54 protein-coding genes (1 of these 54 cut by a window edge) are annotated in these 55528 nt (G+C 67.6%); 34 read left to right on the forward strand and 20 right to left on the reverse strand.

All coding sequences use genetic code 11. The features are described from left to right. The first annotated feature begins 333 nt into the window (after window positions 1-333). The 3 genes from AB5S05_RS18510 to AB5S05_RS18520 all read left to right on the forward strand — a co-directional run bounded on the left by AB5S05_RS18510 (window position 334) and on the right by AB5S05_RS18520 (window position 3240). The gene (locus AB5S05_RS18510; protein ID WP_369288999.1) at window positions 334-1350 is read left to right on the forward strand and encodes an ABC transporter substrate-binding protein; all 1017 of its coding nucleotides are present in this window, start codon (window positions 334-336) and stop codon (window positions 1348-1350) included. Window positions 1351-1504: 154 nt separating this feature from the next. Beyond that, window positions 1505-1990 (forward strand): flavin reductase family protein, encoded by a 486-nt coding sequence (locus AB5S05_RS18515; RefSeq protein ID WP_369289000.1) that lies wholly within the window; start codon window positions 1505-1507, stop codon window positions 1988-1990. Between the two features lie 206 nt (window positions 1991-2196). Next, complete coding sequence (locus tag AB5S05_RS18520) at window positions 2197-3240, forward strand: LLM class flavin-dependent oxidoreductase (RefSeq protein WP_369289001.1); 1044 nt, start codon at window positions 2197-2199, stop codon at window positions 3238-3240. A gap of 368 nt (window positions 3241-3608) precedes the next feature. Here AB5S05_RS18520 and plzR read toward each other — a convergent pair whose 3' ends face one another. Beyond that, window positions 3609-3881 (reverse strand): PlzR type 4 pili assembly inhibitor, encoded by a 273-nt coding sequence (gene plzR, locus AB5S05_RS18525; RefSeq protein ID WP_369289002.1) that lies wholly within the window; start codon window positions 3879-3881, stop codon window positions 3609-3611. A gap of 356 nt (window positions 3882-4237) precedes the next feature. Between plzR and AB5S05_RS18530 the strand changes: the two genes are divergently transcribed. The 3 genes from AB5S05_RS18530 to AB5S05_RS18540 all read left to right on the forward strand — a co-directional run bounded on the left by AB5S05_RS18530 (window position 4238) and on the right by AB5S05_RS18540 (window position 6546). Beyond that, window positions 4238-5032, forward strand: coding sequence for an outer membrane protein OmpK (locus AB5S05_RS18530; RefSeq protein ID WP_369289003.1), 795 nt, complete (start codon window positions 4238-4240; stop codon window positions 5030-5032). 135 nt (window positions 5033-5167) lie between these two features. Then, window positions 5168-6007, forward strand: coding sequence for a DMT family transporter (locus AB5S05_RS18535; protein WP_369289004.1), 840 nt, complete (start codon window positions 5168-5170; stop codon window positions 6005-6007). Between the two features lie 62 nt (window positions 6008-6069). Then, window positions 6070-6546, forward strand: coding sequence for an LEA/WHy family protein (locus tag AB5S05_RS18540; RefSeq protein WP_369289072.1), 477 nt, complete (start codon window positions 6070-6072; stop codon window positions 6544-6546). Window positions 6547-6579: 33 nt separating this feature from the next. Here the strand turns inward: AB5S05_RS18540 and AB5S05_RS18545 are convergent, their stop codons facing one another. Both AB5S05_RS18545 and AB5S05_RS18550 read right to left on the reverse strand, forming a co-directional pair. Then, window positions 6580-6915, reverse strand: coding sequence for a hypothetical protein (locus tag AB5S05_RS18545; RefSeq protein ID WP_369289005.1), 336 nt, complete (start codon window positions 6913-6915; stop codon window positions 6580-6582). A gap of 309 nt (window positions 6916-7224) precedes the next feature. Further along, the gene (locus AB5S05_RS18550; RefSeq protein WP_369289006.1) at window positions 7225-8193 is read right to left on the reverse strand and encodes a mechanosensitive ion channel family protein; all 969 of its coding nucleotides are present in this window, start codon (window positions 8191-8193) and stop codon (window positions 7225-7227) included. 335 nt (window positions 8194-8528) lie between these two features. Here AB5S05_RS18550 and AB5S05_RS18555 point away from each other — a divergent pair, with 335 nt between their 5' ends. The 5 genes from AB5S05_RS18555 (at window position 8529) to AB5S05_RS18575 (ending at window position 11692) form a co-directional block, all read left to right on the forward strand. Continuing rightward, window positions 8529-9299, forward strand: a complete 771-nt coding sequence (locus tag AB5S05_RS18555) for a phytanoyl-CoA dioxygenase family protein (protein ID WP_369289007.1) — start codon at window positions 8529-8531, stop codon at window positions 9297-9299. Between the two features lie 119 nt (window positions 9300-9418). Next, window positions 9419-9769, forward strand: a complete 351-nt coding sequence (locus AB5S05_RS18560) for a hypothetical protein (protein WP_369289008.1) — start codon at window positions 9419-9421, stop codon at window positions 9767-9769. A gap of 144 nt (window positions 9770-9913) precedes the next feature. Then, window positions 9914-10309: a hypothetical protein gene (locus tag AB5S05_RS18565; RefSeq protein ID WP_369289009.1), complete on the forward strand. Its 396-nt coding sequence runs from the start codon at window positions 9914-9916 to the stop codon at window positions 10307-10309. A gap of 130 nt (window positions 10310-10439) precedes the next feature. Beyond that, window positions 10440-10784, forward strand: coding sequence for a zinc ribbon domain-containing protein YjdM (locus AB5S05_RS18570; RefSeq protein WP_369289010.1), 345 nt, complete (start codon window positions 10440-10442; stop codon window positions 10782-10784). A 170-nt stretch (window positions 10785-10954) separates the two neighbouring features. Next, window positions 10955-11692, forward strand: coding sequence for a substrate-binding periplasmic protein (locus tag AB5S05_RS18575; protein WP_369289011.1), 738 nt, complete (start codon window positions 10955-10957; stop codon window positions 11690-11692). Between the two features lie 12 nt (window positions 11693-11704). Here AB5S05_RS18575 and AB5S05_RS18580 read toward each other — a convergent pair whose 3' ends face one another. The 3 genes from AB5S05_RS18580 to pnuC all read right to left on the reverse strand — a co-directional run bounded on the left by AB5S05_RS18580 (window position 11705) and on the right by pnuC (window position 14937). Next, window positions 11705-13678, reverse strand: a complete 1974-nt coding sequence (locus tag AB5S05_RS18580; RefSeq protein ID WP_369289012.1) for a diguanylate cyclase — start codon at window positions 13676-13678, stop codon at window positions 11705-11707. A 156-nt stretch (window positions 13679-13834) separates the two neighbouring features. After that, window positions 13835-14359 carry an AAA family ATPase gene (locus AB5S05_RS18585; protein ID WP_369289013.1) on the reverse strand — a complete coding sequence of 175 codons (525 nt, stop codon included), beginning with the start codon at window positions 14357-14359 and terminating at the stop codon, window positions 13835-13837. After that, complete coding sequence (gene pnuC, locus AB5S05_RS18590) at window positions 14356-14937, reverse strand: nicotinamide riboside transporter PnuC (protein WP_369289014.1); 582 nt, start codon at window positions 14935-14937, stop codon at window positions 14356-14358. Before pnuC ends, AB5S05_RS18585 begins: the two co-directional genes overlap by 4 nt. Before the next feature lie 190 nt (window positions 14938-15127). On the opposite strand from pnuC, the gene AB5S05_RS18595 reads away from it, so the two are divergent. The 3 genes from AB5S05_RS18595 (at window position 15128) to AB5S05_RS18605 (ending at window position 17872) form a co-directional block, all read left to right on the forward strand. After that, on the forward strand, window positions 15128-15988 hold the full coding sequence (locus AB5S05_RS18595; protein ID WP_369289015.1) for a prohibitin family protein: 861 nt from the start codon (window positions 15128-15130) through the stop codon (window positions 15986-15988). A gap of 166 nt (window positions 15989-16154) precedes the next feature. Next, window positions 16155-16880, forward strand: coding sequence for an endonuclease (locus AB5S05_RS18600; protein WP_369289016.1), 726 nt, complete (start codon window positions 16155-16157; stop codon window positions 16878-16880). Between the two features lie 122 nt (window positions 16881-17002). Beyond that, on the forward strand, window positions 17003-17872 hold the full coding sequence (locus tag AB5S05_RS18605) for an alpha/beta fold hydrolase (RefSeq protein WP_369289017.1): 870 nt from the start codon (window positions 17003-17005) through the stop codon (window positions 17870-17872). 4 nt (window positions 17873-17876) lie between these two features. Here AB5S05_RS18605 and AB5S05_RS18610 read toward each other — a convergent pair whose 3' ends face one another. Continuing rightward, window positions 17877-18503: a c-type cytochrome gene (locus AB5S05_RS18610; RefSeq protein WP_369289018.1), complete on the reverse strand. Its 627-nt coding sequence runs from the start codon at window positions 18501-18503 to the stop codon at window positions 17877-17879. Between the two features lie 301 nt (window positions 18504-18804). On the opposite strand from AB5S05_RS18610, the gene AB5S05_RS18615 reads away from it, so the two are divergent. Continuing rightward, a complete protein-coding gene (locus AB5S05_RS18615) occupies window positions 18805-19395 on the forward strand; it encodes a hypothetical protein (protein ID WP_369289019.1) in 591 nt (196 codons plus the stop codon). A gap of 137 nt (window positions 19396-19532) precedes the next feature. On the opposite strand, the gene AB5S05_RS18620 is transcribed toward AB5S05_RS18615, so the two are convergent. Continuing rightward, a complete protein-coding gene (locus AB5S05_RS18620; RefSeq protein ID WP_369289020.1) occupies window positions 19533-20195 on the reverse strand; it encodes a DJ-1/PfpI family protein in 663 nt (220 codons plus the stop codon). Window positions 20196-20408: 213 nt separating this feature from the next. On the opposite strand from AB5S05_RS18620, the gene AB5S05_RS18625 reads away from it, so the two are divergent. The 3 genes from AB5S05_RS18625 to AB5S05_RS18635 all read left to right on the forward strand — a co-directional run bounded on the left by AB5S05_RS18625 (window position 20409) and on the right by AB5S05_RS18635 (window position 22929). After that, on the forward strand, window positions 20409-21218 hold the full coding sequence (locus tag AB5S05_RS18625) for an NYN domain-containing protein (RefSeq protein WP_369289021.1): 810 nt from the start codon (window positions 20409-20411) through the stop codon (window positions 21216-21218). A gap of 291 nt (window positions 21219-21509) precedes the next feature. After that, entirely contained in the window at window positions 21510-22547 is a 1038-nt protein-coding gene (locus AB5S05_RS18630; RefSeq protein WP_369289022.1) for a sodium:calcium antiporter, read from the forward strand. A 175-nt stretch (window positions 22548-22722) separates the two neighbouring features. Beyond that, entirely contained in the window at window positions 22723-22929 is a 207-nt protein-coding gene (locus AB5S05_RS18635; protein ID WP_369289023.1) for a hypothetical protein, read from the forward strand. 97 nt (window positions 22930-23026) lie between these two features. Here AB5S05_RS18635 and AB5S05_RS18640 read toward each other — a convergent pair whose 3' ends face one another. From AB5S05_RS18640 to aptA, 3 genes are all read right to left on the reverse strand, one after another. Then, a complete protein-coding gene (locus AB5S05_RS18640) occupies window positions 23027-23803 on the reverse strand; it encodes a gamma-glutamyl-gamma-aminobutyrate hydrolase family protein (RefSeq protein ID WP_369289024.1) in 777 nt (258 codons plus the stop codon). Window positions 23804-24198: 395 nt separating this feature from the next. Next, window positions 24199-25695, reverse strand: a complete 1497-nt coding sequence (locus AB5S05_RS18645) for a CoA-acylating methylmalonate-semialdehyde dehydrogenase (protein ID WP_369289025.1) — start codon at window positions 25693-25695, stop codon at window positions 24199-24201. A gap of 73 nt (window positions 25696-25768) precedes the next feature. Continuing rightward, entirely contained in the window at window positions 25769-27115 is a 1347-nt protein-coding gene (gene aptA / locus AB5S05_RS18650; RefSeq protein WP_369289026.1) for an omega-aminotransferase AptA, read from the reverse strand. A 123-nt stretch (window positions 27116-27238) separates the two neighbouring features. On the opposite strand from aptA, the gene AB5S05_RS18655 reads away from it, so the two are divergent. The 13 genes from AB5S05_RS18655 (at window position 27239) to AB5S05_RS18715 (ending at window position 41530) form a co-directional block, all read left to right on the forward strand. Next, a complete protein-coding gene (locus AB5S05_RS18655) occupies window positions 27239-28159 on the forward strand; it encodes a LysR family transcriptional regulator (protein ID WP_369289027.1) in 921 nt (306 codons plus the stop codon). Between the two features lie 186 nt (window positions 28160-28345). Then, complete coding sequence (locus AB5S05_RS18660) at window positions 28346-29011, forward strand: TetR/AcrR family transcriptional regulator (protein WP_369289028.1); 666 nt, start codon at window positions 28346-28348, stop codon at window positions 29009-29011. 4 nt (window positions 29012-29015) lie between these two features. After that, window positions 29016-29600: an IMPACT family protein gene (locus AB5S05_RS18665; protein WP_369289029.1), complete on the forward strand. Its 585-nt coding sequence runs from the start codon at window positions 29016-29018 to the stop codon at window positions 29598-29600. A 183-nt stretch (window positions 29601-29783) separates the two neighbouring features. Next, window positions 29784-31373, forward strand: a complete 1590-nt coding sequence (locus AB5S05_RS18670; RefSeq protein WP_369289030.1) for an ABC transporter ATP-binding protein — start codon at window positions 29784-29786, stop codon at window positions 31371-31373. 10 nt (window positions 31374-31383) lie between these two features. Then, on the forward strand, window positions 31384-32481 hold the full coding sequence (locus tag AB5S05_RS18675) for an ABC transporter permease (RefSeq protein WP_369289031.1): 1098 nt from the start codon (window positions 31384-31386) through the stop codon (window positions 32479-32481). A 23-nt stretch (window positions 32482-32504) separates the two neighbouring features. Next, the gene (locus AB5S05_RS18680) at window positions 32505-33425 is read left to right on the forward strand and encodes an ABC transporter permease (protein ID WP_369289032.1); all 921 of its coding nucleotides are present in this window, start codon (window positions 32505-32507) and stop codon (window positions 33423-33425) included. Between the two features lie 76 nt (window positions 33426-33501). Further along, a complete protein-coding gene (locus tag AB5S05_RS18685) occupies window positions 33502-34188 on the forward strand; it encodes an SDR family oxidoreductase (protein ID WP_369289033.1) in 687 nt (228 codons plus the stop codon). Window positions 34189-34322: 134 nt separating this feature from the next. Next, window positions 34323-35678: an 8-oxoguanine deaminase gene (locus tag AB5S05_RS18690; protein ID WP_369289034.1), complete on the forward strand. Its 1356-nt coding sequence runs from the start codon at window positions 34323-34325 to the stop codon at window positions 35676-35678. A 328-nt stretch (window positions 35679-36006) separates the two neighbouring features. Further along, the gene (locus tag AB5S05_RS18695) at window positions 36007-37089 is read left to right on the forward strand and encodes a BMP family ABC transporter substrate-binding protein (RefSeq protein WP_369289035.1); all 1083 of its coding nucleotides are present in this window, start codon (window positions 36007-36009) and stop codon (window positions 37087-37089) included. Window positions 37090-37472: 383 nt separating this feature from the next. Continuing rightward, on the forward strand, window positions 37473-38420 hold the full coding sequence (locus AB5S05_RS18700) for an adenosine deaminase (RefSeq protein ID WP_369289036.1): 948 nt from the start codon (window positions 37473-37475) through the stop codon (window positions 38418-38420). A 227-nt stretch (window positions 38421-38647) separates the two neighbouring features. After that, window positions 38648-39418, forward strand: a complete 771-nt coding sequence (locus tag AB5S05_RS18705) for a substrate-binding periplasmic protein (protein ID WP_369289037.1) — start codon at window positions 38648-38650, stop codon at window positions 39416-39418. A gap of 1 nt (window position 39419) precedes the next feature. Further along, entirely contained in the window at window positions 39420-40775 is a 1356-nt protein-coding gene (locus AB5S05_RS18710; RefSeq protein ID WP_438943596.1) for a diguanylate cyclase, read from the forward strand. A 20-nt stretch (window positions 40776-40795) separates the two neighbouring features. Further along, on the forward strand, window positions 40796-41530 hold the full coding sequence (locus AB5S05_RS18715; protein WP_369289038.1) for a substrate-binding periplasmic protein: 735 nt from the start codon (window positions 40796-40798) through the stop codon (window positions 41528-41530). Window positions 41531-41575: 45 nt separating this feature from the next. On the opposite strand, the gene AB5S05_RS18720 is transcribed toward AB5S05_RS18715, so the two are convergent. The 6 genes from AB5S05_RS18720 to AB5S05_RS18745 form a co-directional block, all read right to left on the reverse strand. Beyond that, entirely contained in the window at window positions 41576-41839 is a 264-nt protein-coding gene (locus AB5S05_RS18720; protein ID WP_369289039.1) for a PepSY domain-containing protein, read from the reverse strand. Window positions 41840-41997: 158 nt separating this feature from the next. Beyond that, the gene (locus AB5S05_RS18725) at window positions 41998-44067 is read right to left on the reverse strand and encodes a TonB-dependent copper receptor (RefSeq protein WP_369289040.1); all 2070 of its coding nucleotides are present in this window, start codon (window positions 44065-44067) and stop codon (window positions 41998-42000) included. Between the two features lie 78 nt (window positions 44068-44145). After that, entirely contained in the window at window positions 44146-44520 is a 375-nt protein-coding gene (locus AB5S05_RS18730; protein WP_369289041.1) for a DUF2946 domain-containing protein, read from the reverse strand. A 64-nt stretch (window positions 44521-44584) separates the two neighbouring features. After that, a complete protein-coding gene (locus AB5S05_RS18735) occupies window positions 44585-45061 on the reverse strand; it encodes a copper chaperone PCu(A)C (RefSeq protein ID WP_369289042.1) in 477 nt (158 codons plus the stop codon). 60 nt (window positions 45062-45121) lie between these two features. Further along, window positions 45122-46498, reverse strand: coding sequence for a PepSY-associated TM helix domain-containing protein (locus AB5S05_RS18740; protein ID WP_369289043.1), 1377 nt, complete (start codon window positions 46496-46498; stop codon window positions 45122-45124). A gap of 149 nt (window positions 46499-46647) precedes the next feature. Continuing rightward, entirely contained in the window at window positions 46648-47034 is a 387-nt protein-coding gene (locus tag AB5S05_RS18745) for a DUF2946 domain-containing protein (protein WP_369289044.1), read from the reverse strand. A 196-nt stretch (window positions 47035-47230) separates the two neighbouring features. Here AB5S05_RS18745 and AB5S05_RS18750 point away from each other — a divergent pair, with 196 nt between their 5' ends. Then, window positions 47231-49090, forward strand: a complete 1860-nt coding sequence (locus AB5S05_RS18750) for a PAS domain S-box protein (RefSeq protein WP_369289045.1) — start codon at window positions 47231-47233, stop codon at window positions 49088-49090. A gap of 146 nt (window positions 49091-49236) precedes the next feature. Continuing rightward, the gene (locus AB5S05_RS18755; protein ID WP_369289046.1) at window positions 49237-49416 is read left to right on the forward strand and encodes a hypothetical protein; all 180 of its coding nucleotides are present in this window, start codon (window positions 49237-49239) and stop codon (window positions 49414-49416) included. Between the two features lie 12 nt (window positions 49417-49428). Here the strand turns inward: AB5S05_RS18755 and AB5S05_RS18760 are convergent, their stop codons facing one another. From AB5S05_RS18760 to AB5S05_RS18770, 3 genes are all read right to left on the reverse strand, one after another. Continuing rightward, entirely contained in the window at window positions 49429-50613 is a 1185-nt protein-coding gene (locus AB5S05_RS18760; RefSeq protein WP_369289047.1) for a multidrug effflux MFS transporter, read from the reverse strand. A gap of 93 nt (window positions 50614-50706) precedes the next feature. Then, window positions 50707-53844 (reverse strand): efflux RND transporter permease subunit, encoded by a 3138-nt coding sequence (locus AB5S05_RS18765; RefSeq protein ID WP_369289048.1) that lies wholly within the window; start codon window positions 53842-53844, stop codon window positions 50707-50709. Window positions 53845-53856: 12 nt separating this feature from the next. Further along, a complete protein-coding gene (locus AB5S05_RS18770) occupies window positions 53857-55032 on the reverse strand; it encodes an efflux RND transporter periplasmic adaptor subunit (RefSeq protein ID WP_369289049.1) in 1176 nt (391 codons plus the stop codon). A 144-nt stretch (window positions 55033-55176) separates the two neighbouring features. On the opposite strand from AB5S05_RS18770, the gene AB5S05_RS18775 reads away from it, so the two are divergent. Continuing rightward, a protein-coding gene (locus tag AB5S05_RS18775; protein WP_369289050.1) for a TetR family transcriptional regulator crosses the window boundary here: on the forward strand, window positions 55177-55528 show its 5' portion. Its footprint extends 296 nt past the window's final position; the window shows 352 of its 648 coding nt (coding positions 1-352); its start codon is at window positions 55177-55179; its stop codon lies off the right edge, out of view.

Genomic DNA, 55528 nt, shown 5'->3' on the forward strand with positions numbered 1-55528 from the left:
AGCTGGCCTAGTTGAGCCAGCCAGTGGTGAAAGGCTTGAGTATCCATGAGCGGCAGACCTCCCGAGCGGATGCCTGCCTTTCAGATTAGTTCTTGCAACACATCATTGGGACATAGCCTTTTTTATGCCCGCCGCCCGAGCCCCACATTCAGGCACCCGGCCACGTCTCGCCGGCGGCATTCGGCCCAGCCCCGGGCCGGGTCTGACAAGTACCGCACAAAGTCGCCGGCGGAATCCTTGCAGGCCATCTGCAACATGGTATACCAACCGACCGAATACCGTGCCAGATCGGCATGGCATCCATTCACAGGACGACAGGGGGAGCCCGCACGCATGAGCAGGATTTCATTGGTGATCGGATTGGCCGCGACGCTCCTGGCAGGCAGCCACGCGGCCCGCGCAGAACAGCCGCTGACCTTCGTCAGCTGGGGCGGCTCGACTCAGGCTGCGCAGGAGAACGCCTGGGCCACGCCCTTCACGCAAGCGACCGGGATCCGTGTGCGGATGGCCGGCCCCACCGACTACGACGCGTTTCGCGCCATGGTGCAGAGCGGCGAGGTGACCTGGGACGTGGTGGACGTCGAGGCGGATTTCGCCCTGCGCGCCGGCCGCGAGGGGCTGCTCGAACCCCTGGACCTTAAGCAGGTCGCGCAACGCGACATCGACCCGCGCTTCGTCACCGTCTACGGCGTCGGCTCCTTCTACTTTTCCTTCGTGCTCGGCTACAACAGCAGCCACCTGGCCCGGGCGCCCGAGGCCTGGCCAGACCTGTTCGACACCAAGGCCTTCCCGGGCAAGCGCGCGCTCTACAAGTGGCCAAGCCCGGGCGTGCTGGAGATGGCCCTGCTGGCCGACGGGGTGGCGTCGGACAAGCTGTACCCGCTGGACCTGGAGCGGGCCTTGCGCAAGCTCGACACCATCAAGTCGGACATCGTCTGGTGGGGCAGCGGCGACGAATCCCAGCAGCTGCTCGCCTCCGGCCAGGCCAGCCTGGGCATGTTCTGGAACGGTCGTGTGCATGCGCTGAAGCAGGCTGGTGCGCCGGTCGACCTGCGCTGGCGACAGAATCTGGTGACCGGCGACTTCCTGGTTATTCCCCGCGGCTCGAAGCAAGTCACGGCGGCCAAGCGCTTCCTCGGCTTCGCCAGCAAGCCCAAGGCCCAGGCGGACTTCGCCAGCCGCACCGGCTATGCGCCGGTCAACCTCAACAGCGCCGCGCTCATAGCCGCGGACCTGGCCGGCAATCTGCCCAGCGCCCACGGTGACAGTCAGATCACCCTGGACTTCAAGTACTGGAGCAAGCACGGCGAAGCCATCAGCCGGCGCTGGTACGCCTGGCAGGCCCAGTAGGCCCAACAGGCAGCGGGGCGCTCGGCGGCGCCCCGCAGCGGGTTGCCTTCCGATGAACAGCAGTCGCCCGTACGCGGATGGGGCTTGCACAGGAAAATTTCTGGTATACCATAAGACCGTAACACCAAAAATCGAACAACAGAGGCTGCACGAAATGATCGATCCCGCCGTCTACAAGCAGGTCATGGGCTCCTTTCCCTCGGGTGTCACCGTCATCACCACCTTGAACGACGAGGGCGAGATCGTGGGCCTGACCGCCAGTGCCTTCAGTTCCCTGTCGATGGACCCCGCCCTGGTGCTGTTCTGCCCCAACTACAGCTCCGACTCCTACCCGAGCCTGATTGCCCGCAAGAAGTTCGCCATTCACCTGCTGACAGCCGAGCAGAAGCAGGAGGCCTACGCCTTCGCCAGCAAGGGCAAGGACAAGGCGCGCGGCATCGAGTGGCGTCTGAGCGAACTGGGCAATCCCCTGCTGAGCAATGCCACGGCGATCATCGAGTGCGAACTCTGGCGCGAGTACGAGGGTGGCGACCACGCCATCATGGTCGGCGCGGTGAAGAACCTGATCGTGCCGCCGCAGCAGGTGGCGCCGATGATCTACTGCCACGGCAAGATGGGCGCGCTACCCGCCTTCGCCTGATCGTCCGCCCGCGCGACGGCCAGCGGGACAGCAGACGAAAACACCTTGCAGATTACCTGTATTATGGTATACCAATATTCAGCGATCCGCCCGCCTTGCTTGGAGCGTCTGCCGACGCAGCGGAATCACCGAAACAGGAGCGCAGTGCACGCTTCATCGCAGCCGGCCAGTCCAGGGCCGAACAGACACAGGTTTGAGGAAGCAACATGAAATTTTCTTTGTTTGTGCATATGGAGCGCTATGACGAGCAGGTCAGCCACCGCCAGCTCTTCGAGAATCTGACCGAGCTCAGCCTGATGGCCGAAGCCGGTGGTTTCAGCACCGTGTGGATCGGCGAGCACCACGCCATGGACTACACCATCTCGCCGAGCCCGATGCCGCTGCTGTCCTACCTGGCGGCGCGCACCAGCACCATTCGCCTGGGTGCCGGCACCATCATCGCGCCCTTCTGGCACCCGATTCGTGTGGCGGGCGAGTGCGCCCTGCTCGATGTGATCAGCAACGGCCGGATGGAAGTGGGCCTGGCCCGCGGCGCCTACCAGTATGAATTCGACCGCCTGGCCGATGGTATGCCCGCCTCCGCAGGCGGCAAACACCTGCGTGAAATGGTGCCGGTGGTCAAGGCCCTGTGGCAGGGCGACTACGCCCATGAAGGCGAGATCTGGAAGTTCCCCACTGCCACCTCCTCGCCCCGCCCGATCCAGCAGCCACATCCCCCGGTATGGATTGCCGCGCGCGATCCGGACTCGCACAACTTCGCCGTGGCCAATGGCTGCAACGTCATGGTCACCCCGTTGATGAAGGGTGACGAGGAAGTGGTCGACCTGAAGAACAAGTTCGAGGCCGCCCTGGCCAACAACCCCGAGGTGCTACGCCCGCAACTGATGGTGCTGCGTCACACCCATGTGCACAGCCCGGAAGATAGCGAAGGCTGGAAGGTCGGCGCCGCCGCGATCTCGCGCTTCTACCGCACCTTCGATGCCTGGTTCGGCAACCAGCAGACACCGGTTAACGGCCTGCTGCCAGCGAGCCCCGAGGAGAAGTTCAAGGACCGTCCGGAGTTCGAGCTGGAGAACATCCGCAAGAACACCATGATCGGCACCCCCGAGGAAATCATCGCGCGCATCCGTCACTACCAAGACCTGGGTGTCGACGAGTTCAGCTTCTGGGCCGACAACAGCCTGCCGCATGCCGAGAAGAAGAAGTCGCTGGAGCTGTTCATCAAGCACGTGGTGCCTGCGTTCCAGTAAGCGCACGAAGCTCGGTGCACTGCCGAATCGACCGGCATTCGGCAGTGCCCTCAGGCTCGCCTGCCCTGCGAGGGCCTGCCAGCGAGCCATACACGCAGGCTGAGTTCAACCAGAACTCGTGCTCGCCCCCTCCCCTAACCGCAAACCAGAGGCCCTACAGGCCACTCGGCTACACGCCCATGCCTTGTCGCGCCCGCCGACGAGAACGCTCATCGCGTTGCTGCCTGATACATGAGCAGCTTCGCGGCGCGTGTCCCGAACGGGAGTTCTTCCCGACCATTCCACGGGGCATTGCCCACCGCAGGCTGTCGCCCCGCTGCGGGTAAGCGGCGAGAAGCACCGAATGCTTCGGGGCCGGCGCTCGAAACCTAGGTCGCCGAGTGCAGCTGGACCTCGACGACGCCGTCGACCCGGGCCGGTTGCTCGACGCCGGTCAACTCGGCGATCAGCTCCCACTGCTGATCCAGCTCTTCGCTTACCGACTGCATCCTGACGATCATCCGCGAGCCGGCCGCGCGCACGCCTGGGTCGGTGCTGCGCAGCAAGTCGAAGGACAGGGAGGTCAGCGCCGCCGTCAGGTGAGTGACGCTGCGGGACGCGAGGGTGAGGAGATCGGTGAGCTGTTGTTCTTTCGCGGTCATAGCGGCCTTCCTTGGCGTGAGTACGTACCGGTGCGCAATCCATCGAATCACAGCTTAGCGGAACTGCCCGCTTGCAGGTCAAGTAGCAGATCGGGCCCGACACCCCCCTCGAGACGCCGCTGCCAGCCCCGATGGCGCCGCCCCAAGTTAAGGCGAAGTTGTCTTTTTGGTCAAAAAAAGTGCAGAGCCACGCCCAGCCACGGATCTCTCCAAACGCCACCAAGCGCGCCAAACCTGGCGCCGCCATGAGAACAGGCCCCTGCCGAAAAGCTGGCCTCCTTCTTGCTCAAGCCCAGCAGCCTGACCAACCAGACAGGTTTTATAACCATAACCCTGCACACCGGGAGCACCCTTCGATGAACCCTAGCTTCTCTTCCCTGATTATCGCCAGCGGGCTGCTGGCGGCCGGCCAGGCCATGGCCGGCGACCTGATGCACTGGCAGAACAACAGCCTGACCTACCTCTACGGCCAGGATTTCAAGATCGACCCGCCGATCCAGCAGACCCTGACCTTCGAACATGCCAGCGGCTGGAACGTCGGCGACCTGTTCTTCTTCGTCGACGGCATCAAATACAACGGCGAGGCCAGCAACGGCGCCGGCGACGGCCATACCTTCTACGGCGAACTGTCGCCGCGCCTGAGCCTGGGCAAGCTGTCGGGCAGCCCGCTGGCATTCGGTCCGGTCAAGGATGTGCTGCTGGCCATGACCTATGAGTTCGGCGAAGACGACGTCGAGTCCTACCTGATCGGCCCGGCCATCGACCTGGCGCTTCCCGGCTTCGACTACTTCCAGCTCAATACCTACCTGCGCAGCACCGACGGCAAGCGCGACGGTGAAGGCGTCTGGCAGATCACCCCGGTATGGAGCTACACCATTGCGGCGGGCAAGTCGGATATCGTCATCGACGGCTTCATGGACTGGGTGGTGGACAACGACGACAGCTACCACGCCAACCTGCATTTCAACCCGCAGATCAAGTACGACCTGGGCAAGGCCCTGAACTGGGGCGAGAAGCAGCTCTACGTCGGCATCGAGTACGACTACTGGAAGGACAAGTACGGCATCGACAACGACAGTTTCCTCGGCGACGTGATCCTCGAGGGTACCGACCAGAACACCGCCAGCCTGCTGGTGAAAGTGCACTTCTGAATCGGCTGCCGATGCGCGCCTGCCCCGGCCTAAAGGTGCAGGCGCCTGCTACCGAGCGCCACTGCCCATGGGTCCCTGCCTATGCTTAGATGGCCGGCCACATCTGTGTGCTCGACCGCTATGCAAGGACTACCGATGACCGCTCGAACCCTGCTGCTGACCGCCCTGGCCATGCTCGCCTTCGCCGGCAACTCGCTGCTCTGCCGTCTGGCCCTGCGCGAAACGGCGATCGATGCGGCCAGCTTCACCAGCCTGCGCATCGTTTCCGGCGCCATCACCCTGTACCTGCTGCTGCGCCTGCGCCCCGGGGCTGGCGCCGTGGCCGGCAACTGGTTCGGCGCCGCCACGCTGTTCGCCTACGCTGGCGCGTTCTCCTTCGCCTATATCAGCCTGGACGCCGGGGTCGGCGCACTGCTGCTGTTCGGCGCCGTGCAGCTGAGCATGATCGCCTGGGGCCTGTATCGCGGCGAGCGCTTCGGCTTGATGGCCAGCAGCGGCCTGCTGCTGGCCATCGCTGGCCTGGTGGTCCTGCTGCTGCCGGGCGCCAGCGCGCCGCCATTCGCGGGCGCCCTGCTGATGTTGCTGGCCGGGGTGGCCTGGGGCGCCTACTCGCTGCTCGGTCGCGGCGTCGCCGACCCCCTGGCCGCCACCACCGGCAATTTCCTGCGGGCCATTCCCCTGGCCCTGCTGGTCAGCGCCCTGCTGCTGGGGCGGGCCAGCTGGGATGTTCCCGGACTGACCTACGCCGTGCTTTCCGGCGCGCTCACCTCGGGTATCGGCTATGCCATCTGGTACACCGCGCTGGGCGGGCTCAAGGCCTTTCAGGCAGCGACCGTGCAACTCAGCGTGCCGATCCTTACCGCCCTGGCCGGCAGCCTGTTGCTTGCCGAACCCTTGACCCCACGCCTGCTCCTGAGCGCGCTGGCGGTGCTGGGCGGCATCGCCCTGGTGCTGAGCGCCAAGCAACGCGGCTGACGCCGCCGCACTCTCCTATGCTGTAGCCACAGCCCACAACGGAACGCCAGACCATGACCCATATGCCCAGCGCCGCCTTCCGTCACCTGCTTGCGGGCCTGCTGGCGCTTGCCCTGACGGCCTGCGCCAGCCTGACGCCGCACGACCCGCTGCACATCGACCTGGTGGGCCTGGAGCCATTGCCCGGCCAGGGCCTGGAGGTACGCTTCGCGGTAAAGCTGCGGGTGCAGAACCCCAATGACAGCGCCATCGACTACAACGGCGCGGCACTGCAACTGGAGGTCAATGGCCAGCCACTGGCCAGTGGCGTGAGCGATCAGAGTGGCCGCATCGAGCGCTTCGGCGAAGCGCTGATCAGTGTGCCGGTGACTATTTCCGCCTTTTCCGCGATGCGCCAGGCGTGGGGCGCCGCCGGCTACCAGGCTGGCGAGGGCCTGCCCTATGTGCTGCGCGGCAAACTGGCCGGAGGCCTGTTCGGCACCCAGCGTTTCACCGATAGCGGCCTGCTCGACTGGCCGCAGCCGCCGGCAACGCCTTGAAACCGGCCAAGACGCGGCGTTGCAGGTGGCGCACTATCGCCGCGGGTGATGGCGCAGGAAGGTTGTCGCGCCGTGGCGCCGCAACCGCGCCTGAAGGCCCGAGACCATTAGCCGCTCGATGGCGTGCCGGAATCGACGCCATGCACTTGCAATAGGGGAAAGTGCGCCGCGCGGCTTACTGAGACCGAGCTGCGGCGGCCCAGCCAAAAAGGAACTGGGCTGCAGCAACTTGCTCAGGTAGAGCTTGGCAATCATCGATGCTTCGGCCTCGGAACAGCCATCGACCTTCCGGCTCGCATAACGACTCGGCACGTTGCGCGACATCCGCGGATGGCCTCGCGGTCCTCCCGCGCTGCTCTTGGCACTCATAGGTGATTCCGCCCTGTAGTGAGATACAGCCGATCAGCCCATGGGATGATCATTCTCAAGCCAGGCATCCCAGCCTTGTTCTCCTTGCCTCTCCTGTCTTCTCCGCCAACGGCCAGGGCGCCCCTCGCCTCTTTAGCGCCCCTGCCATTCTTTTGGTTTAGCTGCGCCCCAGGCATTCGTCAAGATCTCGACTCACACCAGGCCACCGCCTATCAAAAAACATAACTATTTGATATTAATGGAAATATAAATATCCAACAGAAAACGCCAAGCCCCTTATAGCCAATGGGTCAGAAGGCCCCTGTGGCCTCAGGCATCGTCCTTGCCGGGGCCTGGCGGCGGGGTGTCCGCCACCCGCAGCTGCCCCTGCTCGCCCAGCTCCAGGCGCAGGCTGCCCGAGCGCAGGTGCAGGTCGCGCTGGGGAAAGGGGATCTCCACCTCGGCCAGGCGCAATTGATCCTCGATGGCCCAGAGCAGCCGGGCACTGGTCGCCCCCGGCGAGATCATCAGCTCGTGCTCGACCCACACCACCAGCTCGAAATCCAGGCTGCTGTCGCCGAACTTGGTCAGCCAAACATCCGGCTGTCGCGCCGGCACGCTGGTGATGCAACCGGGTACCGCCTCCACCGCCTTGAGCACCGCCTCGCGAACCTTGTGCTTGTCGCTGCCGTAGGCCACGCCGAAGGGGATATGGATACGTCGATAGCGCTCGTCGAAGCTCCAGTTGGTCACCCGACCGTTAATGAATTCCGAGTTGGGCACGATGATGTCGACCAGATCATTGGTGGTGATGCGCGTGTAGCGCATGCCGATCTCGGTGACCCGCCCCATCACCCCCGACTGCAGGTCGACGAAGTCGCCGACCTTGAGGGTCTTTTCCAGCAACAGGATCAGCCCGGAGATGAAGTTGCTGAAGATGTTCTGCAGGCCGAAACCGATGCCCACGCCGATGGCGCCGCCGATCAGGGCGAGGTTGGTCAGGTCCAGGCCCAGGTAGCGCAGGCCGATCAGGCTGCCGAGGATCCACACCGCGTAGCGGATCAGGCGGGTCAGCGCATACATGCCCGAGGAGTTCATGTAGGTGCCTTTGCCGCGCGCCGCCACATTGCGCAGGCCACGCTCGAGCAACGAGGAGAACCACCAGGCGAAGAACAGGATGAAGCCCAAGCCCAGGACACGCAGCAGGTTCACGTCGGTATCGCCGATCTGCAGCCAGGGCAGGGTCGCCCAGTGCCACAGCGTCTGCAGGATATCGTCGGTCAGATCTTCTACTTTCATGGGCGAAACCTGGGGGCAAGGGCATGGGCCAAGGTTGCCGGCGCCTGCCGCGCCAGCGGGGTTATGCCTTCTGAGGATAGTCCCTCGCCTGCACCGGGTAAGGCGCCCAGCGTGACCGGCCGCCGCTCGGCGGGCTAGGCTTAAGGCGTGAGCATGCGCTGCCGCGAGGCCGCAAGCATGCGCGCGACCGCGATCGGCATCGTTCCCTGGCCGTGGCCGGGCGCCACCGAGGAACGCGGTCAGTCGCCGCGGGCGATTCGGGACCTGCGCCAAACGAGACAGCTGCGCCCGACGCCCGAAATAGCGGCGACCAGAGCTCCACAGCGAGGCAGCAGATGAGCACCACCCGGATCACCCGCGAAGCCACCGCCTGCCACCTGCAGGCCCTGCACCAGCAAGGCTTCGTGCTGCTACCCGGGGTGCTGGATTCGCGCCAGGTCGGCGAACTGCGCGCCGCCATCGACCGGCTCGAGCCGATCCATTGGGATTACTCCGGCCTGGTCGACCACTACAAGTGCGTGTTCAATCGCGATCCGCTGTGGCTTGCCTACCTCGACCTGCCTGACGTGATCGAACTGGCCGAGGCCGCCCTGGGCGCCGACTGCCATGTGATCGGCCAGACCGCCTGGCGCTGCCATCCCGGCTTCGTCGGCGCCGAGCTGCACCTGGACTACCTGGTGATGGAACTGCCGCCGACGCTGCTGGCCGACCCTGCCTTCGAGCTGCCCATGCAGATCTGCACCGCCCACTGCTATCTCGACGACATCGACGAAGACCTCTGCCCGACCCTGGTGATCCCCGGCAGTCACCGCGCCGGGCGCAAGCCCCTGCCCGGCGAGCGCCAGTGGTGCGGCGAGCCGGCCCAGGCGGTGCTCTGCCGCGCCGGCGACGTGCTGATGTTTCGCAGCGAGTTGTGGCACGCCGGCAGCCGCAACCGCAGCGCAGACCGCACCCGCTACCTGCTGCAGGTGCACTACGGCCGGCGCATGGTCGCGCAGAAGTTCTCGCCCTACCTCGCCTGGCGCTTCAACCCCGAGGTGCTGGCCGCCTGCACAGCGCGCCAACGCCGCCTGCTGGGCGAACATCAGGAAGCGGAATACGACTGAAGCGAGAACACGGACGCAAATTTACACAAGTTTTACACCGGCCCCTCGGGACATTTCAGCCCGACCAGGGTCTCAGTTGGTAGCCGGCCCACGCCGGCAACTGATAAGGAGACCCGATCATGCCCAAGCGTATTTCCCTGCTCACCGCGCTCCTCGCCTGCCTCGCCCTCGCCGGCCAGGCCACGGCGCAAGCGTCCGAACGCGATGCAGCCATAGCCGGCGCGGTAGTCGGGGCCGTGGTCGGCGGCGCGATCGTCGCCAACAGCCGCTATGCCCCGCCCCCCGTCTACGTCGAAGTCGCCCCACCGCCACCACGGGTCGTCTACTACGAACCGCAGCCGGTGTACTACCAACCCTATGCCGTGGTGGTCGAACCGCGCCACGGACACCGTCACAAGCATCATCGCAAGTACCGCCACGGGCACGGCCACGGCCACGGCCAGCCGGTCTATTACGCTCCCCGCTGGTAATTGCCCGACAGCCCCGCCTCGTGCGGGGCTGATCGCATTCGGGGCCGGCCCTGGAGGGCGCCATTCATCGGCCATTGCGACGCTTGCCCGGCAATGGCGGTCAAATGGGCTAAGGGTGACTACCGATGAACAGGAGGCATGCCGATGAACAGCCGAATGCTGGGATGTGCGGCGATGCTCGCCAGCCTGGCGCTGGCGGGCATCACTCCGGCGCAGGCGTCCGACCGTCACGCCATCATCACCGGAGCCGCCGTCGGCGCCCTGATCGGCGGCAGCATCGCGGTGCAGGCCCACCATGGTCGCGTGCCGGTGTACATCCAGATAGGTCCGGCGCCGCCGCGTGGCGTCTACTACTATCAGGCGCCGCCCCGCTACTACGCACCACCCCCCGTGTACTACCGGTCCTATTCGGTGCGCCCCCACGGTGGCCGCGCCTATCCGCTGATAGTGGCGCCGCACTACCGCTTCAACCCACGCTCGCACCGGCACCACTACCGCAAGCACCATCACCGCCAGCACGGCTTCGGTCCGCGCCGCTAGTCTCGGCTGGGGCGGCTCGCACAAGGGCCGGCGCATTGCGGCGCCGGCTCGAGGCCATGCGGCGCGCTAAAGGACAGCAAAACCCTTTACAATATGCGGCTTTTAGCCTGATCGAAGCCGAGGAACTGCCGTGAGCACCCTGCCACCCTGCCCCAAATGCAACTCCGAATACACCTACGAAGACGGCCAGCTGCTGGTCTGCCCGGAGTGCGCCCATGAATGGTCCGCCAGCGCCGAAGCGCCAGCCCCCGGCGATGACGCCAAGGTGATCAAGGATTCGGTCGGCAACGTGCTGCAGGATGGCGACACCATCACCGTGATCAAGGACCTCAAGGTCAAGGGCTCGTCGCTGGTGGTCAAGGTCGGCACCAAGGTCAAGGGCATCCGCCTGTGCGACGGCGACCACGATATCGACTGCAAGATCGACGGCATCGGCGCGATGAAGCTCAAGTCCGAGTTCGTGCGCAAGGTCTGACCCGCATCGGCCGGGCGGCGACCCGCCCGGCCCTGCGGTTTGCCCCTCGCCTGGGGCAGCGATAGTCCTCTGGACCCTTGCATTTTCCGCGCAGCGATCCTGCCGCTTGGCTAGCATTACCCCCGGCAGGCCCCCAGCCCGCTGCTTCTGCCCGCCAACCGGAGCCCACCATGCGCTACCTGCTGCTCACCCTGCTCCTGGCCTTCGGCGCCGCGCCGCGGGCGGAGCAATGGCGCGTGGTCGGTGACGAGCAGTTCGCCCCCTACAGCTTCGTGCCGATCGGCAGCGAGCGACCGCAGGGCCTGGACGTGGAACTGGTCGAGGCCATCCTGGCGGCGGCAAGGGTCGACTATCGGCTGCGCCTGTATCCCTGGCCGCGGGTCAAGCTCATGCTCGAACGGGGCGACGCGACCATGGCCTTCCAGTTCGCCGGCACCCCGGAACGCCGGGCGCAGTACCGGCTGGTCGGGCCGATCCGCAGCGGCGCCACCGTGTTCATGACCACCCACAAGACCGCGATCCAGGACTGGCAGCAGCTCGGCGACCTGGCGCCCTATGTGCTTGGCCAGGTCAGGGGTTACGCCTATGAGGCGGCATTCGATGCGGCCGATCTGGGGCGCGACACCAGCGCACAGAACCCGCGCCAGCTGGTGTCCATGCTGCTGGCCGGGCGCATCGACATCATCGTCGGCGACCGCACCCAGCTGCTCTACTTCGTCGCCGAGCAGCATGCCGAACAGCGCGTGCGCATTCTGCCGCGGCCCCTGGTGGAGATGCCCCGCTACGTCGCCTTCGCCAAGGACGACGAGGCGCACGCCGAGCGCTTCGCCGAGGCCCTGCGCCGCCTGCAGCAAGCAGGCACGCTGGAGCCCATCTACCGGCGCTGGGGCCAGTCGCCGCCACTCTAGGCAAACGGCGGCTCAGCGCACGCAGAACTCCAGGCGCGCCGACGGCTCGGCGAGCAGCACCAGCCTGGCCTGGTCGCGCCCCCCTGCCTTGGCGGCGTAGAGCGCGTCGTCGGCCAGCTTGTACAACCGCTCCAGGCTCAGGCCGGCCTCGGCCGGCACGCAGACCACGCCGGCGCTGACCGTCAGGCGCTGCAGCGGCGCGCCCTCGTGACCACGCACAGCCAACCCGCGAATGGCCTCCAGCAGCTGCGCCGCGGCCTGCGCCAGCGCGGTGGGCTCGACCTGCTCGGCCAGGGTGAAGAGGGCGAACTCCTCGCCGCCCAGGCGGAAACAGAAATCGCCGGCGCGCCGGTGCGTTTGATTCAGGCACTGACCAATGCGGCGGATCACCTCGTCGCCGACCGCATGACCGTAGCTGTCGTTGATCTGCTTGAAGTAGTCGATGTCGAGGATCGCCAGCGTCGCCCACAGCCGGGTCGAGGCCAAGCGACCGGCCCGAGCCAGTTCGGCCGGCACCAGGGTCTGGAATTGCCGGCGGTTGTACAGACCCGACAGCTCATCGGTGGTCGCCAGCTTGGCCAGCTGCTCGTTGGCCTCGGTCAGCGCCTCGGTGCGCGCGGCCACCAGCGCATCCAGGTCGCGGTTGGCCGCCAGCAGGGCCTGGCGCGAGCTGTCCAGTTCGCTGGCGGTCGCGCGAAAGCGCCTGGCCAGCAAGCCGAACTCGTCGCCGCGCGTGGCCAGCTCGCTGCCGCCCAACTCGCTGAAGTCGCCCTGGCCGACGCGGCCGGTCAGGCCGATGAAACGCCGCAGCGGCGCCAGCACGTGGCGCTCGATCAGCAACCAGAGCACGGCGAACTCGGACAGCAGCCCCAGCAGGGCGATGCCGAGAATGATCGCGGCGGCGCCCAGCGCCTTGTTCTGCAGCAGCGACTTGGGGTAGATGTTGACCAGAAACCAGCCCGGCCCGTCGACGCGCGTGTAGGCGAGAAAGGCGTCGTCGATCTCGGTCACGCCGCTGTGCCGCCGCTGGCTCACCACCGCGTCGAAGATGCGCTGCAGGCGCGGGTGGCGCCCGTCGATCCTGAGCGCGCCGTCGGCCGCCTGGATGTCCTGCAGCATGGGTTCGTAGGCGATCAGGGTGCCATCCTCGGCGAAGGCGATGTTGCCGGTGCCGTCCAGGGCATCGCCGAGGGTGCGCTGCATGAAGTCGTCCAGGAGAATGTCCTGACCCAGGGTCGCCACCAGCCGATCCCTGAAGTATACCGGCCGGAGGCTGCTGACCATCCACATCTCGGCGGTGCGATCGAAGTAGAAATGACTCCATACCGTGCGCCGCTCGGGGTTCTGCCGCTCGTTGGCCAGCGCCACGAAGATCTCGCCGGGGAAATAGGTGTCCGCCGGCACCTGGTGCAGGTAGGGCACGCCGACGAACTCGCCGATCAGCAGGTTTTCCGGGGCCGACAGGTAGTAGTTGATGTACTGGCCGGTAGCGGTCCAGGCGGTGCCGAACCATTCGAGCAGCGCCGCCATCAGCGCCGTGCGATGGCGCAGTTCCGGGGTCAGTTGCACGTCCTGGCCGATGAAGCCGGTAAAGCCGCCGTGCACCAGGCCGTCCTTGAACAGCAGGCCGTCGTACCAGCCCTTGCGGGTGCGCCAGGTGCCATCCGGCCAGGGCTCGAAGTAGTCGTCGAACAGCGCCGCACCGGTCGCCAGGGGTACGCCTTGCAACTGCTGGAGCAACTGCTGCTCGACCGCCAGGTGATGGCGCTCGGTCTGGGTGAAGAGCTGCGCCTCGCGCAGACCGCGCTCGCCGATGTACTGCTCGAGTTGCTCGAGCAGATCGTCTTCGAGCATGCCCGCCACATGGTAGTAGCTGACCGCGCACAGCAGTGCCGCGATCACCAGGCTGCGCAGGGTGCCGCGCAGCACGATCTGAGCCCTCAGCGAGGCACATGGAGGAACGGCGTCATTCTGCTCGGCGGTCATTGCGGTGCCTCTACTGCTGGCAGGTGCTGCGAGCGCAGCTGCCCGTCGGGCGGGCTTTTTGCGAAGAGTAGTGGCATTTGGCTATAGAGAGGAGTTTTTTCTCCGCCGCCGGGGCATCGGCCAGACAACCGGCAAGCGTCGACCGGCGGGGGGCGATCAGTCCGCCAGCCAGGCCGCGACGCGATGCAGGGCCTGCTGCTGGCGCTGCGCCCAGTCGCCATCGAGTTCGGCGAAGGGCTGGCGGTTGGCCTGCAGCCAGGCGCGACAGGCCTGGTGAAAGTCCAGGCGCTGGTCCAGTTGCGGCTGGCAGCGCTGGCCGTCGTCGACCCAGGGCACGCCTTGCGGGTCTAGCAGCAGGTGCAGGTCGTAGTGGCGCTCCAGCAGGGCCTGCTCGATCCAGGCCGGGCAGTCGCCGAACAGACGGCGACTCCACAGCAGGTTACTCAGCAGATGGGTGTCGAGGATCAGCAGCGGCGGGTTGCTCGCCCGCGCCTGGTCCTCCCAGGCCAGCTGCCCGCGGGCGATCGCCGGGATGTCCGCGTAGCAGGTGTCGCGGCCCTGCTGCTCGATGAAATGACGCACATATTCACCGACCAGCACGCCGCCGAAGCGCTGCTGCAGCGTCCCGGCCAGCCAGCTCTTGCCGCTCGACTCCGGGCCGGTCAGCACCAGCACCTTCATGCGCCGGCCAGTTTCGCGCGAGCCAGCGGCGGGGCGCGGCGCCAGGTCCGCCAGCCCTGCAGCGCCAGCAGGCAGAACAGCCCGTAGAGGCCGGCTGTCAGGTACAGCTCCTTGCTGACGAACAGGCCGACGAAGACCACGTCCACCGTCAGCCACAGGGCCCAGCACTCCAGGCGCTTCTGTGCCATCCACACCTGGGCGACCAGGCTGAAGGCGGTCAGCGCGGCATCCAGCCAGGGCGCCGCGGCGTCGGTGTAGGTGGCCATCAGGTAGCCCAGGCCGAGGCTGCCGGCGGCGCCGATGGCAAGGCTCAGGAGCAGTGCCGGCAGGCTCAGGCGGCTGACCTCGCGGCCCTGCTGCTGCACACCGCCGCGGGTCCACTGCCACCAGCCATACAGCTGCAGCACCGCGTAGACCACCTGCAGGAGCATGTCCGAATACAGCTTCACCTCGAAGAAGATCCAGCTGTACATCAGCACCATCAGCAGGCCGATCGGCCAGCACCAGGCATTCTGTTTGACCGTCAGCCAGACGGCGATCACGCCCAGGGCGGCGGCGACAATTTCAAGCGGCGACATCGGAACCTCGGTACGGCAGGCTCTCGCCTGCCCGGTTTAAAAAATGGCCGACGATTGTAACCAATCCGCACGAATGGGTTAGGGTAGCCCGGCGCCGGTCGCCACCGGCGCGACCAACAGCGCCTCGCTCGGGGCGCCAGGAACGCGCGGCGCAGCGCCGCTCACAACGATGTGAACAAGGAAAACAACCATGGCTCGACAACTCACCCTGAAACCCGTCGCCGGCGCCCTGGTCGGCCTGCTGCTGGTGGCCGGCGTACTCGGCTCCTGGTACACCATCGACGAAACCGAGCGCGGGGTGCTGCTGCGCAACGGCGCGCTGGTCGGCGTGGTCGAGCCGGGCCTGTCGTTCAAGGTGCCCTTCATCGAGACGGTCAAGCGCATCTCCACCCAGAGCCAGGTGACCCTCTACGACCGCCTGCAGGCCTACAGCAAGGACCAGCAGGCGGCGACCCTGCGCGTGTCGGTGTCCTGGCACGTGGTGCCGGCCGAGGTGGCCAAGGTCTACACCGCCTACCAGACCAGCGAGGCGATGAAGGACCGGCTGATCAGCCGCCAGGTGCCGACCCAGGTGGAGAACGTGTTCGGCCGCTACAACGCGGTGGCCGCGGTGCAGAATCGCGGCCAGCTGGTCAGCGACATCTCCGCGGCGATCAAGAGCGCCATCGCCGGCCCGGTGGTGATCGACAGCGTCCAGGTGGAGAACATCGACTTCTCCGACGCCTACGAGAAGGCCGTGGAAGCGCGCATGACCGCCGAGGTGCAGGTCAAGACCCGCGAGCAGCAGCTGGCCACCGAGCAGGTGCAGGCGCAGATCCGCGTCACCCAGGCCCAGGCCGAAGCCGACTCCAAGCTGGCCCAGGCCAAGGCCGACGCCGAGGCCACTCGCCTGCGCGGCCAGGCCGAAGCCGAAGCCATCCGCGCCCGCGCCCAAGCCTTGGCGAGCAACCAGAACCTGGTCGAGCTGACCAAGGCCGAGCGCTGGAACGGCGTGCTGCCGACCACCGTGCTGCCGGGCGGCGCCATGCCCTTTATCGACGCCGGCAAGTAAGCGCCCGGCGCTTGCCGGAAACGGCCACCGGCCGACGCCCTGCGTCGGCCGGTACATTTGAAACAGCGCAAAAACTTGCGCACCCACCCGGCAAACACCCGCAATAGAGGCCCCGGGCCACCCCCGCAGCACGTATCATGCGCGGCTTTTTCGAGCCGAGCCGTCCATGTCCCGCCTGATCGCCCTGTTCTGTCTGCTGCTGGCGCTGCCGGCCTACGCTGATGCCCCGCAAAACTTCGCCGCCGCCAAGAAGATCGCCTGGAAGCTCTACGCCGAGCGGCCCAGCACCTTCTATTGCGGCTGCGCCTACCAGGGCAACCGGGTCGACCTGGCCAGCTGCGGCTACAGCGTGCGCAAGCAGGCGCGCCGCGCCCAGCGGGTGGAGTGGGAGCATGTGGTGCCGGCCTGGGTGATCGGCCACCAGCGCCAGTGCTGGCAGCAGGGCGGGCGCAAGCTGTGCAGCCGCCACGACCCGGTGTTCCGGGCCGCCGAGGCCGACCTGCACAACCTGGTGCCGAGCATCGGCGAGGTCAACGGCGACCGCTCCAACTACGCCCTGGGCATGCTCGCCGGCACGGCGCAGCAGTATGGCGCCTGCCCGATGCGGGTCGACTTCAAGCAGAAGACCGCCATGCCCCCCGAGCCGGCACGCGGCGCCTCGGCGCGCATCTACCTGTACATGGCCGAGCACTACCGGCTGCGCCTGTCCAAGCAGGACAGGCGCACCTACGAGGCCTGGAACCGGCTGTATCCGGTCAGCGAATGGGAGCGCTGGCGCAACCAGAAGGTCGGCTGCGTGATGGGCCACGGCAACCCCTATATCGGCGGCTTCGAGCCCGAGCGCTGCGGTCCGCTGCGCCACGCCGGCGACAACCGGCGCAACAGCGGCTGAGTCCATGTCGGGGCACGGCCATTTACGCCGAAAATCTGGCCGAATTCCCCTTTGCACTGCGCGCCTGCGCGCCCTAGTGTAGCCCCGGGTCCGGGGTTTGCGCCGGGCCGCAAGGAGTGACCATGCTCGAACAACCCACCACCACGCGCCTGCCCGTCAATGCCCACTGGCAGCACTTCAGCCGTGCCGGTACGCCCGCCCATTTCTATCACGCCAACGGTTTTCCCCTTGGCGTGTACGAACCCCTGCTCAAGCGCCTGAGCGCCAACCTGGCGATCAGCGGCCTGGCCAGCCGGGCCACCTGGCCGGGCATCGGTCAGCCGCCGCGCAGACGCGACTGGCAGCTGTACGCCGATGACCTGATCGCCTTCATCGAGCAGGAGTACCGCCAACCGATCATCGGCATCGGCCACTCGCTGGGCGCCACCAGCACCATTCTGGCGGCGGCCAAGCGTCCCGAGCTGTTCAAGGCACTGGTCCTGATCGAGCCGGCGATGATCTCACCCGGCCTGGCGCGCCTGGTGCGCTGGCTACCCAAGACGCTGATGAACCGCACCGAACCGGCCAGGAGCACCCTGCGCAAGGCCGATCGCTGGCCCAGCCGCGAGGCCTTCGTAGCGCATTGCCAGAGCGGCCGTGGTTACCGCCGCTTCGGCCACGAAGCGCTGCAGGCGCTGGCCCGGCATGCGCTGCAGGAGGACGCGGACGGCGAGGTCCGGCTGGCGTTCCCCAAGCACTGGGAAGCGCACAACTACACCCAGCCACCGAACGTGATGGCGCAACTCGGCCGCTTGCCCATGCCCTGCGTGGCGATTCGCGGCAAACCCTCGGTGTTCTTCACCGAGCAGCTGTGGCAGGAGTGGCAAAGGCGCTGCCCGCGGACCGAGTTCCTGCAGGACCTCGACCATGGCCACCTGCTGCCCCTGGAGAATCCCGCCGGCTGCCAGCAGCTGATCGAGCGAGGCCTGGCCAGCATAGGCGCGCTGGCCTGACGGCTCAGGGCTGCAGCTGCTGCAGGTAGGTGGCCAGGGCGTCGATCTGCGCGTCGCTGAAGTCGGCGGCGATGGTCATCATCACCGAGCCGGCGCGGCTCGGGTCCTTGTCGCGAAAGCGGGTCAACGCCTGGCGCAGGTACTCGGCCGGCTGGCCGGCCAGGCGCGGGGTGGTGTCGCGGCCGGTGGCGTCGGTGCCGTGGCAGGCGGTGCAGGTGCTCTTGAACTGGGCCTCGCCCTGCTGGCGCAGCGCCTCGTTTACCGGCCCCTCGTGCCCCTGCAGCTTCTGCTGGCCGAAATAGATGGCCACGTTGACCCGATCCTCCAGGGTCAGCACCGGCGCCAGCTTGGACATCACGAAGTCCTTGCGCTCGCCGCTGGCGAACTTCTCGAAGGCGTTGAACAGGTACACCGGGTTCTGCTCGGCCAGGTTGGGAATGTGCGGGCGCTTGCTGTTGCCGTTCTCGCCATGGCAGTTGCCGCAGAAGCGGATGCGCTCGTGCCCGGCCTCATAGGCCTGCTGGCGCAGCACCGGGTCGGCGGAAAGCTGGTTGAAGCGCTGCATGGCCTTTTCATCGGCCAGGGCCAGGCTGGCCAGACAACTGAACAGCACGAGGACAAGCACACGCATGACAGGAATCCTTTTCTGATTGGTCCGCCAGGGCGGAGGATTTTGCGCGCGACTATAAGCAGCCCGCGCCGGGCAAACCCTGGCCCAGGTCAAGCAAAGTGCAGATAGTCGCGCGACCGGCCCAACCTGCCGGCAAACGCCGCCCTGATCGAGCCAGAGGAGAAGCCATCTCGCCTCCGGCACGCGACAACAAGTCAATTTGCCATCATTCGTTCCAGTCGATAGCCTACGCGACGCTCAGGGAACGGGCTCACGACTGGAGACGCCCCGAGCGACCATGCAATAACCACAAGGACTAGGTATGAAAAGATTCGCCTATCTGCTGGTACTGGCGCTTTGCGCAGGCGTCACCGGCTGCACCATCCACCACCCGATCGACAAGGACTATGCCGCCTACCTGGCGAACAACCAGGGGGAAAGTGCCTTACCCAAGGCACAAAGCACAGCCGATTACCTGCTCGCCCCCTCCACCGAAACGCACCACTATGAATTCCGCTCGGCACTGGTCGGCCATGCCAACCTGTGGATCGTCGACTTCGGCAAACTGCTCGACATGACGCTCGCCTCGCAAGACGTGCAACGGGCCTTCGACGGCCTGAAGCGTCACGACGGTACGAGCAGCGATGCCCCCGTACTGCGTTTCGAACTGATGCAGTACCGCTTCGAGGATTTTCGGGCCTACGTGACGCTGAAGGTCGAGGTGGCCTCGGCCGGGCAGCCACAGTTCAGCAAGACCTACCAGGTCGAGGGGAAGAGCCAGGGCGGCAAGATGTTCTGGGGTGGCGCCTTCGCCATGAAGAATGCCGTCCAGCAGTCAACCAAACTGGCCGTGGATGAGATTCTTCGCAGCTTCATAACGGACTTCAACCAACTCAAGCTTGCGCAGAATTAACCGGGCTGCGCGTTTCGGTAAAGCCTTGTCTGCCCCGGCCATAACTTGATTGGAGCGGGCTTGCTCCGGCCGGGACGCGTGCCGTCGTGACCAGCCGCAGTGACCCGCTTCGACATTGCTCCGTTCTGAGCGGCAATTCAGCCGCCGCCGAGCGGCTGCACACTGTCCGTCCAGTCGTACTGCATCTGCCTAGCCGTGGCGCGCGCCGCTTGCGGCCCCAGTATCCGCGCGACCAGGTGCAGGCTCATGGCGATGCCGGCGGAAATGCCGGCGGAGGTGAGCGTCGCGCCGAGGTCGACGAAGGGCACCGACTCCGCCACCGTCAGGTCGGGGTAGCGGCTTCGCAGGTCTGCGATGTCTTCCCAGTGGGTGGTCACCCGCTGCCCCGCGAGCAGGCCCGCCTCGGCCAGGATAAAGGCGCCGGTGCACACCGAGGCCGTCACGGCGGCCTGGGCCGCGGCCTGGCGGACCCAGGCCAGGGTGGCGGGGTCGCTCAGCGGCTGGTCGACCACGCCACCGGGCACGATCAGCAGGTCGCAGGCCGGTTCATCGGCAAAGTCGGCGTCGGCCATCAGCCGCAGGCCATGGCGGGCGCGGATCAAGGTCCGCTCGGCGGCAATGCTGCGCAGGCGAAACGCATCGTGCGCCAGCAGCCGATCGCGCCTGGCCACCCGTGCGGCCACCGAGAACACCTCGTAGGGACCGGCAAAATCGAGGATCTCGACCTCGGGAAACAGCAGAATGCCGACCTCCAGGGTCCGCTGGTGCACGCGCGCGGCCAATGGTTCGTGCTTATCCATGATCATGGTTGTCCTTCCCGAGCATGCTGGTGCGGCAATGATCGTCCTTTTGCCTGGCCGGCAAAACGACAACAAACCCACAAAAATGGCCAGCGGCGCGCGCACCACGGACGGCCCTGAGCCCGCCGCCCGGGCGACGGCCAACCTCCTGCCTATGGCATTGGCCCGGCTGGCGCAGTATGTTCGGGGCACGCACACAGCAAGGATGACCCCATGGCCGGCAAAGCCCAGGGCCCGCGCCCGCAACAGAAACTGCTCGCCGTACTGATCGACGCCGACAACGCCTCGGCGGCCATCGTCGAAGGCCTGTTCGAGGAAATCGCCAAGTTCGGCGTGGCCAGCGTCAAGCGCATCTACGGCGACTGGACCCAGCCCAACCTGGGCAAGTGGAAGCAGGTGCTGCTCGACCACAGCATCCAGCCGATCCAGCAGTTCGCCTACACCCGCGGCAAGAACGCCACCGACAGCGCGCTGATCATCGACGCCATGGACCTGCTCTACACCCGGCGCTTCGACGGCTTCTGCCTGGTCTCCAGCGACAGCGACTTCACCCGCCTGGCCGCCCGCCTGCGCGAGGAGGGCCTGACCGTGTACGGCTTCGGCGAAGAGAAGACGCCCTCGCCCTTCGTCTCGGCCTGCGACAAGTTCATCTACACCGAGATCCTCCGCGCCGACGTCGCGGAAGTGGCCGACGCCGGCGACAAGGCGCAGGCGCCCGCCAGTGGCGGCGCCCCGGCCGAACCGGCCAAGGCTCAGGCCAAGAGCAAGCCGCAGAAGGTGCCGGTGGACTTCATCGCCAAGCTGATCGACGACATCGACGACGAGGACGGCTGGATCGAACTGGGCGTGCTCGGGCAGAACATCAGCAAACTGCGCCCGGCCTTCGATGCGCGGCTGTACGGCTTCAAGAAACTCAGCGACCTGATCAAGGGCCAGGCCAAGCGCTTCGAGTTGCAGGTGCGCGGCAGCAGCGCGACGGGGGGCGAGGCGCTGTATGTGAGGAATCGCAAGGCCGGGAAATAGATACGGTTTTTTGGCAGCTCCCTGCCCCTGTCACTCGTTCACCCGGGAATGCTGCAAATAGCCCGGCTATCCGTAGGGTGGACAACGCGAAGCTTGTCCACCACTGCACCTCACAAAAGAGCCCTCATCCGCCCCGACGCGTTCCGGGCAAGCGGCCAAACCTCGCCGACAGACGCCTGAGCCGCGTCGGCACAGGGCGTCCGGCGTTACAGCCGCTACAGTTTCCCTAGGCGGATCGGGCCGAGGCCTCAGACCAACAGCAAGGCGCCGCCTGCAGATCAAGGAGTCGCGGTGTCTCTCTTCAACCCTGACAGCTGGACTTTACTGCAAGGCCTCGGCGTATTCAGCCTATGCGCTCTGGTCATTGCGCTCGCCGGGACGCGCATCACCCGGGTGGTGGATCAGCTGGCCGACCAGACCGGCATCGGTGAGGCGGCGGCCGGCGCCGTGCTGCTGGGCGCCTCGACCTCGCTGGGCGGCTCGGTTCTGTCGGTCACAGCCGCCTGGAACGGCCATGCGGAACTGGCGGTCAGCAATGCCCTGGGCGGTATCGCCGTGCAAACCTTCTTCCTGGTGCTGTCAGACCTGGCCTACCCGCGGGCCAACCTGGAACATGCGGCGGCGTCCGTGCCGAACATGATGCAGAACGCCCTGCTGATCTCCCTGCTGGCATTGGTGCTGCTGACCGTCTACCTGCCGGATTCCACCCTCTGGCACATCCACCCCACCAGCCCGCTGCTGTTCGCCTTCTATGTCTACGGCCTGTGGCTGGTGCGTGGTGCTCAGCGGTTCCCCCAGTGGCACCCGGACATCACCCACGACACCCGCCAGGACCAGCCCGACGACATACGCCAGATGCCCAGCCTGCCTCGGCTGTGGAAGGAGTTCGCGCTCTTGATGCTGGTGCTGGGCATCGCCGGCTGGGCGCTGGAGCCTGCGGCCACGGTGATCGCCGAGCAGGCGGGTATCAGCCATACCGTCGTCGGCGTGATGCTGACCGCGATCTGCACCTCCATCCCCGAACTGGTCACCTCGATCGCCGCCGTGCGCCGGGGCGCGCTGACCCTCGCGGTGGGCGGCATCATCGGCGGCAATGCCTTCGACGTGCTGTTCATCGCCGCGTCGGACATCGCTTACCGGCCGGGCTCCATCTACCACGCGATATCGGCCGATTCGACCTTCTGGATCGCCCTGACCCTGCTCATGTCCGGCGTGCTGATCATGGGCTTGATTCGCCGGGAGCGCCGCGGCATCGCACGGATTGGCGTGGAAGGCGTCGCCATTCTGCTGCTGTACCTGGGCGGCGTGGCCGTGCTGGTGATGGGATAGCCGCAGCTAGTAGCGCGGTCCTCCGTGGTAACGATCTGGGCAGGAGGCCACCCAACTGCTCCGACACAACCACAGGCCGCTGGCTTTGCGCAAAACGACACACACGATCGCGCAGATTTCCGCCACTCTATCCCGCCATCGACCACGCCTCACGGCCCCTGCCCAGGAACCTGTCATGCACCGCCTCCCCCACCTCTGCACCCTCGCCCTGCTGCTGGCCCTTGGCGCCTGTGGCGCCGGCGAAACCGCGGCCACCGCGACGCTCCAGGCCCAGCAGGCGCAACAGGCCCAGCAGCAGATCGAGCAGCTCAAGCTGCAGATCAACGAGGCCAACGCGGTGAACGCCAAGCGCCTGGAAGACGCCGTGGAGCAGGCGCAGTAAGCCCCGCCGCCGCGCACCGCGCAGATGCAAGAAGGCCCGTCCTGGGACGGGCCTTCTGCTGTGCCTCAAGGGTTCAACGCCACCCTGGCCCTCGGGGCTACGCCGGCTCCCCGATCGGGGCCAGTTTCCTGGCCTGATACGCCTTGGCCGCATCGTGAAACGCCTGCAGCAGCGCGTTGTAGTCGGCCTTTTCCCAGTAGCGGTATTCCGGGTGCCACTGCACGCCGACGGCGAAGGCCTTGGCGCCGATCACGCTGACCGCCTCGATCTGCCCGTCCTCGGCCACGGCCTCGACCTGCAGGCCCTCGCCCAGGCGGTCGATGCCCTGGCCGTGCAGCGAGTTGACCTGGATCTCGCGCTCGCCGAGCAGCCGGTGCAGCACGCCGCCCTCGGTCAGGGTCACGCCGTGCATCGGGCCATAGGCCACGTCGTCCGGCACGCCCTTGCGCTCGCGGTGGTCGAGGCGGCCTTCGACTTCATGCACCTCGCGGTGCAGGCTGCCGCCGAACAGCACGTTCATTTCCTGCACGCCGCGGCAGATGCCGAGCAAGGGAATGCCGCGCTCGATGCAGGCGCGCATCAGCCGCAGCACGGTGGCGTCGCGCGGCTTGTCGGCCAGGCCCAGGCCGTCGTGGCTGTCGCCGTAGAAGCTCGGGTGGATGTTGGACAGCGAGCCGCCGAACAGGATGCCGGAGACGCTGTCGAGCACGGTGTCGAGGTCGAGCTGGTCGGCGAAGGCCGGGATCATCAGCGGGAAGGCGCCGTAGCCGGTGACCGACTGGATGTATTTCTCGCCCACCAGGTGGAACCAGCCGATGTCGCGGTCGGTCAGCTGCCAGCGGCACAGCGGTAGGCCAATCAGGGGTTTCGTCATAGCAAGTCCTCTTCAGAGTGGTTTGAAGTGGGCTGCCCTTGGGAGAGCGGGCTTGCAGGTCACGTCGCCGTGAGTCCGCTCACCCAAGGGGTGCCGTTTCCCGATGTGTGCCGGGTCACTGCACCAATGCCGCGCCCGCGCGGCAGGTTTGTTGCGTAAAGCGTGTTGCGCTGCTGCTTTTGTAGGAGCGGCCCATGGCCGCGATATCGGCGCTGGCCTTGATCGCGGGCATGGCCCGCTCCTACGGAATAATTGCGGCTGTGTTGGGGATCTATCAGGCCAGGTGGCGCTGAGATAATCGCGGCTAAAGCGGAGTGCCGCCCAGCCGCTCCCACAGGTCGTTATGTGCTTCAAAAAAAGGGGGCAGATCCTGTGATCAGCCCCCTTAGGGTTACTCAGCCATTGCTCGGGAAGGCGAACTGCGCCGCCTCGTGGCTGGCACGCTGCGGCCAGCGCTGGGTGATGGCCTTCTTGCGGGTGTAGAAACGCACGCCGTCCGGGCCGTAGGCATGCAGGTCGCCGAACAGCGAGCGCTTCCAGCCGCCGAAGCTGTGGTAGCTGACCGGCACCGGCAGCGGCACGTTGACCCCGACCATGCCGACTTCGATCTCGTCGCAGAACAGCCGCGCCGACTCGCCGTCGCGGGTGAAGATGCAGGTGCCGTTGCCGTACTCGTGGTCGTTGATCAGCTGCATGGCCGCTTCCAGGCTGCCGACGCGGACGATGCACAGCACCGGGCCGAAGATCTCGTCGGTGTAGATGCTCATCTCTGGGGTAACCCTGTCGAACAGGGTACCGCCGACGAAGAAGCCATTCTCGTTGCCGGCCACCACCAGGTCGCGGCCGTCGACCACCAGGCTCGCGCCCTGGGCCACGCCGGCGTCGATATAGCCGGTAACGCGTTCCTTGGCTGCGCCGGTCACCAGCGGGCCCATGTCCAGGCCGCAGGAGGTGCCGGCACCGATCTTCAGGCCCTGGATCTGCGGCACCAGCTTCTCGACCAGCGCATCGGCGACCTGATCGCCCACGCACACGGCCACCGAGATGGCCATGCAGCGCTCGCCGCAGGAACCGTAGGCGGCACCCATCAGCGCGCTGACGGCGTTGTCGAGGTCGGCATCGGGCATCAGCACCGCGTGGTTCTTGGCGCCGCCGAGGGCCTGCACGCGCTTGCCGCGCTTGGTGCCTTCGCTGTAGATGTACTCGGCGATCGGCGTGGAGCCGACGAAGCTCAGGGCCTTGACCTCGGGCGCCTCGATCAGCGCGTCCACGGCTTCCTTGTCGCCATGTACCACGTTGAGCACGCCCTTGGGCAGGCCGGCCTCGAGCAGCAGCTGGGCGATGTACAGGGTCGAGCTTGGATCGCGCTCGGACGGCTTCAAGATGAAGCAGTTGCCGCAGACGATGGCCAGCGGGTACATCCACAGCGGCACCATCGCCGGGAAGTTGAACGGGGTGATACCGGCGACCACGCCGATCGGCTGCAGGTCGCTCCAGGCATCGATGTTCGGGCCGACGTTGCGGCTGTACTCGCCCTTGAGCAGCTCGGGCGCGCCGCAGGCGAACTCGACGTTCTCGATGCCGCGCTTGAGCTCGCCGGCGGCGTCTTCCAGGGTCTTGCCGTGCTCTTCGCTGATCAGCTGGGAGATGGTCGCCTCGTGCTGCTCGAGCAGTTGCTTGAAGCGGTACATCACCTGGGCGCGCTTGGCCGGCGGGGTGTTGCGCCAGGCCGGGAAGGCGCTCTTGGCCGAGTCGATGGCCTGCTGCAGGGTGGCGCGGTCGGCCAGGGCGACCTGCTTGCTGACTTCGCCGGTGGACGGGTTGTACACATCGGCGGTGCGGCCAGTGGCGGCGACCAGTTCGCCGTGGATCAGGTGGGCAACGACAGTCATGGAAATCTCCGTTAATCGAATTCGTAGGGTGGATGACGCTGTTTTCATCCACCTGGATGTTTGTGCCGAGCGATCAGTCCAGCTTGTTTAGCACGTCGCCGACGGCGCTGAAGACGCGGTCTAGGTCTTCCATTCTGGCGTTGAAGGTCGGCCCGAACTGCAGGGTGTCGCCGCCGAAGCGCACGTAGAAGCCGGCCTTCCACAGCGCCATGCCGGCCTCGAACGGGCGGATCACCGGGTCGCCGTCACGCGCGGCGATTTGGATCGCGCCGGCCAGGCCACAGCTGCGGATGTCGACGATGTGCTGGGCACCGCGCAGGCCGTGCAAGGCCTTGGCGAACTGGGGGGCCAGCTCGGCGGACTGCTGGATCAGGTTTTCGCGCTTGAGCAGCTCCAGCGAGGCCAGGCCGGCGGCGCAGGCCACCGGGTGGGCCGAGTAGGTGTAGCCGTGGGTGAACTCGACCATGTGCTCGGGCGACGGCTGCTGCATAAAGGTGTTGTAGATCTCGCTGCTGGCGATCACCGCGCCCAGGGGCACGGCGCCGTTGGTGATCTGCTTGGCGGCGTTGATGATGTCCGGGGTCACGCCGAAGTACTCGGCGCCGCTCCACTTGCCCATGCGGCCGAAGGCGGTGATCACCTCGTCGAAGATCAGCAGGATGTTGTGCTGGCTGCAGATCTCGCGCAGGCGCTGCAGGTAGCCCACCGGCGGCACTATCACGCCGGCCGAACCGGACATCGGCTCGACGATCACCGCGGCGATGTTGGAGGCGTCGTGCAGCTCGATCAGCTTGAGCAGCTCGTTGGCCAGCTCGACGCCGCCGGTGGCGGCCATGCCCTGGGTGTAGGCCAGGTGCGGCTGCAGGGTGTGCGGCAGGTGGTCGACGTCCATCAGCTGGCCGTACATCTTGCGGTTGCCGCCGATGCCGCCGAGGCTGGTGCCGGCGATGTTGACGCCGTGGTAGCCACGGGCCCGGCCGATGAACTTGGTCTTGGCCGGCTGGCCCTTGAGGCGCCAGTAGGCCTTGGCCATCTTCACCGCGGTGTCGGCACACTCGGAGCCGGAGCCGGTGAAGAACACGTGGTTGAGCTCGCCCGGCATCAGGTCGGCGATCTGCTCGGCCAGCTGGAAGGCCAGCGGGTGGCCGTACTGGAAGGCCGGCGAGTAGTCGAGGGTGCCCAGCTGCTTGGCCACCGCCTCCTGGATTTCCTTGCGGGTGTGGCCGGCGCCGCAGGTCCACAGGCCCGACAGGCTGTCGTAGACCTTGCGGCCCGCATCGTCGGTCAGCCAGGCGCCTTCGGCGCCGACGATCAGGCGCGGGTCGCGCTGGAACTGGCGGTTGGCGGAAAACGGCATCCAGTGGGCGTCCAGCTTGAGCTGGCTGGCCAGGGACGGGGTAGCGGTCTGCGGCATGTTCATCGGCGGCCTCGCACGGAAGGGCGGTGTACGGATCAAGAGAAGCAATTGCCAGACAAGGTGCCACGGGCATACATTCAGTAAAACCAAACTCTTCTTATCTTTAGTTCACCGGTCACTAAACAAATGACTACACGCCGCCCCGAACCCCTGGCCCAGGTCAGCGACTTCGATATCCGCCTGCTCAAGCTGTTTCGCAGCGTGGTCGAATGCGGCGGCTTTTCCGCCGCCGAGACGGTGCTGGGGATCGGCCGCTCGGCGATCAGCCAGCAGATGAGCGATCTGGAGCAGCGCCTCGGCCTGCGCCTGTGCCAGCGCGGCCGCGCCGGCTTCGCCCTGACCGAGGAAGGCCGCGAGGTGTACCAGTCGACCCAGCAGTTGCTGGCGGCCCTGGAAAGCTTTCGCACCGAGGTCAACGGCCTCCACCAGCACCTGCGCGGCGAGCTCAACATCGGCCTCACCGACAACCTGGTGACGGTGCCGCACATGCGCATCACCCATGCCCTGGCCCGGCTCAAGGAGCGCGGCCCGGACGTGCGCATTCATATCCGCATGACCCCGCCCAGCGAGGTCGAGCAGGGCGTGCTCGACGGCCGCCTGCACATCGGCGTGGTGCCGCAGTCCGGCGCCCTCTCCGGGCTGGACTACCAGGCGCTGTACGACGAGCGCTCGCTGCTCTACTGCGCGGTCGGCCACCCGCTGTTCTATGTCGACGACCGGCAGCTGGAGGACGAGCGGCTCAACGCCCAGGACGCGGTGGCGCCGACCTTCCGCCTGCCGCCCGAGGTGCAGAGCCACTACCAGGCGCTCAACTGCACCGCCAGCGCCTCGGACCGCGAGGGCATGGCCTTCCTGATCCTCACCGGGCGCTATATCGGCTACCTGCCCGATCACTACGCCGCCGCCTGGGTGCAGCAGGGCCGGCTGCGCACGCTCAAGGCCGACAGCCGCTTCTACGACCTCAGCCTGGCCGCGGTGACGCGCAAGGGCCGCCGCCCGCACCTGGTGCTGGAAAGCTTCCTCGAGGCACTGGCGGCCAGCGGCTGAGCCGCCGCAGCGAACGACCAGCCGGTCACAAATCGATCGGCAAGGCATTACACTTGCCCCACGGCGGTGCACAGGCCAGGCGCGGCGCCGCTTTCAGCGCTTTTTCCAGCACTTGCGCTTGTCACTCGGCCGGCAGTGGGTTATCAGTGCACTCGCTCCGTTTGCCGTTCAGATTGGAATCGCCCCATGACCTTTGACGTTCCCGCGCACAGCGCCACTTCCGCCGGCAAACCTGCCGGCCGCATTCGTCAGAAGAACGAAGAAGCCATCATCAAGGCCGCCGAGGAAGAATTCGCCCGCCACGGCTTCAAGGGCACCAGCATGAACACCATCGCCCAGACGGTCGGGCTGCCCAAGGCCAACCTGCATTACTACTTCAACAACAAGCTGGGCCTGTACCTGGCGGTGCTGAGCAACATCCTCGAGCTGTGGGACAGCACCTTCAACACCCTGACCGTCGACGACGACCCGGCCGAGGCGCTGGCCGGCTATATCCGCGCCAAGATGGAGTTCTCCCGGCGGTACCCGAAGGCCTCGCGGATCTTCGCCATGGAAGTGATCAGCGGCGGCGAGTGCCTGTCGCAGTTCTTCAACCAGGACTACCAGAGCTGGTTCCGTGGCCGTGCCGCGGTGTTCCAGGCCTGGATCGCCGCCGGCAAGATGGACCCGATCGACCCGGTGCACCTGATCTTCCTGCTGTGGGGCAGCACCCAGCACTACGCCGACTTCGCCTCGCAGATCTGCCGGGTCACCGGCCGCTCGCGCCTGACCAAGCAGGACTTCGCCGAGGCCGGCGACAACCTGGTGCGCATCATCCTCAAGGGCTGCGGCCTGACCCCGCCGACTGCCTGAGCCCATGCCCTTCACCCTGCTCGCCCCTTGCGATTACCGCGAGGAAATCCGCAAGAGCCGCTTCCTCGCCCTGGCCGCCCCGGTGGCCAGCGCCGCCGAGGCCCAGGCCTTCATCGAGCGCGCCAGCGACCCTGCCGCCAGCCACAACTGCTGGGCCTGGAAGGTCGGCGCGCAGTACCGCTTCAACGACGACGGCGAGCCCGGCGGCACCGCTGGCCGGCCGATCCTCGCCGCCATCGAGGGGCAGGACTGCGACCAGGTGGCGGTGCTGGTGATCCGCTGGTACGGCGGCATCCAGCTCGGCACCGGCGGCCTGGCCCGCGCCTACGGCGGCAGCGCCAACAAGTGCCTGCAGGGCGGCCAGCGCGTCGAGCTGGTGGCCCGCAGCCGCTGCACCTGCCACTGCGGCTTCGCCGAACTGGCGCTGCTCAAGGCGCGCCTGGCCGAACTGGACTGCCTGCTGGAAGGCGAAAGCTTCGATGCCAACGGCGCCCAGCTGCAGCTGGCGCTGCCCGAGCCACGCCTGGCCGAGCTGCAGCGCCTGCTGGCCGACATCAGCCGCGGACGCATCCAGCTGCAACGGCTCTGAAGCCCAGCGCCGCGACCGCGCCCCGGGGCGCACCGTTGCAGGCCGCCCCGGACGCACTGGCGCACCAATCTGGCACCGGCTCATCGCCTGGATCGGGCGCAGACTGGCGAAACCGGCTTTTCTGACCCACTGGCCAGCTTTTTGCTTTAGCCCCGGCCAGTTGTCCTGCCCGAGTCAGAACCCATGTCCAGCTCCACCCCTGTTGCGCGCCTGCGCTTGACCGCGATCAGCAAGCGCTATCCCGGCTGCCTGGCCAACGACCGCATCGACCTGAACATCGCCCCCGGCGAGATCCACGCGCTGCTCGGCGAGAACGGCGCCGGCAAGAGCACCCTGATGAAGATCATCTACGGCGTCACCCAGCCCGACAGCGGCGAGATCCGCTGGCAGGGCCAGGCGGTGCGCATGCGCGACCCGGCCATGGCCCGGGAACTGGGCATCGGCATGGTGTTCCAGCACTTCTCGCTGTTCGAGACCCTCAGCGTGGCGCAGAACATCGCCCTGGCCCTGGGCGCCCAGGCCGGCCCGGCGAAACAGCTGGAGGCGAGGATCCGCGAGGTCTCGCAGCGCTATGGCATGGCCCTGGAACCCGGCCGCCTGGTGCACAGCCTGTCGATCGGCGAACGCCAGCGGGTGGAGATCGTCCGCTGCCTGATGCAGGACATCCGCCTGCTGATCCTCGACGAGCCGACCTCGGTGCTCACCCCGCAGGAGGCCGACGAGCTGTTCGTCACCCTGCGCCGCCTGGCCGCCGAGGGCTGCAGCATCCTGTTCATCAGCCACAAGCTCGGCGAGGTGCGCGCGCTCTGCCAGCGGGCCACCGTGCTGCGCGGCGGCCGGGTGTCCGGACGCTGCGTACCGGCCGCCTGCAGCGACCTGGAACTGGCGCGGCTGATGGTCGGCGACGCCGAGGACCTGGAGAGCCGCTACCCCAAGGTCGCCGGCAGGGCCGACTTCCTGCGCATCGAGCAGCTGTCCTGGGCCAACCCCGACCCGTTCGGCACCTCGCTGCGCGAGCTCGAGCTCAGCGTGCGCAGTGGCGAGATCCTCGGCATCGCCGGGGTCGCCGGCAACGGCCAGGACGAGCTGCTCGACCTGCTCAGCGGCGAGCAGACCCTGCCCAAACGCGAGGCCGCGCGCATCCGCTTCGCCGGCCAGCCGGTGGCGCACCTGCGCCCGGATGCGCGGCGCCGCCTGGGCCTGGCCTTCGTCCCGGCCGAGCGCCTCGGCCACGGCGCGGTGCCGGAGCTTTCGCTGAGCGACAACGCCCTGCTCAGCGCCTTCCAGCATGGCCTGCTGAGCCGCGGGCTGATCCGCCGCGGCAAGGTCCAGGCCTTCGCCGAGGAGATCATCCGCCGCTTCGCGGTGAAGACCCCGGATGCCGCCACCCCGGCGCGCAGCCTGTCCGGCGGCAACCTGCAGAAGTTCATCCTCGGCCGCGAGATCCTGCAGAACCCCAGGCTGCTGGTGGCCGCCCACCCGACCTGGGGCGTCGACGTCGGCGCGGCGGCGGCCATCCACCGCGCGCTGATCGCCCTGCGCGACGCCGGCGCGGCGATCCTGGTGATTTCCGAGGACCTCGACGAGCTGCTGCAGATCAGCGACCGCGTCGCCGCCCTGTGCGGCGGCCGGCTGTCGGCGCCGGCCGACTGCGCGCAGACCACGCCGGCCGAGGTCGGCCGCTGGATGGCCGGCCAGTTCGATACCGCCATGCCGACGATCACCAATCCCCTGAATTCCCCCGCCGCCGCCCTCGCGGCCGGCCAGCGCTGACGGAGCCCCCATGTTGCTTTCCCTCGAACCGCGCGGCCAGCAATCGCGCGCCATGCTCTGGCTGTCGCCGCTGCTCGCCGCCGCGCTGACCCTGGCCAGCGGCTCGCTGCTGTTCCTCGCCCTCGGCCACGACCCGCTGGAAACCCTGCATACCCTGCTGATCGCGCCGCTGGCCGACTGGTACGGCGTCTCCGAACTGCTGGTCAAGGCGCTGCCGATCCTGCTCTGCGCCCTCGGCCTGGCGCTGGCCTACCAGGCGCGCATCTGGAACATCGGTGCCGAGGGCCAGCTGCTGCTCGGCGCCCTGGCCGGCAGCGCCATGGCCCTGCAGCTGCTCGACGGCGACAGCCGCTGGGCGCTGGCCTGGGTGGTGCTCGCCGGCACCGCCGCCGGCGCCGCCTGGGCCGGCCTGACCGCCTGGCTGCGCACGGCGTTCAACGCCAACGAGATCCTCACCAGCATCATGCTCAACTACATCGCCCTGAACCTGCTGCTGTTCTTCGTCCACGGCCCGCTGAAGGACCCGGCCGGCTTCAACTTCCCCGAGTCGGCGATGTTCGCCGACGCCAGCCGCCTGCCGCTGCTCGGCGCAGAGGGGCGCATCCACGCCGGGCTGTACTTCGCCCTGCTGGCCCTGGTGGCGGTCTGGGTGCTGCTGCAGCGCAGCTTCCTCGGTTTCCAGATCAAGGTGCTCGGCCTCGACCGTCGCGCCGCCGGTTTCGTCGGCTTTCGCGAGAAGCGCCTGGTCTGGTTGGTCCTGCTGCTCAGCGGCGCCCTGGCCGGCCTGGCCGGGGTCGGCGAGGTGGCCGGGCCGATCGGCCAGCTGGTGCCACAGGTGTCGCCGGGCTACGGCTACGCGGCGATCACCGTGGCCTTCCTCGGCCGCCTCAACCCGCTCGGCATCCTTGCTGCCAGCCTGCTGATGGCCCTGCTCTACCTCGGCGGGGAGAACGCGCAGGTGGCGATGAACCTGCCCCAGGCGATCACCCAGCTGTTCCAGGGAATGGTGCTGTTCTTCCTGCTCGCCTGCGACGTGCTGATCCTCTACCGGCCCCGGCTGAACCTGCGCTGGAGCCGCCGCACGGCCCCGCAGAACGCCCTGGCCTGAGCCCCATTCGACGAGTAATTCCCATGGATATCGACCTGCTGAGCAATATCTTCTACGCCATGGTGCGCACCGGCACGCCGCTGCTGCTGGTGGCCCTGGGCGAACTGATCTGCGAGAAAAGCGGCGTGCTCAACCTCGGCCAGGAGGGCATGATGCTGTTCGGCGCGGTGATCGGCTTTATCGTCGCGCTCAGTACCGGAAGTTTGTGGCTCGGCGTGCTCCTGGCAATGGCCGCCGGCATGCTCCTGGCGCTGCTGTTCGCCGTCGTGGCGCTGGGCTTCAATGCCAACCAGGTGGCCACCGGCCTGGCCCTGACCATCTTCGGCGTCGGCCTGTCGACCTTCGTCGGCGCCGCCTGGGTCGGCAAGCCGCTGGCCGGCTTCGAGCCGATCGCCCTGCCCTGGCTCAGCGAGCTCCCGCTGCTCGGGCGCATGCTGTTCGCCCAGGACCTGCTGGTCTACCTGTCCTTCGCCCTGTTCGCGCTGGTGGCCTGGGTACTGCTGAAAAGCCGCATCGGCCTGATCCTCCAGGCGGTCGGCGAGAACCCCGACGCGGCCAGCGCCATGGGCCTGCCGGTGCTGCGCGTGCGCACCCTGGCGGTGCTGTTCGGCGGCGCCATGGCCGGCCTGGCCGGCGCCTACCTGTCGCTGGCCTACACGCCGATGTGGGCGGAGAACATGACCGCCGGGCGCGGCTGGATCGCCCTGGCCCTGGTGGTGTTCGCCAGCTGGCGGGTGCTGCGGGTGCTGCTCGGCGCCTACCTGTTCGGCCTGGCCAGCATCCTCCACCTGGTGGCCCAGGGCGTCGGCCTGGCGATTCCCTCCAACCTGCTGGCGATGCTGCCGTACCTGGCGACCATCCTGGTGCTGCTGTCGCGCGACGCGCTCAAGACCCGCCTGTTCGCCCCGGTGTCCCTCGGCCAACCCTGGCAGCCGGGGCATTGAGGGGAGCCGCAGGCCGGCGCTGGGCCTTGCTCCCGGGGGCCGCTATGATGGCCGCTTTGCCCGGCAGGAGTAGCCCGTGACCCCGACCCGTACCGCACTGATCATTGGCGCCTCGCGCGGCCTGGGCCTGGGCCTGGTGCGCCAGCTGCACGCCGACGGCTGGCAGGTCACCGCCACCGTGCGCGACCCGCAGCGCGCCGAGGCCCTGCATGCCCTGCCCGGCGTGCGCGTCGAGGCCCTGGACATCGACGACCGCGCGGCGCTGGACAGCCTGAGCCAGCGCCTGCAGGACCAGGTCTTCGACCTGCTGTTCGTCAACGCCGGCATCCTCGGCCCCGCCCACCAGTCGGCCGGCGCGGCCAGCGCCGAGGAGCTGGGCCAGCTGTTCATGACCAACGTGGTGGCGCCCATCCGCCTGGCCGAGCGCTTCGTCGGCCGGCTGCGCCCGCGCGGCGCCGTGCTCGCCTTCATGAGTTCGGTGCTGGGCAGCGTGGCCAACCCCGAAGGCAACAACCTGGCGCTGTACAAGGCGAGCAAGGCGGCCCTCAACTCATTGACCAACAGCTTCTTCTGCAGCCTGGACGAGCCGCGGCCCACCGTGCTGTCGCTGCATCCGGGCTGGGTCAAGACCGAGATGGGCGGCGATGACGCCGAGGTGGAGATCGTCGACAGCTGCCGCGGCCTGGTGGCGCAGGTCGAGGCCTACCGCGACCGTGGCGGCCACCACTTCATCGACTACCAGGGCCAGCCGATTGCCTGGTAATTGATGCTTGCGGTGCGGCCTTCGCTGTTGCTATGGTCGCCGCCACGCCTCCTGACGGGAGGCGCACCTGGATCAGCAGACAGGGTCAACACTGAGCTGGCTAACCTGAACTCAACCTCAGAGGAGCCTGCTCAATGGCAGCCACCCGTATCTGGATCAAGAACCCCCTCGCCATCTTCACCGCCAACGACCTGGACGCCGCCGGCGGCCTGGTGGTCGAGAACGGCCGCATCGTCGAGCTGCTCGGCGCCGGCCAGCAGCCGGCGCAACCGTGCAACCACAGCTTCGACGCCCGCGAGCACGTGGTGCTGCCGGGGCTGATCAACACCCACCACCACTTCTACCAGACCCTGACCCGCGCCTGGGCGCCGGTGGTCAACCAACCGCTGTTCCCCTGGCTGAAGACCCTCTACCCGGTGTGGGCGCGGCTGACCCCGTCGAGCCTGGCCCTGGCCACCAGGGTGGCCCTGGCCGAGCTGCTGCTGTCCGGCTGCAGCACCGCCGCCGACCACCACTACCTGTTCCCCGGCGGCCTGGAGAACGCCATCGACGTGCAGGTCGAGGTGGTCCGCGAGCTCGGCATGCGCGCCATGCTCACCCGCGGCTCGATGAGCCTGGGCGAGGCCGATGGCGGCCTGCCGCCGCAGCAGACGGTGCAGCAGGGCGAGGTGATCCTGGCCGACAGCCAGCGCCTGATCGAGCAGTACCACGAGCGCGGCGAGGGCGCGCAGATCCAGATCGCCCTGGCGCCCTGCTCGCCGTTCTCGGTGACCCAAGAGATCATGCGCCAGAGCGCCGAGCTGGCCGAGGCCCTAGACGTGCGCCTGCACACCCACCTGGCCGAGACCCTCGACGAGGAAGACTTCTGCCTGCAGCGCTTCGGCCTGCGCACCGTCGACTACCTGGACAGCGTCGGCTGGCTCGGCCCGCGCACCTGGCTAGCCCACGGCATCCACTTCAACCCGGACGAGATCGCCCGCCTCGGCGCCGCCGGCACCGGCATCAGCCACTGCCCGAGCTCCAACATGCGCCTGGCCTCGGGCATCTGCCCGACCCTGGAGCTGCAGGCGGCCGGCGCGCCGATCGGCCTGGGCGTCGACGGCTCGGCCTCCAACGACGCCTCCAACATGATCCTCGAGGCGCGCCAGGCCCTGTACCTGCAGCGCCTGCGCTACGGCGCCGAGCAGATCACCCCGGAGCTGGCCCTGGGCTGGGCAAGCCAGGGTTCGGCCCGGCTGCTCGGGCGCCACGACATCGGCGAGCTGGCGGTGGGCAAGCAGGCCGACCTGGCCTTGTTCAAGCTCGACGAGCTGCGCTTCTCCGGCAGCCACGACCCGCTCTCGGCCCTGCTGCTGTGCGGCGCGGACCGCGCCGACCGGATGATGGTCGGCGGCCAGTGGCGGGTGATCGACGGCCAGATCGAGGGCCTCGACCTGGCCCAGCTGATCGCCGACCACCGCCAGGCGGCGCGAGCGCTGATCAACGGCTGAAAAACCGTAGGGTGGACGGTGCTTGTTCCGTCCACCACCGCGCCGCCCCCGGTGGATGGGTGAGGCGGCATCCACCCTACGGCCGATTCCCACCGGCCTTTGCCGCCCGCCAGGCGGCGAAAACGCTTCGCGGTTTTTCCAGCCTACGCGCTTGCACCAGCAGGCGGCATCCGCGGCGCCTGGCGCACCAACCACGAACCCCGCCCACGGCGGGGTTCGGCGCTTCTCCGGCCGATAACGGCTATTTGTCCAGTTGGTCAGCTTTTTGCAATCCCGTGGGCAGCCGCCGAACTGGCCACACCCCCGACCTACTGGAGTTCCATCGACCATGCAGAACAAGAGCAAACAACCGCTGCTGCGCACCCTCGTCGCTGCCCTGGGCTTGAGCGCCACCCTCGGCGCCTCCGCCGCCGACCCGCTGAAGGTCGGCTTCGTCTATATCGGCCCGATCGGCGACCACGGCTGGACCTACCAGCACGAGCAGGGCCGCCTGGCCCTGGCCAAGCAGCTCGGCGACCGGGTCGAGACCAGCTACGTGGAGAACGTGCCGGAGGGCGCCGACGCCGAGCGGGTGATCCGCAACATGGCCAAGGGCGGCTACGACCTGGTGTTCACCACCTCGTTCGGCTACATGAACCCGACCCTGAAGGTGGCCAAGCAATTCCCCAAGGTGACCTTCGAGCACGCGACCGGCTACAAGCAGAGCAACAACCTCGGCACCTACCTGTCGCGCTCCTACGAGGGCCGCTACGTCGGCGGTTTCCTCGCGGCCAAGATGACCAAGAGCAAGAAGATCGGCTACGTCGCCTCCTTCCCGATCCCCGAGGTGATCCGCGACATCAACGCCATCCAGCTGGCCCTGGACACCTACAACCCGGGCAGCGAGATCAAGGTGGTGTGGGTCAACTCCTGGTTCGACCCGGGCAAGGAATCCGACGCCGCCAACGCGCTGATCGACCAGGGCGTCGACGTGGTGTTCCAGCACACCGACAGCCCGGCGCCGATCCAGACCGCCGAGCGCCGCGGCGTCTACTCGGTGGGCTACGCCTCGGACATGGCCCACTTCGGGCCCAAGGCGGTGCTCACCTCGATCGTCAACGACTGGGGCCCGCACTACGTCAAGGCCACCGAGGCGGTGCTCGCCGGCAACTGGGCCACCCAGGACTTCTGGGGCGGTCTGGCCGAGGACACCATCAAGCTGCCGATCAGCGACCTGGTGCCGGCCGAGGTGAAAGCCGAGGCCGAACAGATCATCGCCGACATCAAAAGCGGCAAGCTGCACCCCTTCACCGGTCCGATCAAGGACCAGAACGGCGAGCTGAAGATCCCCGCCGGGGTGGTGGCGAGCAATGCCGAGCTGGCCTCGATGAACTACTACGTGGAAAACGTCAAAGCCGAGTTGCCGAAGTAATAGAGCGGAAGCGCCGCCGGATCGGCTTCAGCGCCTGGCGGCTGAAGCCGATCCCACAGGAGCCTGCGCGGCGAGGCTCAGACCATCCAGCCGGAGCCCCTATGCACAGCCTCCCGATCATCGACATCGCCCCGCTCTATGGCAGCGACCGCTACGCCATGCCGCTCTTCGCCCTGCCGCTGGAGCAGAAGCTGCGCATCGACATCAGTGCGTAGGGTGGATGACGCTATATCCATCCACCAGCCGAAGCCGCAGCGGATCCCGGAAGGCGGACATGGAAAGCGATGTCGCCCCTGCACCGCTCAAGAACCCGACGCCTCGTGCAAAAGCTGACTGCTTGGTTAAACTGACTGCCGACCACGCCCGAACACGAGAAACCGACCATGTACGACTGGCTCAACGCCCTGCCCAAGGCCGAACTGCACCTGCACCTGGAGGGTTCGCTGGAACCCGAGCTGCTGTTCGCCCTGGCCGAGCGCAACAAGATCAAGCTGCCCTGGAACGACGTCGAGGCGCTGCGCGGTGCCTATGCCTTCAACAACCTGCAGGAGTTCCTCGACCTCTACTACCAGGGCGCCGACGTGCTGCGCACCGAGCAGGATTTCTACGACCTGACCTGGGCCTACCTGGAAAAGTGCAAGGCGCAGAACGTCATCCACACCGAGCCGTTCTTCGACCCGCAGACCCATACCGACCGCGGCATCCCCTTCGAGGTGGTGCTGCGCGGGATCAAGCAGGCGCTGGTCGATGGTGAAAGAAAGCTGGGCATCAGCCATGGCCTGATCCTCAGCTTTCTGCGCCACCTGTCCGAGGAGCAGGCGTTCGACACCCTGGAGCAGGCTCGTCCCTTCCGCGACGCCTTCATCGCCGTCGGCCTGGACAGCTCGGAGATGGGCCATCCGCCGAGCAAGTTCCAACGGGTGTTCGACCAGGCGCGCAGCGAGGGCTACCTGACCGTCGCCCACGCCGGCGAGGAAGGCCCGCCCGAGTACATCTGGGAGGCCCTGGACCTGCTCAAGATCGAGCGCATCGACCACGGCGTACGCGCCATCGAGGACGAGCGGCTGATGCGGCGGATCATCGACGAGCAGATCCCGCTGACCGTCTGCCCGCTGTCCAACATCAAGCTCTGCGTGTTCGACGACATGCGCCAGCACAACATCCTCGAGATGCTCGAGCGCGGCGTGAAGGTCACGGTCAACTCGGACGACCCGGCCTACTTCGGCGGCTACGTCACCGAGAACTTCGCCGCCCTGCACGACAGCCTGGGCATGACCCAGGAGCAGGCCCGGCGCCTGGCGCAGAACAGCCTGGACGCACGCCTGAGCTAGCCGACCGGTGCGGCGACAGCCCCGCTGTCGCCGCCGTTTCCCGCCCATCCAGGCAGCCCGCTTGCCCACCGCGCCGCGCCGCCGGCCGCCGGCCGCCGGTCTGAAGTTTCGCCAACGGCGGCCGAAACAATGGAAGCTGTACCCGAGCAAAATACTGGCCATATACTGGCCGCCAAAAATCCGCCTGTTCGTGCCTGGCGTACCCCGCCACCTAGGTTGCCGCAACGATGAAACAGCCCGCGTCCACGAGCTCGCTTGTCTGTCGCCTGCTATTGGCGCTGCTGGCCTGCTGCGCGTCTCAGGCCAGCGCCAGCGAGCCGCTGCGCGTCGTCACCGAGGAGCTGCCGCCCTACAACATGACCCGCGACGGGCGCCTCACCGGGATGAGCACCGAGGTCGTGCAGGCGGTACTCGGGCACCTCGGCCTGCAAGCGGACATCCAGTCCATGCCCTGGGCGCGCGCCTATGACATCGCGCTGAACGACGAGAACGTGCTGATCTACTCGATCGCCCGCACCCACCAGCGCGAGCCGCTGTTCAAGTGGGTCGGCGAGATCGCGCCCATGCACTGGTATCTGTATGCCAGGCCCGACAGCGGCATCCGCCTGGCCAGCCTCGACGATGCCCGCCGCTACCAGATCGCCACCGTGATGCAGGACGCCGGCGAGCAGTACCTGCGGGCCAAGGGCTTCAAGATCGGCCAGAACCTGCAGTCGAACAACAAATACAGCTACAACTACGAGAAATTCAAACTCGGCCGGGTCGACCTGTGGATCTCCATCGAACTCAACGCCCTGTACCTGATCCGCCAGGCCGGCGAGGATCCGGACCAGATGGTGGTGCCGGTGCTGAGCCTGCCCGACCTGGGCGAAGGCGGCGGGCTGAACATGGCGTTCAGCCGACAGACCCCGGACGAACTGGTCGAGCGCTTCCGCCAGGGCCTGGCCAGCATCCGCCGTGACGGCACCTACGCCGCCATCGCCAGAAAGTGGTTGTAACGTGAGTCCACCTCCCTGCTCTGCGCCCCTGGCCACGACGCCTTCAGCCCTCCCGCCCGGCGGCTCGCTGGGCCGCCGGCTGGTGCTGGCCACCCTGATCTTCTGCATCCTGTTCACCCTGGTCACCGCCGCCATCCGCAGCTGGTCGGCCTGGCACAACAACCTGGCGGTGATGACCGGCGAGCTGACCCTGGTCGACCAGGTGTTCCAGCGCACCCTGTCCAAGGCGATCTGGGAGCTGGACCGCGAATCGCTGCAGACCCAGCTGGAAAGCGTCGCCCAGACCGCGCCCATTGGCCGCGTGCAGTTGAGCATCCTGCGCCCCGGCCGGCCGCCCGAGGTGCTGGTGCTGCAACGCCGGCAGCAGGCCAGCGGCAGCACGCAGCGGGCACCCTCGCTGCAGCGCCGGCTGAGCTACGAGCCCTACCCGGGGGCCAGCGAGACCGTCGGCGAGCTGATCCTCGAGGGCGACGAGCGCCTGCTCTGGCAACGCCTGGTGGGCGAGATCAGCAGCATCATCGTCACCCAGATCATCCAGTCGTTGCTGTTGGCGGGCCTGATCATGTGGCTGTTCAACCACTCGGTCACCGTGCACGTGCGGCACATCGCCCGGCACCTGGAAGAGCTGTCGCCGGCCAACCTCAAGCGCTTGCTGCGCCTGGAGCGGTCGGTGGCGCGTCGCGACGAGCTGAGCCTGCTCGAGGGTGGGGTCAACGACCTGCAGGGCAAGCTGTCCGACTACCTCGAGCAGCAGCGCCGCGACGAACGCGACCTGGCCGCCCACCGCGACCGCCTGGCCGAGCTGGTGGCCGAACGCACGGCGGAACTGCGCGCCGCCAACAGCCGCCTGGAAGAACTCAGCCGCAACGACCCGCTGACCGGCCTGGCCAACCGCCGCCACTTCGACGAGGTCAAGGAAATCGAATTCCGCCGCGCCCTGCGCCGCGGCCAGCCGCTGTCGATGCTGATGTGTGACGTCGACTACTTCAAGCTGTACAACGACACCTACGGTCATGCCCTGGGCGACCAGTGCCTGCAGGAAGTGGCGGCGACGCTCAGGGGCGTATTCGGCCGCGCCGGCGAGCTGGTGGCGCGCATGGGCGGCGAGGAGTTCGCGGTATTGCTGCCGGGCGCCGATATCGTCCAGGCGCGCCAGGCCGCCGAGCGCCTGCGCCAGGCACTGAGGTCCCGCGCCCTGGCGCATGCCGCCTCGCAGGTGGCAGCGCACGTGACCCTGAGCATCGGCGTGGCCCAACTGGAACCGGAGACGATGGACCGCTTCGACCTGCTCCTGCAGAGCGCCGACCAGGCCCTGTATCGCGCCAAGAGCCTGGGCCGCGACCGAGTCGCCCACTGACAACCCCAGCGAGGTCCGCCATGCCACTGCGCCTGTCCACCTGGATCGTCCTGTTACTGACCCTGGTCGGCTCCCACGGCCATGCCCAGGGCATCGAAGTGGTCACCGAGGAAACCACCTACGGCTACCTGCGCGATGGCCGGGTGGTCGGACCGGCCAGCGCGGTGGTCGAAGCCACGCTGCAGCGGGCCGGCCTGAACGACTACCACATGGCCGTCTACCCCTGGGCCCGGGCCTACGACATGGCCCTGCAGCAGCCCAACGTGCTGATCTACCTGATCGCCCGCAATCCGGCGCGTGAGCCGCTGTTCCACTGGGTCGGCGAGGTCCTGCGGGTCGAGTACCACCTCTATCGGCTACGCGGCCAGGAGCACATCCAGGTGCACAGCCTGGCCGATGCCAAGCGCTACCGGATCGGCGTGCAACGCGGCGATGTGCGCCAGCAGTACCTCAAGGGTCAGGGCTTCACCAAGCTGGTGGTCTCGGCGCACGAGCGGGAAAACTTTCGCCGGCTGCTCAACCACCAGGTGCAATTGATGCCCCTGCCGGAGCGCGACGCGGCCAAGCTCTGCGCCGAGGCCGGCATCGACCCGGCCAGGCTGGAGCGGGTGTTCACCCTGGACGACCTGGCCACCGGGCTGTACATGGCCTACAGCCGCTCCACCGCCGAGGAGCTGGTGGCCCGCAGCCGCGCCGCATTCGCCAGCCTCGAGGGCGAGGGGCTGGTCAGCCGGATGATGATGGACGCGCCCTGAGGCGCATGGCCGCCGGCATTGGCCGGCGCGCCGAGCAGCGTTCTGTCAGTCCTCGAACTCGTGCTTGACCACCTCGCCGCTGACCGGGTCGAAGTAGATCTCGACCTTGCGCTTGTCCTTGTCGTAGCCGTAGATCTCGTAGCAGTTGCCGCCGGTGACCTTGAATTTCCTGATCTCGTAGCCCTGCAGCACCAGTTCCTGCTGGAAATCATCCTGGTCCTGCCAGGTCGCCTTGTCGGCGGTGGTGCATTCGGTCTTGGCCAGGGCCAGGGGGCTGAGCAGTGCGAGCGACAGGAGCATGAAGCGCATGACGAAATCCTCGTTGGGTGGGACAGCGGGTATGGGAAAACTCTAGCGCAAATATACACGCGAATCATCCTACGAATAGGACTCACTATCAAAAGCGACAAAGGGTCACAGCCCTGCTCCTGGCGCTCGATGGCGCCAGGAGCAGACCGCGTTGCAGCTTAGAAGCTGAAGTCCAGGCGACTCCACAGGGTGCGCCCCGGCTCGCTGAGCGGCTGATCGGCGGGGAAGCCGAAGCCGGCATCGCCGGCGCGATTGAGGTGCTCGCTGTAGTGCTTGTCGAACAGGTTGTCGATGCCGGCGCTGAGCTTGACCTCGCGGCTGATGCGGTACGCCGCGTTGAGCGAGAACACCGCGAAGCCGCTGCTGCTGTCCAGGTCCTGGGCGACCACGTTGCCCCGCTGCAGGTCGACCCGGTGCTGCGCCGCGACCACCCGCCACAGGCCGCCGGCACTCCAGTCGTTCTGTTCATGGGTCAGGCCCAGGCGCGCCTCCAGCGGCGGCATCTGCGCCAGGGCGCGATCGTCGGAGCTGTTCTTGCCCCAGGCATAGGCCAGGCTGGCATCGGTCTTCCAGTGGCTGTCCAGGCGGTAGCTGGCGCCCAGTTCGCCGCCCATGATCCGCGCATCGACGTTGCGCGCCTGGGATTGGCCGCTGCTGTAGTCGAACAGGATGTAGTCGCGCACCTGACCGACATAGGCCGAGGCCCAGGCATCCAGGCGCCGACCGTGGTACTGGATACCGCTATCCAGCTGGGTGGTCTGCTCCGGGCGGATGCCGTCGAAGGCATTCGGGCTGCCCTGCGGACCACTCTTGGCGGAAAACAGCTCCCAGTAATCGGGGAAGCGCTGCACATGGCCGAGGCCGACATAGTAGGTCGCGGGCAGGGCGCCGAGCGACTGCTCGTAGCGCAGGAAACCGCTGGGCAGGGTGTCGCGCCGCGTCGCATCCGCGCTCGGGTTGGCCTTCAGGCTCATGCCGGAACCCAGGGTCTGGCGCAGGTCCTCGGCCTCGGCCCGGTCCAGTCTCGCGCCGCCAATCAGGCGCGCGCCCTGCTGCAGACGCCAGGTCAATTCAGCCAACAGGCCCAGGTTGTGGAACTCGGCGTCCTGGTCACGGGGGAAGCGATCGAAATCGGTGTAGCCGCTCATCATGCTGTAGCGCGAGAGCCGCTTGCGGTGTTCGTTGCGCTGGCCGTCCAGCCCGGCCTCCAGCTTCACGCCCGGCCACTGCCAGGTTCCCAACAGGCGCCCGCCGAGGGTCCGCCGATCGACGTTGGAGGCCATCGACATGCCCATCATGCCCATGCCGGAGGGCGTGCGCAGGCTGAAGTTGTCCATCACGTGGTCGGCGTAGTTGTAATAGAGCTGGCCTTCCAGGCCGCGGAACACCTCGCCGCCGATGTGCTGCTGGAAACGCAGGCCGAGGCTCTCGCGCAAGAACTGGCTGCCGTCCATGCCGCGTCCGGCGTAGCGCGCCTCGCCATCGCCGCGGCCGACGCTGAGCTCGACCAGGGTGTCGGCGTGCGGGGTCCAGCCGAGCAACAGGTCGCTGTTCCACTTGCGCCAGCGCGAGGGCACGGTGTCGCCGTGACCATCGGCATAGTCATCGGCCTGAGCCTCGTTCGCCAGCAGCCTGAGGTAGCCGCTTGCGACGCCCGCGGTGGCATCCAGGCGCCGGTCGAAGCGGCCGTTGGAACCGCCCAGCAGGTTGCCGTCGATGCGCCCGCCCAGTTGCTCGAACGGCTGGGTATCGCGCTCGAAGCGGATGGTCGCCGCCGAGGCGCCCGGGCCCCAGAGCACGGTCTGCGGGCCCTTGATCACGGTCAGGCGATCGAAGTTCTCCGGCGCCAGGTAGGCCGTCGGTGCGTCCATGCGCCCCGGGCAGGCGCCGAGCAGCACCCCACCGTCACTGAGGATGTTCAGCCGCGAGCCGAACAGGCCGCGAAACAGCGGGTCGCCATTGGCCCCGCCATTGCGGATCACGTTGAACCCGGGAATGGTCTTCAGGTAGTCGGCGCCATCGGCCGCAGGGACCGGCTGACGTGGCTGCTTGGGGTCGCTGACCAGGGTGCCGGGCGCCTGCGCCGGGGCACCGGCGCTGATGAGCAATGGCGCCAGCTGCAGCGCCGGCGGCTCGCCGGCCTGGGCCAGGGAGCCGCAGAGCAGCGCCGCGCACAGCGAAATCGAGGAGCAAGCACCGGGGGCAATAGGGGTGAATTTGACTGACATAGGCTTTCCACGCACGAAGAAGGTCGCGTCGCGCCGATGGGCGCAACGAACGAAGTACAAGCAATGACGGTTCGACGATCAGTGCAGAGGCGGGGCGCGGCTGCGCGATCCCGGGAACACCGGCGACGCGGCGCGGCGACACGCGGCGCCAATCGCCGGCTGCGAGCCGCTGAAGCGGTAGGCGTCGGCCAGTTGCGGCGCCAACGCGGTGAGCGCCGGACTGCTCAGCAGCAGGGTGCAGTAGCCGCACTTGGCCCAAGGCGTTTGCTGGCCCTGGGCAGCGGGGCTGTGCCCGCCGGAGCCATCGGCGCAATCCAGCGCCTCTAGCCAGGCCGGCGCGTCGGCCAGCAACGCCTGCGACAGCAGCGGCGCGCACGTCAGCAGCAGCATGGCGCACAGGGCCAGCCAGGCGCCGTGCAGGCGTCCGGCAACGAGGCGACGGGGCGGCATCATCGACGACCGAGCCGGTTAGCGCCGACCGGCGCCGGGCGCCGGCCGATAGCGCTCGCGGCCTATCTCAGTGGGCATGCGCCTCGGCCTTGTCGGTCATGGGCGCCTCTTCCTGCACCGCCACCTCCACCTGCAGGTCGCCGGCCTTCTCGAAGTGCAGGGTCAACGGGAAGCGCTCCCCGGCCTGGGCCTGCCGCTGGAGGCCGAACAGCATCACGTGATAGGCCATGGGCGCGAACTGCACCTCGCCGCCGGCCGGGATCTCCACCGCCTGGACCTGCTGCATCTTCATTACGCCATCGGCATGCAGGTGCTGGTGCAGCTCGGCCTTGGCGGCCAGCGGGGTCTCGGCGCCGAGCAGGCGGTCGGCCTGCCGGCCCTGGTTGTGCACCACGAAGTAGGCCGCGGCGGTCGGCGCCACCGGGGGCATGGCGCGCGACCAGGGGTGTTCGATATGCAGTTGGCCGAGGCTGTACTCGTGGGCATTGGCCAGCAGGCTGGTGCCGAGCAAGGCGGCCAGCAACAGGGGGTTTCTCAGTCTCATGGTCAAGCTCCTTGTGCGGATGAGGTCAGGGGCATGTGGGGTTGAAGGTGCGCTCATGGCTCAGCCCTGCTGCAGGCATGATGGCGCGGCCGGACGCGACAACAGCAGCCGGTCCAGCGCCCAGATCAGCAGCAGCGAGGCGCCGACCAGGGGGAAGGCGACCCCGAGCACGGCCATGATGAGGGTCGCGGTCTTCCAGCGCGGCAGATCGTGGCGCAATGGCGGCACGCCGAAGCGGCCCTGCGGACGGCGCACCCACCACATGAGCAGGCCGCTGATCGCGCTGAGCAGAATCAGCAGGCAGACGCCCAGCATCAGCAGCTGGTTGGCCAGGCCGAACAGCTTGCCCTCGTGCAGCATCACCCCGGTTTCCACGGTTCTGGCCACCGGGCCGTAGTCGCGCCAGCGCACGTCGGCGAGCAGCGCGCCGCTGTACTGATCCAGGTGCAGGGTGGCGTCATCGCGCGGATCGTCGGCGAACAGGGCGACGCTGTACACCCCGCTCTCGCCCTTGGGCAGGCTGATGCTGTAGCCCGGCTGCACGCCGCGTTCGACGGCCGTGTCGACCACCCGCTGCAGGCCGATCCGCGCCGCGTCGGCGCCCTGCGCGGCCGTGGCCTGGCCGTTATGCGCGGCGTGCGGGTCGGAGACCGGCAGCGGCGTGACCTCCGCGGCCCAGGCCACGGTCTGCCGGCTGGCGCTGTTGAGGCTGCCGGCCTGCAGGTCGGACTTGGGCACCGCGTCCCACATGGCCGCGGGGAAGTGGTTCCAGGCGCCGGCGAACTGTGCGCCCCAGAAACCGGTCCAGGTCATCCCGGTCAGCAGCATGAACAGCAGCGCCAGCGAGCCCCAGAAGCCGCTGACCGCATGCAGGTCGCGCCAGAACAGCCGGCCGCGGCTGCGCAGGCGCGGCCACAGCACCCCGGCGCCGCCGCTGCCGCGCGGCCACCAGAGGTACAGGCCGGAGACCAGCAGGACGATGCCCCAGCCGGCGGCCAGTTCGATCAGCCGGTCGCCCACCGTGCCGATCATCAGCTCGCCGTGCAGCCGCCGGGCGATGGCCTGCAGGGTGCCCCGGGCATCCTGGCTGCCGAGCAACGTGCCGCGGTAGGGATCGACGAACAGGTTGAGCTCCAGCCCGCCCTGGTCGACCACGAACTGGGCACTGCGCCCCTGCGCCGGCGGCGGCAGGTACTGCCTGACCGTCGCCTGCGGGTAGGCCTGGCGCACCAGCGCCAGTTGCCGGTCGGCATCCAGGCGCTGCTCGGCCACCGGCACCTGCAGCAGCTCGGGGTACATCAGCGCATCCAGTTGCGGCTTGAACAGGTAGACGATCCCGGTCAGCGACAACAGGATCAGAAAGGGAATGACGAACAGCCCGGCATAGAAATGCCAGCGCCAGGCCAGGTTGTAGAAAGAAGGGGTAGACCCTTTCATGGCTCGATTCCTTGCAATTGCCAGGCGATGAGCGGCAGGGACACGGCACAGGGCCACGCATAAGGGCGCAGTCGATGTGACCGGCAAGACTTCGCTCGATGTCGTTATGGATCGACCGTGGCGCCTGGGCGCAACGGTTCAGAGCGGGCTCAGGCGAGCCAGGGAGAAGCGCGGGGGTTGGCCGAGGGCCACTGGTAACGCAGCGGTCGCGGCGCGAAAGAAGGCAGCGCGAAGCGCTGGCGGGCGACCTCCAGCAACCCGAGCAGGCCGAAGAAGGCCGCCAGGATCAGCGCACCGAAGGTGGAGCAGAGCGAACAGCCCGAGCCGGTGGCCGGGTTGACCGCGGCGATACCGGAACCGGACAGATCGGCGCCGGCGCCGACATTGCCCTCGAAGGAGCAATACTGGCCATCCAGGCCGCTGAGCTGCAGGCCGGCCATCTGGCCGTGGCCGATGCTGCAGGCGAGCGCACTGAACAGGACACTGAAGTACAGGATCCAGGCGATCAGCGAGCGGTCGGTGCGGGCCATTTTCATGGGCGCGACTCTAGCAGCTGGCGCCACCTGGCGAATAGCCACTGGCCGTGGCCGATTGCCGCGGTGGTCCTCGCATGGCCTGCCGAGCGGTAGCCCACGGCTCGGGTAAACTGCTCCGCTGTGCGCTAGCATGAAGCCGCAGGCCTGCGGACAGACCCGCGGGCCTGGTCCCCATCTCCTCACTCGGCGGTTAAGGATGCGACCCGACCTGCTTGCCTCCCTGCGCCTGGCTGGCTGCTATGCCCTGTTCAGCGCCGCCTGGATTCTCTCTAGCGACTACCTGCTGCTGACCATCACCAGTGACAGCAACCTGGTTGCGCGCCTGCAGACCACCAAGGGCATCACCTTCGTGCTGCTCAGCAGCCTGTTGATCTTCCTGCTCAGCCATCGCGACCGCCAGGCCCAGCGCCAGCTGCTCGACGCCCTGACCCACAACGCCCGCCTGTTGCAACAGGCCCAGCGCACCGCGGCCCTGGGCAGCTGGGAATATGCCGGACACTTCCACTGGAGCGACGAGGCCCTGCGCCTGCTCGGTCGCGACCCGGGCTGCCGCCACAGCGACCTGGAACAGTTTCTCGGCTGGCTCCACCCAGCCGAGCGGGGCGCCGTGCAGCGCGCCTTCCTGAGCCTGTTCGAACAGCAGCTGCCGCTGGCCATCGCCGCCCGCCTGCACCAGCCGCACCGGGACCAGGCGCCCTGGCTGATGCTGCGCGGCGAGGTGGACGGCAGCGGGCAGATTCTCGGCACCGTGCAAGACATCAGCAGCCAGAAGCGCGATGAGGCGGCCCTGCGCGAGAGCGAACGGCGCTTTCGCCAGCTGTTCGAGCAGACCCCGCACATCGCCGTGCAGGGCTATGACCGCGAGCACCGGGTGATCTACTGGAACCAGGCCAGTGCCCAGCTGTATGGCTACAGCCTGCAGGAGGCGATCGGCAAACGCCTGGAGGAGCTGATAGTCCCGCCGGCCAATCGCAGCCAGGTCAGCGGTGCGATCAACCGCTGGATGCTCGGCGGCTCGCCCATCCCCCCTGCCGAGCTGCAGCTGCAACGCAAGGACGGCAGCCCGGTGTGGGTCTACTCCAGCCACTCGATGCTGCGCAACAGCCGGGGCCAGACCGAGCTGTACTGCATCGATGTCGACCTCAGCGGGCAGAAGCAGGTCAATGACGAGCTGCACTCCAGCGAGACGCGCTACCGGCAACTGGTCGAACAGCTCAGCGATGTCATCTTCAGCCTCGACCGGCAGGGCCAGCTGAGCTTCCTCAACCCGGCCTGGGAAAGGCTCAGCGGCTACAAGCTGCACGAGTGCCTCGGCCGTCCCCTGGGGCAGTTTCTGCAGCCACAGGATAGTGCCCGCCTGACCCAGCAACTGGGCAGCCTCGGCCATGGCCAGCAGAGCACCCTGCGTGGCGAATACCGCCTGCTGAGCCGCGGCGGCCAGCTGCGCTGGGTCGAGCTGCAGCTCAACCGCTGCCTGCCGGACGACGGCCTGCATGGCTGCCTGCGCGACATCCACGAACGCCATCAGGGCCAGTTGCTGCAACAGGCGCGTAATTCGGTGCTCGACGAACTGCTCGGGCGCCGTCCACTGCGCCAGGTGCTCGACGGCATCAGCCGCCGCCTGCAGACGCTGAGCCCGCCGATGCGCGTGTCGATCATGCTGCTGGACCAGCAGATGTGCCTGTCGGTGGCGGCGGCGCCGAGCCTGCCCGCCGACTACCTCGATGCCATCGACGGCATTGCCGCGGCCCGCGAAATCGGCTCCTGCGGGCACTCCGCCTACAGCGGCGAGCTGGTCATCGCCGAAGACCTCGAGACCCATCCCTACTGGCGCGACTACCGCGCCCTCGCCCAGGCGGCCGGGCTAGCGGCCTGCTGGTCGCTGCCGTTCAAGGATGACCACGGCCGGGTGCTCGGCACCTTCGGCATCTACTACGACAAGCCGGCCCGACCGAGCAACGCCGATATCGCCCTGGTCACCGAATTCACCCGCCTGGCCAGCCTGGCCGTGCAGCAGCACGAGCAAGACCGCCAGCTCGCCACCCCGGCCCAGTGAGCCAGGGCCCCGGGCTTGTCGCAGATCAGTAAAAGCGTCACAGACGCCGACTAGAATCAGCAATCGATGCCCACCCCTGCCGGGCCTGCACCGCGCGAAGCGGCGCCGCCACCGGCAACCACGAACCACCCAGGTTGGAGTCGCCGATGAACGTCCAGATCCAGCAAGTGCACACGCCCCAGGGACTCCGTTGGCAGGTAAGCCTCGATCAGCACACCGTGGTCTTCGCCAGCGAAGTCGAAGCCCGCCAGTTTGTCGCCACCCTGCAGACTCGCCTGCAGGCCCCCCACCTCCTGCCCGAGCACGAACAGCGCGTGGCCAGCTGAGGCGAGCCTGACCTACAACAGGCCGGCGCGCCGCTCCGCCCGGCGGGTCAGGCGCGAAAACAGCACCGCCAGCACCCCGCAGACACAGATCACCAGGGCCATCGGCCGGGCGCTGCCGTCGTGCAGCAGGCCGACCGTGGCCGCGGCGCTGGCGGCCAAGGTGAATTGCAGGCTGCCGAGCAGCGCCGAGGCACTGCCGGAGCGCTGGCCCTGGCCAGCCATGGCGCAGGCCGAGGTATTGGGCAGCAGTACGCCGAGGCTGGCCATGCAACCGAACAGCGGCAGCAGCAACGGCCACAGCGCCGCCGGCCGGGCCAGCGCGACACCGAGCAACACCGTGCCACAGGCCAGGTAGAACCACACCAGCCGGCGCAGCCAGTGGCCCGGGCCATGGCGGGCCACCAGCCAGGCATTGACCTGCGCCGCCAGGATGAAGCCCAGCGCGTTGCTGCCGAACAGCCAGCCATAATGCTCGGCCGGCACCCCGTAGAGCTCGATGAAGACGAAGGGCGAGCCGGCGATGTAGGCGAACATCCCGGCGATGGCCAGGCCGCCGGTCAGGGCATGGCCGAGGAACGGCCAGTCGCCCAGCAGCCGGCGGTACTCGCCCAGGGCGCCGCGCAATGGCGCCGCCCGACCATCCCCGGCCAGGGTTTCCGGCAGCCACAGGGCCACCGCCAGCAGGCACAGGCCGGCGAACAGCGCCAGGCAGAGGAAGATCGACTGCCAGCCGAGGGTGCTGAGCAGCAGGCCGCCGCCCAGCGGCGCGAGAATCGGCGCCACCCCCATCACCAGCATCAGCTGGGAGAACACCCTGGCCGAGTTGACCGGGTCACAGAGGTCGCGGACCACCGCGCGGTTGATCACCATGCCGGCACAACCGCCGAGGGCCTGGACGAAGCGCGCGCCGATCAGCCATTCCAGGCTCGGCGCCAGGGCGCAGGCCAGCGAAGCCAGGCCGAACAGCAGCACGCCGGCCAACAGCGGCTTGCGTCGGCCGAAACGATCGGCGAGCGGCCCGTAGATCAGCTGGCCGATGGCGATGCCGATGAAATAGGACGCCAGCGACAGCTGCACGTGCTCGACGTCGGTGCTGAAGGCCCGCGCCAGGGTCGGGAAACTGGGCAGGTAGAAGTCGATGGCCAGGGGGCCGAAGGCGCTCAGGGCGCCGAGGATCAGGATGAGGCGTAACGGCATGGAAGTCCCAAAAGGTTCGGCTGACGGGGGCGGCCGTGGCGCACCGGGACGGCGCATGTTGCGCCGTGCTTTGCTGCCCCCGCCCGACCGGGGCTAGGAGTCGACGAGATCCTGCTCGACCGGCTTGCGCTTGCCGCCGAGCTTTTCCGCCAGGGATTCCACCAGCAGGTAGAACATAGGGATCAGGAAAATCGCCAGCAGGGTGGCCGCGAGCATGCCGCCGATCACCCCGGTGCCGATCGAGTGGCGGCTGGCCGAGCCGGCGCCGCTGCTGATGGCCAGCGGCACCACACCGAGGATGAACGCCAGCGAGGTCATGATGATCGGCCGGAAACGCAGGCGCGAGGCCTCCAGCGCCGACTCGAGGATGCCCATGCCCTGCTGCCGGCAGAGCACCGCGAACTCGACGATGAGAATGGCGTTCTTCGCCGCCAGGCCGATCAGGGTGATCAGGCCGACCTGGAAGTACAGATCGTTCTCGATGCCGCGCAGCCAGACTGCGAGGATCGCGCCGAACACCGCGAAGGGCACCGCGGTGACCACCGCCAGCGGCAGGGTCCAGCGCTCGTACTGGGCGGCTAGGATGAGGAACACCATGATCAGGCCGAAGACGAAGGCGCTGCTGCCCGAGCCCTGGGTGGCCAGCTCCTGGAAGGCCGAGCCGGTCCAGCCGATGCTGTAGTCGCTGCCCAGCACCTCATCGGCCACCGCCTGGATCGCCGCCAGCGCCTCGCCGGAGCTGTAGCCTGGCGCCGGCCCGCCGAGGATCTTCGCTGCCGGGTAGACGTTGAAGCGCGCATAGGTGTCCGGACCGAGGATGCGCTCGACCTTGACCAGGGTCGACAGCGACACCAGCTCGCCACTGGCCGAACGCACGTAGACCTGGGCCAGGTCCTCCGGCTTGCGCCTGAACTCCGACTCGGACTGCAGGCTGACCTGGAAGGTGCGCCCGTACAGGCTGAAGTCGTTGACGTAGTAGCTGCCGAAGGTCGCCTGCATGGCGGTGAACACGTCGCTGATCGACACCCCGAGGGCGCGGGCCTTGGTGCGGTCGAGATCGATGTAGTACTGCGGCACGTTGGCGCTGAAGGTGCTCTGCACCCCGGCCAGTTCCGGGCGCTGGCGCGCCGCGGCGAGGAAGGCGCCGACCCGCTCGGCCAGCTGCGCGGTGCTGCCGCCGCTGCGGTCCTGGATATAGCCCTCGAAACCGCCGGTGGTGCTCATGCCGGTGATCGGCGGCGGGTTGAAGGTCATCACCACACCATCTTTCTGCGCCGCGCCCATGGTCATGAACTCGCGGGTCAGGTTGCGCGCGTCCAGTTCCGGCGTGGTCCGCTCGCTCCAGTCCTTGAGCGGCACGAAGGACACCCCGGCGTTGCTGCGGGTGCCGAAGGTGAGGATGTCGAAACCGGCGAAGGTCACCACGTCCTGCACCGCCGGGTGCTCCATCAGCTGCTCGGTCACTGCGCTGGTGAGCTTCTCGGTGCGGGTCAGCGAGGCCGCCGGCGGCAGGAAGTAGGCGTTGATCACATAGCCCTGGTCTTCGCTGGGCACCAGCGAACTGGGCACCCGGCCGAACAGCACGACCATCAGCGCGATCATCGCGCCGAACAGCAGCAGGCCCACCGCCGAGCGCTTGAGGAAGAAGCGCACACCGGCGGTATAGCCCGCGGTCAGGCGGTCGAAGCCCCGGTTGAACAGGCGGAACGGCGCCGCCGGCTGCTGATGGCCAGGCTTGAGCAGCAGGGCGCAAAGCGCCGGGCTCAGGGTCAGCGCGACTATGCCGGAGATCACCACCGACACGGCGATGGTGATGGCGAACTGTTTGTACATCTCCCCGGCCAGGCCGCCGAGGAAGCCCACCGGCACGAACACCGCGCAGAGCACCAGGACGATGGCGACGATCGGCCCGGTGACCTCCTGCATGGCCTTGATGGTCGCCGCGCGCGGGCCGACCTTGTCCTCGTTCATTACCCGCTCGACGTTTTCGATCACCACGATGGCGTCGTCCACCACGATGCCGATGGCCAGCACCATACCGAACAGGGTCAGCAGATTGATGGAGAAGCCGAGCAGGTACATGCCGGCGAAGGTGCCGATCAGCGACACCGGGATCGCCAGCACCGGAATCAGGGTGGCGCGCCAGTTCTGCAGGAACACGAAGACCACCAGCACCACCAGCACCAGGGCCTCGACGAAGGTGTGGATCACCTCCTGGATCGACACCCGGACGAACTTGGTGGTGTCGTAGGGAATCTTGTAGGTGATGCCCTCGGGGAAGTGCTGCGACAGCCGCGCCAGGGTGCTCTGCACCGCGGCGGCGGTGTCCAGGGCATTGGCGCCCGGCTGCAGGTAGATGCCGAAGGCGGCGTTCTGCTGGCCGTTGAGCGAGGTCATCAGCGAATAGTCCTGGGCGCCCAGCTCGACCCGTGCGACGTCCTTCAGGCGCAGGCTGGCGCCGGTTTCATCGGCGCGCAGGATCACGTTCTCGAACTCGGCCGGATCGGTGAAGCGGCCCTGGGTGGTCACCGTGTAGGTGAAATCCTGCTCCTGCTGCAGCGGCTGCTGGCCGAAGCTGCCGGCGGCGAACTGCGAGTTCTGCTCGCGGATCGCGGCGACCACGTCGCTGGGGGTCAGGTTGTACTGCGCCAGCTTGTCCGGGCGCAGCCAGATGCGCATGGAGTAATCCTTGGAGCCGAACTGGCGGGCATCGCCGACCCCTGGCAGGCGCTTGAGCTCGTCGATCACGTTGATCAGCGCGTAGTTGCTGATGTAGACCGGGTCGCGCGAGCCGTCCGGCGAGTAGAGCACCACCACCTGGAGGATGTCCGAGGACTTCTTCTCGACCTTGACCCCCTGCCGGCGGACCTCCTCCGGCAGCTTGGCCAGGGCCGCCTGGACCCGGTTGTTGACGTCGATGGTGGCCTGGTCCGGATCGGTGCCGACCTGGAAATACACCGACAGGCTCATGGCGTTGCCGCCGGAGTTGGACTGCTGGTAGATCATCCCCTCGACGCCGTTGATCGACTGTTCCAGCGGCGCCGCCACGGTCTCGGCGATCACCTGGGCGCTGGCACCCGAATAGCTGGCGCTGACCGACACCTGCGGCGGCAGGATCTGCGGGTACTGGGCGATGGGCAATTCGCGCATGGCCATCAGCCCGGCCAGCACGATGATGATGGATATGACCGCGGCGAATACCGGGCGGTCGATAGAGAAGCGTGAGATCACCGGATACGCTCCTTAGGATTGCTTGGCGGTGGCTGGGGCGGGCTCGGCGACCTTCACCGGCGTATCCGGGCGCACCTTGGCCAGCCCCTCGACGATCACCCGGTCACCTTCGCCGATGCCCGACTCGACCACCCAGCGACCCTGGGCCGTGCGCCCGGTGGTGACCTGGCGGACCCGCGCGACATCCTGCTCATCGACCACGTAGACGAAGGTGCCGGCCGGCCCCTGGGCCACCGCCCGCTCCGGCACGGTGATCGCGTGGGGCAGGCTGACACCCTTGACCAGGACGCTGACGAACTGACCGGGCAGCAGTTTCTGCTCCGGGTTGGGCACCACGGCGCGGGCGCTGACGGTGCCGGTGCTGCGGTCGACCAGGCTGCCGGTGAAGTCGACCTTGCCCTCCAGCGGGTAGCGCGAGCCGTCGCCGAACTTGACCTGCACGCGCATCTGCTCGCCCTGCTGGACCAGCGCACCACTCTGCAGACCGCCGCGCAGGCTCTCCACATCGCTGTCGGGGGCGGCGAAGTTGACATAGATGGGATCGAGCTGGGTGATGTTGGTCAGCAGGCTGGCATTCGGGTCGCCGGCCACCATCAGGCTGCCCTCGGACACGGTTTCCTTGCTGGTGATGCCGGAGATCGGCGCCCTCACCGTGCAGTAGTCGAGGTCGATCTGCTTGGACTGCACCTCGGCCTCGGCCGCCTGGATGTTGGCCTTGCTCTGCTCGAAGTTGGAGATGGCGTTGTCCAGTTCGCTCTCGCTGGCGTAGCCCTTCTTCTGCAGCTCGCGGATGCGCTTGAGGTCGCGCTCGGTCTGCCGGTAACGCGCCTGCTCCTGGGCCAGCGCCGCCTTGGCCCGGGCCAGGGCGGCCTGGTAGGTGCGCGGGTCGATGCGGAACATCACCTGGCCCTGTTTGACCGCGCTGCCTTCCAGGTAGGTGCGCTCCTGGAGGATGCCGCTGACCTGGGCGCGCACCTGCACCTCGCGAAAGCCGGCGGTACGCGCCGAGTACTCCAGCTCCAGCTCCAGCGGCGCGGCCTTGGCGGTCTCCACCAGCACCTCGGGCGCAGGCGGCGCATCGGCGCCCGACGCATCGGCGCCCGACGCATCGGCGGCCTGGGCCAGGGGCAACAACGCGGCAACGGTGAAAACCCCAAGGAAACGAGGCAATAGACGGGCAAAGGACATAGGTGTCTCCGGGGCAACGCGAGGCGCACGACAAAAGAGTGGGAATGCTAGTTACATACATCACTGTTTGTAAACAGACCCACAGGCGTAAAATCGTTACACTCTGTTCCCTGAATGAGCCTAGCCAGATATCCCTCTGCCGCCATGCGCCGAACCAAAGAGCAAGCCGAGAACACCCGCCGCGACATCCTCGCCGCCGCCGAGACCCTGTTTCTGGAGAAAGGCGTGGCCCATACCAGCCTCGAGCACATCGCCCGCCAGGCCGGAGTGACCCGCGGCGCGGTGTACTGGCATTTCGAGAACAAGGCCCACCTGTTCCACGAACTGCTGAGCCAGGTGCGCCTGCCACCCGAGCAGATGGCCGAACGCCTGAGCGCCTGCGCCGAACGCGATCCGCTGCTGGCCCTGCGCGATTTGTGCGTGGAAGCCATCGAAAACCTGGTGCATAGCCAACAGCGACGGCGCATCTTCACCATCCTGCTGCGCCGCTGCGAGT

The sequence above is a fragment of the Pseudomonas zhanjiangensis genome (assembly GCF_041027545.1).
In the GTDB taxonomy this organism is placed as follows: domain Bacteria; phylum Pseudomonadota; class Gammaproteobacteria; order Pseudomonadales; family Pseudomonadaceae; genus Aquipseudomonas; species Aquipseudomonas zhanjiangensis.

Excerpts from the sequence above, each read along its gene's own strand:
- AB5S05_RS18510 (WP_369288999.1), top strand. The coding sequence starts at position 334 with ATGAGCAGGATTTCATTGGTGATCGGATTGGCCGCGACGCTCCTGGCA.
- AB5S05_RS18515 (WP_369289000.1), top strand. The coding sequence starts at position 1,505 with ATGATCGATCCCGCCGTCTACAAGCAGGTCATGGGCTCCTTTCCCTCG.
- AB5S05_RS18520 (WP_369289001.1), top strand. The coding sequence starts at position 2,197 with ATGAAATTTTCTTTGTTTGTGCATATGGAGCGCTATGACGAGCAGGTC.
- plzR (WP_369289002.1), bottom strand. The coding sequence starts at position 3,881 with ATGACCGCGAAAGAACAACAGCTCACCGATCTCCTCACCCTCGCGTCC.
- AB5S05_RS18530 (WP_369289003.1), top strand. The coding sequence starts at position 4,238 with ATGAACCCTAGCTTCTCTTCCCTGATTATCGCCAGCGGGCTGCTGGCG.
- AB5S05_RS18535 (WP_369289004.1), top strand. The coding sequence starts at position 5,168 with ATGACCGCTCGAACCCTGCTGCTGACCGCCCTGGCCATGCTCGCCTTC.
- AB5S05_RS18540 (WP_369289072.1), top strand. The coding sequence starts at position 6,070 with ATGCCCAGCGCCGCCTTCCGTCACCTGCTTGCGGGCCTGCTGGCGCTT.
- AB5S05_RS18545 (WP_369289005.1), bottom strand. The coding sequence starts at position 6,915 with ATGAGTGCCAAGAGCAGCGCGGGAGGACCGCGAGGCCATCCGCGGATG.
- AB5S05_RS18550 (WP_369289006.1), bottom strand. The coding sequence starts at position 8,193 with ATGAAAGTAGAAGATCTGACCGACGATATCCTGCAGACGCTGTGGCAC.
- AB5S05_RS18555 (WP_369289007.1), top strand. The coding sequence starts at position 8,529 with ATGAGCACCACCCGGATCACCCGCGAAGCCACCGCCTGCCACCTGCAG.
- AB5S05_RS18560 (WP_369289008.1), top strand. The coding sequence starts at position 9,419 with ATGCCCAAGCGTATTTCCCTGCTCACCGCGCTCCTCGCCTGCCTCGCC.
- AB5S05_RS18565 (WP_369289009.1), top strand. The coding sequence starts at position 9,914 with ATGAACAGCCGAATGCTGGGATGTGCGGCGATGCTCGCCAGCCTGGCG.
- AB5S05_RS18575 (WP_369289011.1), top strand. The coding sequence starts at position 10,955 with ATGCGCTACCTGCTGCTCACCCTGCTCCTGGCCTTCGGCGCCGCGCCG.
- AB5S05_RS18580 (WP_369289012.1), bottom strand. The coding sequence starts at position 13,678 with ATGACCGCCGAGCAGAATGACGCCGTTCCTCCATGTGCCTCGCTGAGG.
- AB5S05_RS18585 (WP_369289013.1), bottom strand. The coding sequence starts at position 14,359 with ATGAAGGTGCTGGTGCTGACCGGCCCGGAGTCGAGCGGCAAGAGCTGG.
- pnuC (WP_369289014.1), bottom strand. The coding sequence starts at position 14,937 with ATGTCGCCGCTTGAAATTGTCGCCGCCGCCCTGGGCGTGATCGCCGTC.
- AB5S05_RS18595 (WP_369289015.1), top strand. The coding sequence starts at position 15,128 with ATGGCTCGACAACTCACCCTGAAACCCGTCGCCGGCGCCCTGGTCGGC.
- AB5S05_RS18600 (WP_369289016.1), top strand. The coding sequence starts at position 16,155 with ATGTCCCGCCTGATCGCCCTGTTCTGTCTGCTGCTGGCGCTGCCGGCC.
- AB5S05_RS18605 (WP_369289017.1), top strand. The coding sequence starts at position 17,003 with ATGCTCGAACAACCCACCACCACGCGCCTGCCCGTCAATGCCCACTGG.
- AB5S05_RS18610 (WP_369289018.1), bottom strand. The coding sequence starts at position 18,503 with ATGCGTGTGCTTGTCCTCGTGCTGTTCAGTTGTCTGGCCAGCCTGGCC.
- AB5S05_RS18615 (WP_369289019.1), top strand. The coding sequence starts at position 18,805 with ATGAAAAGATTCGCCTATCTGCTGGTACTGGCGCTTTGCGCAGGCGTC.
- AB5S05_RS18620 (WP_369289020.1), bottom strand. The coding sequence starts at position 20,195 with ATGGATAAGCACGAACCATTGGCCGCGCGCGTGCACCAGCGGACCCTG.
- AB5S05_RS18625 (WP_369289021.1), top strand. The coding sequence starts at position 20,409 with ATGGCCGGCAAAGCCCAGGGCCCGCGCCCGCAACAGAAACTGCTCGCC.
- AB5S05_RS18635 (WP_369289023.1), top strand. The coding sequence starts at position 22,723 with ATGCACCGCCTCCCCCACCTCTGCACCCTCGCCCTGCTGCTGGCCCTT.
- AB5S05_RS18640 (WP_369289024.1), bottom strand. The coding sequence starts at position 23,803 with ATGACGAAACCCCTGATTGGCCTACCGCTGTGCCGCTGGCAGCTGACC.
- AB5S05_RS18645 (WP_369289025.1), bottom strand. The coding sequence starts at position 25,695 with ATGACTGTCGTTGCCCACCTGATCCACGGCGAACTGGTCGCCGCCACT.
- aptA (WP_369289026.1), bottom strand. The coding sequence starts at position 27,115 with ATGAACATGCCGCAGACCGCTACCCCGTCCCTGGCCAGCCAGCTCAAG.
- AB5S05_RS18655 (WP_369289027.1), top strand. The coding sequence starts at position 27,239 with ATGACTACACGCCGCCCCGAACCCCTGGCCCAGGTCAGCGACTTCGAT.
- AB5S05_RS18660 (WP_369289028.1), top strand. The coding sequence starts at position 28,346 with ATGACCTTTGACGTTCCCGCGCACAGCGCCACTTCCGCCGGCAAACCT.
- AB5S05_RS18665 (WP_369289029.1), top strand. The coding sequence starts at position 29,016 with ATGCCCTTCACCCTGCTCGCCCCTTGCGATTACCGCGAGGAAATCCGC.
- AB5S05_RS18670 (WP_369289030.1), top strand. The coding sequence starts at position 29,784 with ATGTCCAGCTCCACCCCTGTTGCGCGCCTGCGCTTGACCGCGATCAGC.
- AB5S05_RS18675 (WP_369289031.1), top strand. The coding sequence starts at position 31,384 with ATGTTGCTTTCCCTCGAACCGCGCGGCCAGCAATCGCGCGCCATGCTC.
- AB5S05_RS18680 (WP_369289032.1), top strand. The coding sequence starts at position 32,505 with ATGGATATCGACCTGCTGAGCAATATCTTCTACGCCATGGTGCGCACC.
- AB5S05_RS18690 (WP_369289034.1), top strand. The coding sequence starts at position 34,323 with ATGGCAGCCACCCGTATCTGGATCAAGAACCCCCTCGCCATCTTCACC.
- AB5S05_RS18695 (WP_369289035.1), top strand. The coding sequence starts at position 36,007 with ATGCAGAACAAGAGCAAACAACCGCTGCTGCGCACCCTCGTCGCTGCC.
- AB5S05_RS18700 (WP_369289036.1), top strand. The coding sequence starts at position 37,473 with ATGTACGACTGGCTCAACGCCCTGCCCAAGGCCGAACTGCACCTGCAC.
- AB5S05_RS18705 (WP_369289037.1), top strand. The coding sequence starts at position 38,648 with ATGAAACAGCCCGCGTCCACGAGCTCGCTTGTCTGTCGCCTGCTATTG.
- AB5S05_RS18715 (WP_369289038.1), top strand. The coding sequence starts at position 40,796 with ATGCCACTGCGCCTGTCCACCTGGATCGTCCTGTTACTGACCCTGGTC.
- AB5S05_RS18720 (WP_369289039.1), bottom strand. The coding sequence starts at position 41,839 with ATGCGCTTCATGCTCCTGTCGCTCGCACTGCTCAGCCCCCTGGCCCTG.
- AB5S05_RS18725 (WP_369289040.1), bottom strand. The coding sequence starts at position 44,067 with ATGTCAGTCAAATTCACCCCTATTGCCCCCGGTGCTTGCTCCTCGATT.
- AB5S05_RS18730 (WP_369289041.1), bottom strand. The coding sequence starts at position 44,520 with ATGATGCCGCCCCGTCGCCTCGTTGCCGGACGCCTGCACGGCGCCTGG.
- AB5S05_RS18735 (WP_369289042.1), bottom strand. The coding sequence starts at position 45,061 with ATGAGACTGAGAAACCCCCTGTTGCTGGCCGCCTTGCTCGGCACCAGC.
- AB5S05_RS18740 (WP_369289043.1), bottom strand. The coding sequence starts at position 46,498 with ATGAAAGGGTCTACCCCTTCTTTCTACAACCTGGCCTGGCGCTGGCAT.
- AB5S05_RS18745 (WP_369289044.1), bottom strand. The coding sequence starts at position 47,034 with ATGAAAATGGCCCGCACCGACCGCTCGCTGATCGCCTGGATCCTGTAC.
- AB5S05_RS18750 (WP_369289045.1), top strand. The coding sequence starts at position 47,231 with ATGCGACCCGACCTGCTTGCCTCCCTGCGCCTGGCTGGCTGCTATGCC.
- AB5S05_RS18755 (WP_369289046.1), top strand. The coding sequence starts at position 49,237 with ATGAACGTCCAGATCCAGCAAGTGCACACGCCCCAGGGACTCCGTTGG.
- AB5S05_RS18760 (WP_369289047.1), bottom strand. The coding sequence starts at position 50,613 with ATGCCGTTACGCCTCATCCTGATCCTCGGCGCCCTGAGCGCCTTCGGC.
- AB5S05_RS18770 (WP_369289049.1), bottom strand. The coding sequence starts at position 55,032 with ATGTCCTTTGCCCGTCTATTGCCTCGTTTCCTTGGGGTTTTCACCGTT.